Annotated in this window: 35 protein-coding genes and 5 pseudogenes; 21 read left to right on the top strand and 19 right to left on the bottom strand. The window is 43.7% G+C overall.

What is annotated here, in order from left to right; all coding sequences use genetic code 11:
* Positions 1-5: 5 nt before the first annotated feature.
* The 3 genes from VEJY3_RS09355 to VEJY3_RS25715 all read left to right on the top strand — a co-directional run bounded on the left by VEJY3_RS09355 (position 6) and on the right by VEJY3_RS25715 (position 2,621).
* Positions 6-983, top strand: a complete 978-nt coding sequence (locus tag VEJY3_RS09355) for a phosphotransferase family protein (RefSeq protein WP_014232218.1) — start codon at positions 6-8, stop codon at positions 981-983.
* Positions 980-2,278 (top strand): phosphopyruvate hydratase, encoded by a 1,299-nt coding sequence (gene eno, locus VEJY3_RS09350; RefSeq protein WP_014232217.1) that lies wholly within the window; start codon positions 980-982, stop codon positions 2,276-2,278. The genes VEJY3_RS09355 and eno overlap by 4 nt, the downstream gene beginning before the upstream one ends.
* A gap of 196 nt (positions 2,279-2,474) precedes the next feature.
* Entirely contained in the window at positions 2,475-2,621 is a 147-nt protein-coding gene (locus VEJY3_RS25715) for a hypothetical protein (RefSeq protein WP_158308258.1), read from the top strand.
* A 134-nt stretch (positions 2,622-2,755) separates the two neighbouring features.
* Here the strand turns inward: VEJY3_RS25715 and VEJY3_RS09345 are convergent, their stop codons facing one another.
* Positions 2,756-2,956, bottom strand: coding sequence for a hypothetical protein (locus VEJY3_RS09345; RefSeq protein ID WP_014232216.1), 201 nt, complete (start codon positions 2,954-2,956; stop codon positions 2,756-2,758).
* Between the two features lie 318 nt (positions 2,957-3,274).
* On the opposite strand from VEJY3_RS09345, the gene VEJY3_RS09335 reads away from it, so the two are divergent.
* A protein-coding gene (locus VEJY3_RS09335) for an IS3 family transposase (protein WP_086027145.1) occupies positions 3,275-4,425 on the top strand; the annotation gives its coding sequence in 2 pieces (ribosomal slippage) (positions 3,275-3,518 and positions 3,518-4,425; 1,152 coding nt in all).
* Positions 4,426-4,719: 294 nt separating this feature from the next.
* On the opposite strand, the gene VEJY3_RS09330 is transcribed toward VEJY3_RS09335, so the two are convergent.
* Complete coding sequence (locus VEJY3_RS09330; protein ID WP_202796676.1) at positions 4,720-7,881, bottom strand: FG-GAP-like repeat-containing protein; 3,162 nt, start codon at positions 7,879-7,881, stop codon at positions 4,720-4,722.
* Positions 7,882-7,955: 74 nt separating this feature from the next.
* Between VEJY3_RS09330 and VEJY3_RS09325 the strand changes: the two genes are divergently transcribed.
* Positions 7,956-8,591 carry a hypothetical protein gene (locus VEJY3_RS09325; RefSeq protein ID WP_148263130.1) on the top strand — a complete coding sequence of 212 codons (636 nt, stop codon included), beginning with the start codon at positions 7,956-7,958 and terminating at the stop codon, positions 8,589-8,591.
* Positions 8,592-8,686: 95 nt separating this feature from the next.
* Here VEJY3_RS09325 and VEJY3_RS09320 read toward each other — a convergent pair whose 3' ends face one another.
* The 4 genes from VEJY3_RS09320 to VEJY3_RS09305 all read right to left on the bottom strand — a co-directional run bounded on the left by VEJY3_RS09320 (position 8,687) and on the right by VEJY3_RS09305 (position 13,219).
* On the bottom strand, positions 8,687-9,940 hold the full coding sequence (locus VEJY3_RS09320; protein ID WP_014232211.1) for an ABC transporter substrate-binding protein: 1,254 nt from the start codon (positions 9,938-9,940) through the stop codon (positions 8,687-8,689).
* Between the two features lie 191 nt (positions 9,941-10,131).
* A complete protein-coding gene (locus tag VEJY3_RS09315; protein WP_014232210.1) occupies positions 10,132-11,031 on the bottom strand; it encodes a carbohydrate ABC transporter permease in 900 nt (299 codons plus the stop codon).
* On the bottom strand, positions 11,031-11,897 hold the full coding sequence (locus VEJY3_RS09310) for a carbohydrate ABC transporter permease (RefSeq protein ID WP_041170236.1): 867 nt from the start codon (positions 11,895-11,897) through the stop codon (positions 11,031-11,033). Before VEJY3_RS09310 ends, VEJY3_RS09315 begins: the two co-directional genes overlap by 1 nt.
* A 68-nt stretch (positions 11,898-11,965) precedes the next feature.
* A complete protein-coding gene (locus tag VEJY3_RS09305; RefSeq protein WP_014232208.1) occupies positions 11,966-13,219 on the bottom strand; it encodes an ABC transporter substrate-binding protein in 1,254 nt (417 codons plus the stop codon).
* Positions 13,220-13,522: 303 nt separating this feature from the next.
* On the opposite strand from VEJY3_RS09305, the gene VEJY3_RS09300 reads away from it, so the two are divergent.
* From VEJY3_RS09300 to VEJY3_RS09290, 3 genes are all read left to right on the top strand, one after another.
* A complete protein-coding gene (locus VEJY3_RS09300) occupies positions 13,523-14,614 on the top strand; it encodes an ABC transporter ATP-binding protein (RefSeq protein ID WP_014232207.1) in 1,092 nt (363 codons plus the stop codon).
* A 507-nt stretch (positions 14,615-15,121) separates the two neighbouring features.
* Positions 15,122-15,877, top strand: a complete 756-nt coding sequence (locus VEJY3_RS09295; RefSeq protein ID WP_014232206.1) for an FCD domain-containing protein — start codon at positions 15,122-15,124, stop codon at positions 15,875-15,877.
* A 181-nt stretch (positions 15,878-16,058) separates the two neighbouring features.
* Complete coding sequence (locus tag VEJY3_RS09290; protein ID WP_014232205.1) at positions 16,059-17,501, top strand: 3,6-anhydro-alpha-L-galactose dehydrogenase; 1,443 nt, start codon at positions 16,059-16,061, stop codon at positions 17,499-17,501.
* Positions 17,502-17,553: 52 nt separating this feature from the next.
* On the opposite strand, the pseudogene VEJY3_RS25970 reads toward VEJY3_RS09290, so the two are convergent.
* From VEJY3_RS25970 to VEJY3_RS26190, 3 genes and pseudogenes are all read right to left on the bottom strand, one after another.
* Positions 17,554-17,828 (bottom strand): annotated as a pseudogene (locus tag VEJY3_RS25970) (integrase core domain-containing protein); the annotation flags it as partial.
* Between the two features lie 56 nt (positions 17,829-17,884).
* Positions 17,885-19,395, bottom strand: a pseudogene (ltrA, locus tag VEJY3_RS09280) (group II intron reverse transcriptase/maturase).
* A gap of 778 nt (positions 19,396-20,173) precedes the next feature.
* On the bottom strand, positions 20,174-20,413 hold the full coding sequence (locus VEJY3_RS26190; protein ID WP_374953215.1) for an IS3 family transposase: 240 nt from the start codon (positions 20,411-20,413) through the stop codon (positions 20,174-20,176).
* A gap of 154 nt (positions 20,414-20,567) precedes the next feature.
* Between VEJY3_RS26190 and VEJY3_RS25920 the strand changes: the two genes are divergently transcribed.
* The 6 genes and pseudogenes from VEJY3_RS25920 to VEJY3_RS09265 form a co-directional block, all read left to right on the top strand.
* Positions 20,568-20,909 (top strand): IS110 family transposase, encoded by a 342-nt coding sequence (locus tag VEJY3_RS25920; RefSeq protein WP_014232202.1) that lies wholly within the window; start codon positions 20,568-20,570, stop codon positions 20,907-20,909.
* A gap of 51 nt (positions 20,910-20,960) precedes the next feature.
* Entirely contained in the window at positions 20,961-21,608 is a 648-nt protein-coding gene (locus tag VEJY3_RS25915) for an IS110 family transposase (protein ID WP_202796685.1), read from the top strand.
* A 346-nt stretch (positions 21,609-21,954) separates the two neighbouring features.
* Positions 21,955-22,200, top strand: a pseudogene (locus VEJY3_RS24705) (DDE-type integrase/transposase/recombinase); the annotation flags it as partial.
* A gap of 190 nt (positions 22,201-22,390) precedes the next feature.
* The gene (locus VEJY3_RS25910; protein WP_014232200.1) at positions 22,391-22,687 is read left to right on the top strand and encodes a transposase; all 297 of its coding nucleotides are present in this window, start codon (positions 22,391-22,393) and stop codon (positions 22,685-22,687) included.
* Positions 22,688-23,042: 355 nt separating this feature from the next.
* Positions 23,043-23,243 carry a transposase gene (locus tag VEJY3_RS26185; RefSeq protein ID WP_202796675.1) on the top strand — a complete coding sequence of 67 codons (201 nt, stop codon included), beginning with the start codon at positions 23,043-23,045 and terminating at the stop codon, positions 23,241-23,243.
* A gap of 198 nt (positions 23,244-23,441) precedes the next feature.
* A pseudogene (locus VEJY3_RS09265) lies at positions 23,442-23,636 on the top strand (IS3 family transposase); the annotation flags it as partial.
* Between the two features lie 214 nt (positions 23,637-23,850).
* Here VEJY3_RS09265 and VEJY3_RS09260 read toward each other — a convergent pair.
* Positions 23,851-24,796, bottom strand: a pseudogene (locus VEJY3_RS09260) (IS110 family transposase).
* Positions 24,797-24,995: 199 nt separating this feature from the next.
* Positions 24,996-26,585, bottom strand: a complete 1,590-nt coding sequence (locus tag VEJY3_RS09255; RefSeq protein WP_041170347.1) for a sugar porter family MFS transporter — start codon at positions 26,583-26,585, stop codon at positions 24,996-24,998.
* A gap of 1,205 nt (positions 26,586-27,790) precedes the next feature.
* On the opposite strand from VEJY3_RS09255, the gene VEJY3_RS09250 reads away from it, so the two are divergent.
* Positions 27,791-28,552: a MalM family protein gene (locus VEJY3_RS09250; protein ID WP_014232197.1), complete on the top strand. Its 762-nt coding sequence runs from the start codon at positions 27,791-27,793 to the stop codon at positions 28,550-28,552.
* A 599-nt stretch (positions 28,553-29,151) separates the two neighbouring features.
* Here VEJY3_RS09250 and VEJY3_RS09240 read toward each other — a convergent pair.
* Together VEJY3_RS09240 and VEJY3_RS09235 are read right to left on the bottom strand one after the other, a co-directional pair.
* Positions 29,152-31,572, bottom strand: coding sequence for a glycoside hydrolase family 2 TIM barrel-domain containing protein (locus VEJY3_RS09240; protein ID WP_014232195.1), 2,421 nt, complete (start codon positions 31,570-31,572; stop codon positions 29,152-29,154).
* A 110-nt stretch (positions 31,573-31,682) separates the two neighbouring features.
* Entirely contained in the window at positions 31,683-32,765 is a 1,083-nt protein-coding gene (locus tag VEJY3_RS09235) for a family 43 glycosylhydrolase (RefSeq protein ID WP_014232194.1), read from the bottom strand.
* 392 nt (positions 32,766-33,157) lie between these two features.
* On the opposite strand from VEJY3_RS09235, the gene VEJY3_RS09230 reads away from it, so the two are divergent.
* The 4 genes from VEJY3_RS09230 to VEJY3_RS09215 all read left to right on the top strand — a co-directional run bounded on the left by VEJY3_RS09230 (position 33,158) and on the right by VEJY3_RS09215 (position 43,656).
* A complete protein-coding gene (locus tag VEJY3_RS09230; protein WP_014232193.1) occupies positions 33,158-34,486 on the top strand; it encodes a carbohydrate porin in 1,329 nt (442 codons plus the stop codon).
* A gap of 86 nt (positions 34,487-34,572) precedes the next feature.
* Complete coding sequence (locus tag VEJY3_RS09225; protein ID WP_014232192.1) at positions 34,573-37,431, top strand: beta-galactosidase; 2,859 nt, start codon at positions 34,573-34,575, stop codon at positions 37,429-37,431.
* Between the two features lie 68 nt (positions 37,432-37,499).
* Complete coding sequence (locus VEJY3_RS09220; protein ID WP_014232191.1) at positions 37,500-40,550, top strand: agarase; 3,051 nt, start codon at positions 37,500-37,502, stop codon at positions 40,548-40,550.
* A gap of 190 nt (positions 40,551-40,740) precedes the next feature.
* Entirely contained in the window at positions 40,741-43,656 is a 2,916-nt protein-coding gene (locus VEJY3_RS09215) for a beta-galactosidase (protein ID WP_014232190.1), read from the top strand.
* A 214-nt stretch (positions 43,657-43,870) separates the two neighbouring features.
* Here VEJY3_RS09215 and VEJY3_RS09210 read toward each other — a convergent pair whose 3' ends face one another.
* Positions 43,871-45,592 (bottom strand): solute:sodium symporter family transporter, encoded by a 1,722-nt coding sequence (locus tag VEJY3_RS09210; protein ID WP_014232189.1) that lies wholly within the window; start codon positions 45,590-45,592, stop codon positions 43,871-43,873.
* A 132-nt stretch (positions 45,593-45,724) separates the two neighbouring features.
* Positions 45,725-47,827 (bottom strand): alpha-galactosidase, encoded by a 2,103-nt coding sequence (locus VEJY3_RS09205; RefSeq protein WP_014232188.1) that lies wholly within the window; start codon positions 47,825-47,827, stop codon positions 45,725-45,727.
* Positions 47,828-48,058: 231 nt separating this feature from the next.
* On the opposite strand from VEJY3_RS09205, the gene VEJY3_RS09200 reads away from it, so the two are divergent.
* On the top strand, positions 48,059-49,120 hold the full coding sequence (locus VEJY3_RS09200) for a LacI family DNA-binding transcriptional regulator (protein WP_014232187.1): 1,062 nt from the start codon (positions 48,059-48,061) through the stop codon (positions 49,118-49,120).
* Between the two features lie 215 nt (positions 49,121-49,335).
* Here the strand turns inward: VEJY3_RS09200 and manA are convergent, their stop codons facing one another.
* The 4 genes from manA to mngA all read right to left on the bottom strand — a co-directional run bounded on the left by manA (position 49,336) and on the right by mngA (position 56,455).
* Entirely contained in the window at positions 49,336-50,529 is a 1,194-nt protein-coding gene (gene manA, locus VEJY3_RS09195; protein ID WP_014232186.1) for a mannose-6-phosphate isomerase, class I, read from the bottom strand.
* Positions 50,530-50,542: 13 nt separating this feature from the next.
* Complete coding sequence (locus VEJY3_RS09190; protein ID WP_014232185.1) at positions 50,543-51,682, bottom strand: glycerate kinase; 1,140 nt, start codon at positions 51,680-51,682, stop codon at positions 50,543-50,545.
* 42 nt (positions 51,683-51,724) lie between these two features.
* Positions 51,725-54,364 (bottom strand): mannosylglycerate hydrolase, encoded by a 2,640-nt coding sequence (mngB, locus tag VEJY3_RS09185; protein ID WP_014232184.1) that lies wholly within the window; start codon positions 54,362-54,364, stop codon positions 51,725-51,727.
* A 156-nt stretch (positions 54,365-54,520) separates the two neighbouring features.
* Positions 54,521-56,455 carry a PTS 2-O-a-mannosyl-D-glycerate transporter subunit IIABC gene (gene mngA / locus VEJY3_RS09180; protein ID WP_014232183.1) on the bottom strand — a complete coding sequence of 645 codons (1,935 nt, stop codon included), beginning with the start codon at positions 56,453-56,455 and terminating at the stop codon, positions 54,521-54,523.
* 311 nt (positions 56,456-56,766) lie between these two features.
* Here mngA and VEJY3_RS09175 point away from each other — a divergent pair, with 311 nt between their 5' ends.
* Positions 56,767-57,510 carry a GntR family transcriptional regulator gene (locus VEJY3_RS09175; protein WP_014232182.1) on the top strand — a complete coding sequence of 248 codons (744 nt, stop codon included), beginning with the start codon at positions 56,767-56,769 and terminating at the stop codon, positions 57,508-57,510.
* Positions 57,511-57,671 lie beyond the last annotated feature (161 nt).

Below are 57,671 nucleotides of genomic sequence, written 5' to 3'. Positions count from 1 at the left end.
AAGGCATGATTTTAGACATATTGAAAAAGCACAATGTAGTCTCAAAAGATCATGCCACAGCCACCCCGCTTACTGGTGGGGTGAGCTGTGAGATCTATTTGGTTGAAGACGATAACAGCTGCTTAGTCGTTAAGCGTGCACTGGAAAAGCTTAAAGTAGAAAAAGAGTGGTTTGCTGATACAAGCCGAAACTTATATGAGCAGCGTTATCTAAAATATGTAGGAGAGCGTTTCCCTCAATACGTGCCCAAATTACTCCACTCTTTTGAACGCGAGCGCTTGTTTACGATGGAGTATTTTCCTGAGCGTTTCAAAGACTGGAAGAAAGAACTCATGCAGGGGGAAGTGCGTGAACGTGTCGCGCAAAGTATCGGCGAAGCACTAGGTTACATTCATGCTGTGAGTTGGCATGATAAACAAGCAGAGGCGCTATTTGATTCGGATAGAAACTTCTATCAACTTAGATTAGAACCGTATTTTGAATCGATGGTAGAACAGCATAATGATCTGAAAACGCAGCTGCAGTCTTTGTGCTTGCAAGTGAGCACCACTAAACACTGCTTAGTACATGGTGATTTTAGCCCTAAGAATATTTTGGTGGCAGAAGATGAGATAAAAATCGTTGATTGCGAGGTGGCCTGGTATGGCGACCCAGCCTTTGATGTTGCCTTTATGCTTCACCATCTGTTGCTTAAAGCGTTTCATTTTGATCAGGTTCGGTATGTGCATGCTGCTCAAATCTTTTTGAACGCCTATCAGCAAGCAATAGGAGCTGAGCGTTATACAACCGTTGATGAGTCTAAAGTTGCAAAACTGACAGCGGCGATGATGCTGGCAAGAGTGGATGGTAAATCCCCAGTAGAGTATCTCTCTTCGCAAGAAAAATCAGAAGTTAGAACCGTACTAAAACCTATGCTTAAACATCAATTTACAACCATTGAACGTCTTATCGAAACGCTAGATTTAAGGAGTGATAAGCGATGAAAATTTTAAACGTTGATGCCTACCAAATTTTTGACTCGCGAGGCCTTCCAACAGTTGAGGCCGTGGTAGAGCTTGATTCAGGCATATGCGGTGTTGGGCTCGTCCCCTCTGGCGCTTCAACAGGGCAGTTCGAGGCACTTGAGCTAAGAGATGGTGATAATGCTCGTTTTCAGGGAAAGTCAGTGTATCAAGCGATTGCGAACATCAAGACTGAACTTGCCCCAGCACTTGTTGGAAAGGAGGTTAGTCAACAAGCCACGCTTGACCAAATTATGTGTGAAGTCGATGGCACAGCAAATAAGTCACGGCTGGGAGCGAATGCCATTCTGGCAGTGTCACTGGCTATAGCCGATGCCAATGCCAAAGCTCAAGGCTTGCCCCTGTTTAAGACTCTTGCTCCGACTTGTTCAGCTAACCTACTTCCTTTACCAGAAATACAGTTAGTGGGTGGCGGTGCGCATGCACAATGGCGGACAGATATCCAAGACTTTTTGATCATCGTCAATGGTGCAAAGAGTTACAATGAGACCCTTGAGGTTACTTCAAATATCTATCGTACTGCAGAAGGTTTGCTCAAACAGCGAGGGTTGTTAGCGGGTGCTGCGGATGAGGGGGGCTTTTGGCCGACGTTTGATAGTCATGAAGCCATTTTTGAGTTTGTTGTTGAAGCGATTAAGCAGGCTGGTTATCAGCCAGGACGTGATGTCTCTATTTCCCTCGATATCGCCGCTAGCGACCTTTACTCTGATGGTCGATATCACTTACCACTCGATGGGAAGAGTTACTCTTCTGAAGAGTTTTTGGCGTTGATGCTGGATTGGTGTGAACGTTATCCAGTGCTTTCAATTGAAGATCCGTTTGCCGATACGGATTTTGCAGCTTGGAAGGCTTTCACGCGTGAGGTGGGTGATAGAATACAAATTATCGGAGATGATTTATTTACCACAAATATCTCTAGGATTGAACAAGGAATCACAGAGAAGTTAGCCAACAGTGTGCTTATCAAACCAAATCAGATTGGCACTGTCTCAGAGACGCTAAAAGCGATCGAAGTGACGCAGAATGCGGGTTGGTTGCCTGTGGTATCAGCTCGCTCTGGTGAGACTGAAGACTCATTTATCAGTCATTTGGCCGTAGCGACCAATGCAGGCCAGCTAAAGGTGGGCTCGTTTACTCGTAGTGAACGAATGGTGAAATGGAATGAAGTGATTCGTATTGAACGTGCGTTATCAGGGCACAGTGAGTTTATTGGTGGCTCAATCTTTCAACAATTGATACAACTAGAACCCGCCTAACGACAATTAATATTCAGAATATGATAGCTAGCGATAGATTATCGCTGGCTTTTTTGCGTGTGAAATAGGTAATTAAATCCATTTGTTAACCAAAGATCTCATTTTAGTAATCTAATTATGGAATAATGATTTATCTTTAAACTATCTTTGTTTGCGAGTAACCACTTACTTTTCAAAAATAAACAAAGCAATGAGAATGAAATCGACGACTAAACCCCTAGCACTGCTGCCTATTTTCTTGGTGAGCACTTCTTTAATGGTAGATGACTGGCGAGATATTCCATTACCAGCCCCGCTAGATGAAGGGCAATCATGGGAACTACAAGAAGCATATTCCGATTAGTTTAACTACATCGGAAAAGGTGATGAGTTTAGTCATAAATGGAATGACACCTACTACAACATTACGTTGCTCATACCCTTAATATGGCGTATGTGCTTTGATGAGTGCCGACCTACAAGAGCAGCTAAAACCAGTTAAGCTACAAATTTTGAAGTTTCGTGTCGGTAGACGCGCATGCCAGTCTGAGTATTCTCATATACAGCCAACTCATTTAGGTATGACCAAGCATGCACATTAGTTTTAGTCTGAGCAGCTAGTCGCTGGATTACAGTATCGATATTGCGGCCAGCATAGTCTTTAGTTGGTACGAAGATATTCTTAATTACTGATAGCATATTGGGTTCCTTATGTAATTAAATTACAAGATTCATCTGTAAAACTATATAGTAAAGCAAAAGTGTGATCAACATCCGTGGTAAACTTTCATGAATGTTTAACGTATGTAAACAATGGAATGGTATGGTTAAACAACGCACATATTGAAAGAAAGTGAGTTCATTACACTAAAATGAACATAATAAACGATCAAAGTATCAACACACTTTTCCTAATCTGACGGTAGCGTTGACACTATTAGCGATAGCACGTTAATGATCCGCCCCAGCAGTTTTGGACACCGAGTTAAGTGAGTACAATCACTAATGAGGTGAACAATGACAAATAACAAAACTAGAATTAAACATTCCCCTGAATTTAAGACAGAAGCCCTGAAGCTAGCAGAGAAAGTAGGCGTTGCTGAGGCAACGAGACAGCTCGGGTTGCACGAATCCCAGATCTACGGTTGGCGTAAGGCACTTAAGAAAGACACCAGTACCAGTCAGCGTGAAAAAGATCTGGCTGCTGAAGTCGCCAAGCTCAAAAGGCAATTGGCTGAGCAAGCTGAAGAGCTAGATATCGTAAAAAAGGCCGCCACCTACTTCGCGAGAAATCTAAAGTAGATTGCTATGAATTTATGCTCGAACACCTTCTGTGCTTCAATGTTGTCCGCATGACTAAGGTGTTCGAAGTTTCACGAAGTGGGTTTTATTACTGGATTAAGCATCGCCACAAGGCCATCCAGCGCGAGGCATTACGCCAAAAGCTCGATACAAAGGTCAAAGAGGCTTTTGACAATAGTAAAGGTCGTGATGGCTCAAGGCGCATCCAGAAAGAACTGGCGGAGAATGGTGATAGCCGTAATGTTAAAACCATTGCAGCCAGTATGAAGCGTCAGGATTTAACTCCGAAAGCGGCACGCAAGTTTAAATGCACGACGGATAGCAAGCATAAGATGTCTGTAGCACCGAACTTGCTAGCTCAGGACTTTAACGCAACGGCTCCGAATCAAAAATGGGCAGGAGATATCACGTATATTGCCACGAGCGAAGGCTGGTTGTATCTGGCTGTCATCATCGACCTTTACTCACGACAAGTAATAGGTTGGTCAATGGATACGAGGATGACGGCAACTCTGGTCTGCGATGCATTATCAATGGCTCTGTTCCGTCGAGGGTTCCCTGAGCATGTTATTGTTCATAGTGATCGAGGTAGCCAGTATTGCTCAAAAGACTATAGGGACATAATAAGTGCTTATAATCTAGAACAAAGTACGAGTAGAAAAGGAAACTGTTGGGATAATGCGTGTGTTGAGAGCTTCTTCCATTCTATGAAAGTTGAGGCGATCCAATACGAACCGATCATGAGCAGAGATGAGATGCGCCAAACGGTCTTCGAGTACATTGAAGTTGATTATAATCGGACAAGAAGGCACAGTGCTCTTGGGTATCTAAGCCCAGTTAACTTTGAGCAGCAAAATGTCGCTTAATGAAGTGTCCAGTCTGGCTGGTGCAGATCACTGAAGTTTGTTCCCATTTTTTGAACTTTTCTTACAATAGGGGGCTTACGATACATTCTGTTCGATTGTAAGGTAAAATACTAACAAGTCTCTTTGTGTGAGCTAGTCGTAAGTTGCCTACGGATATGTAAAATCTAGTATGAGTTATGACATTTGAGTTAATAAAGAATGTGGTATTTTATGAAAGGTCCATAGAAAAGAGCCAACCTAAAAGGTTAGCTCATTGCTAAAATGTTGAACGAGGTGTTACTCATTTTCGCTGATTTAGCTACATTCTACTATGTTGATATCACCGTGGGCCCACCCAATCCCTTTTTCGTGCTTTTTACCTTCATTGGTCACGAACTCAACAAATAAGAAGTGGAAGTTTCCATCAGGTAAATCTGCTGTTGGGATAACTAAAGGGTTGGTAAGGTCGAAGACCACATCGACAGAGCCAGAAACAGTTTCTGCCGAGTCTGCATGGTAAATGATGTAGTCATTTACTAATCCCCAGCTTGCATCCATCTGTCTTAAGCGGAATGTAAGTCCATTTTCATTTACGGTCGAACCAGAGCCTGCATGATAGTTTGCAATAACGCTCAAAGGCTGGTTGGTACATAGCGGAGACCCCATGTATTTATTGTTGTCATCAAATGTCACGCTCGCTTCAAACCAATCTTCTATATCTATACTTAAAGTGTCTGTCACCGCGCCCGGTTGGTGAGCGCCATTTGCGCTGGCTGTGATTTGGACTGAGCCTGCCTTGATCGCGTTGACAACGCCATCAACAGAGACAGTGGCCGTTGTGTTATCTGAAGAAGACCATGTCACGGAAGTATCATCAGGTGATTTACCAGGCTCACTTGAAGTTAGTTCTACAGACAGTGTAGCGCTTTGACCTACGTAAATTGGATCTGTCTCGTTCACGACTGAAATATCAGTTGCGTAGATAGGGTCAAAATCCCCTGAGCGAATAAGAAGTGATGATGACACTTGTTCCGCAACGCTTGATTGAACCAAAATTTCTGCATCACCAATGGCGAGAGCAGTAACAAGTCCGCTATCAGAAACGCTTGCAACGGATGGATCGCTTGACTTGAAAGTGACCACTGGATTGGCATTGAGTGGCGTGAATGAAGGCGTAATTTGATAGGTGGCTCCCGGGCGCAGTTTACGTTCGTCAGCACCCAAGCTAATACTCTCAGGAACTGGCATATCTGCATCGTCGCTAGACACTCGCTCGTTTATCATGACATCGTTGAGATAAACGACCTCACCATTACGCCAAGTCACTTTGATTTCTTCAATGGTCTGATTCTTACCTAGGCCAAAATGAACTGTATTGAGCAAACTCTGTGAGAAGTTTTCACCCGCAGACCCGACTCTTCGCGTGTATGACTTGCTTTCTGTCGTGACAGTGACAACGGCTGACATCGGGTCGATGTTATGTAATGGGCTGTAACCTACGTGGACAAGGGAGTGGTTGCCAACGTTTTGTGTCTGGTTTTTATATAAATACCAGATACCGTCTTCGCTGCCGTTGAGTAGATCTACTTTACCATCTCGAGTAAGAGCAAAGGCTTGCCCCATGTCTCCATGACCTGAGTCGTTAACATCATGTGCACCATGCATTTGGGTAATTTCAAATTGTCCCTCTCCATCATTGATAAGAAGGTAATCGGTCACACGTTCTTTTAAGTATCCATAGCGATGAACAAAAATATCGTTGTGTCCACTATTATTGAAGTCGCCGTATGTTACGCCCCAGTGATTGCCACCTTTAGGTAGGTTCCACTCAGCGGACTCCTCGACAAACCTGCCATCACGATTGACTAAAAGAACATCTTGCTGATTACGGTTTTGTGGTTGCCAATCAACATTCACATCTTTGATATCATCCATGGTAAATGCGACCTGCCAGAATACATCCCCATTCTTAACCCATTCAACGTTCCACGTATTGTCACCGATATACCCAATATAGATACCATTTTCATCGCGCTCTGACGGCCAGCCAATTGCACTGTCCGGGGTGATTTCTAAGTCATCAGGAAGAGTGTAATAGTCTTCTACTTTCACAACTTCATGAGCTGTCTTCTGTTCGCCAAGCATGATAGGGAAGCCACCATCGTACTGTCGATAAGTAAGGTGAAGATCTTTAAGAGTGAATCCATCCTCTACGGTCAACTGCATGGTTCTTCGCCCTTTATTGCCATCATCGTTAAGATTGAGTGTTTGAGCAATAGGGTTAAAGTCTAGTGAGCGATTAGATAATTGATAATGTGGCAAGCCTTTTGAGAGGTATATGTCGGGTAAGCCATTTCCTGTCACATCGACATCTGCAGCAGCTTGAACCTGCCAAGTTTGACGGACATTTTCTGGAAGTACGCTATCGGTGACATCCGTAAATGTGAAGTCACCATTGCCTTTCCATAGCGTCATAGGTGTCAAAAAGAGTAGGTCATCTATGCCATCACCATCAAAATCGAGCACAAGAGCACGCTCAGTATTGGCTTTTTCGATACCGGGAACATCAATGCGGCTAAAGGTACCATCTTGATTGTTTTTGTAGAAAAGGTGCTGTGCACCACTGCCGCCGTTGATCCCTTCAGCATTTATAAATACAAGGTCAAGATACCCGTTACCATTCATATCTAAGAAACGTGCCCCACGTCCCCTAGCGCTCTCTGTTATCCCAACTTCTTGATAAGACTCGGTTAGCTTGCCTTCTTCATTCACAAAAAAGTCAGGGTAAGATGGAGTGGTTCCATTACCGCCACCTCGTGTAACAATAATGCCTAAATCACCTGAGTGGTTATAGTCTGCTGCTGCCGTACCATGCATATCACCCCAAGAGAGTGAGCCATCCCAACCTCCGTTTTCTACCGTAAAGGTACCATCTTGATTGTTCCAGTAGAGTTGGTTCGTTGGGCGCCAGTTATGGTTGTTAAGAATAATATCGTAATAGCCGTTGTTGTTGATATCAGCAACCGTAGGGCCGCCATATTTGGGGAGATCGTCTTGGTCAGCAATACCAGATTCCCCGGCGATGTCTTTGAATTGAGGTAGGAGAATATCTGGACGCTCTGCGAATTCAAGCTTATTTACAGTGATATCGCTACCGCGTGCCATAACCTTAATGTTCTTTACACCCGTAGAGCCAACGTCAACAAGCGCATTGATGTAGTTGATACCCGTTGAAGGGACGTCGATGTTGTCTATGGCCAACTTGTCATCAATATAGAGTGATAAATTCGCAAATTCACTCTCGATATCCAGCTCTAAATTAACTCTTTGTATTAGTGATCCTGCAACATCCCTTTGTACGGTTACTGGATCGAAAATACCGACTGTAAATGAACCATCAGATGGAGGAGGCGTCTCTTCAGTGTTATCACTGCCACATCCTACGAGTATGGAGATAGTACTCGCGAACAATGTCAACTGGAAGCACCTGTTAAGGTCTTTCATTGTGTAGGGCATATATTTTCCTTGTTATGAATATAAGAAGTGAACGTTTGCTCACTATTGATTTAATACTTTGGATAAACAATGAGCAATATTGGTCTGTTATTTGTGCGGGATTGATCAAAATTGGTGAACCTTTATTGTGGTGTAAGTCTAAGTTTTGCTGTGACCAACTCGCGAATTTTGTGAATATTAGCCATGTTAATGAGGTGGATAATAGGCTGTTTATAGATGCCAAACATAGGTGTAACTTATTAATGAAAATAAACAAAACTATCAGAGGACTGTTGTTTGTGTCTCTGGCATTCAGTGTGCCAGTGACCGCTTGTAGTGATGGTCGCTTTCATGCAAGTGGTGATATGAAATTTATTAGACCAATTCCTTTGCCTGAGGGAATAAAAATATCAACGCCACGTGTATTGGAATTGAAAGACAAGCAGTTTTCTTATGATGTTATGATCGAGGCAGAGTATCCTATCGAGGAGTTGGCCGTAAAGGTAACCCCTGGACCTGGCGTGATACCCAATGAAGCCTCTTTTGGTGTGTTTGAAGATCAGACACAGCTGACAGTCACTGGCAAGGCATTGGCGAATGTGATGACGGTGACATCGGTTCAAGTGATTGGGGTATATCAAGGAGAGCCATTCAATGCTTATCGGTTTGTCACAGCCAAACCGGTGAAGTAACGAAAAGAAAAATCAGGGCGAATGTTAAGTCATTCGCCCTGATTTAATGTTGGCGCTGAAGTTTATTTACAGCAGCGCCTTACTTAATTACTCAATTACTTAAGATTTTTAGCCACCGTACGGTCCCAACGTTCTAAGATCTTGGTGTAATCTTGGTCAGGTTTTAGCATGAATGCTGTTATATCATTTGGCATATCAGCCCCCAAATTCGCAGGGATGTTTCCAACAGGGAACGTAACCAGTTGGCCGGCAGAGCGAGCATCTTCATAAGGTTTGGCTAACTCAGGCACCCCAGAAGTACCGCCCGCGAGAGTCGTGATCGCGGTATCGGCTTCTAGATAGACTTTTAAGTTGTCATCATTCATCCAGAAATCGATCCATTTCTTCGCGGCTTCCACTTCACCCGAATCTTTTGGAATCGCCCAACCTGGGCCGTTGTAGTCCATAACAATACCTTTATCGCCGTTCACTGCCGGGAACGGGTGTAAAGAGAAGTGCTCAGGAAGTGAATCGTTTGAGAATGGAGTAATGTTCCACATACCTTGTGGCAGCATAGCAACACGGCCAGATTGGAATGTCGTTAGCGCCACTGACCACGGGTCAGTACCCGCCGAAACCATCGGGTTAAAACACTTGGCATCAATCATCTTTCTAAAGCCTTCAAAGGCATTTTTCATTGATTCATCGTCGGCAAACTTCGCTTCACCACTCACAAATTTGTCCATACGAGACAGATCTGGGTTATTACCATCGGCCAGTGCCATGGTCAAAAAGTAGACATAAGGGGTCCAGCCACCATTGTTTGCTGCAAGTAGCATTGGCTGAATCCCTTTGTCATTCAGCGCTGTACAAGCTTGAACTAACTCATCAACGGTTTGTGGGTAGCTTTTGATACCGGCGTCTTCAAACAAGTCGTTATTCACAAACACACCCATACCTGAAACTTGGAGCATTGAGTAATAAACGGTCTCATCAAGGCCAAGGTAAGGTTGAAGTTTAGGTTGTACACGTTCGACAAACGGGAGGTCATTGAGTGGCATTAACTGACCATTGCCACCCCAGTGTTGGATAAACTCACGGTCAACCATCACGACATCGGGTGGTGAACCTGCCTGCATGCGAGCAGGGATACTCGTCACCATGTCATTACGAGCCATGTAATTGAGCTTTACTTTGATATCAGGGTTTGCTTTTTCGAATCGCTCGATGATTAACGGGAAGTTAGCGACTTCTGCGCCAGCGCCTTTCCAGCTAGAGACTTCAAGTTCGATTTGTTTTGCTGCCACGTTGCTGGTGGCAAGTAAACAAGCAGTAATTGCAGTGGCAAGAGAGAGTTGTTTTAGTTCCATGTTATTAGTTTTCCTTGAATCGTTATTGGATAAATACTTGATAGTCTATACAAAATATTCAAATAGCGCTGGGCGCAATGTACTACTAAAAACATAATTATTATTGGATGTAGCGGTGTAGCTTAATAGAGATCTATGAGTGTGTTTTCTGCTAGAAAGTGAGCAAGGCAGGAATGCCTTGCTCTGTTGGGTTATTTCACAGCACCTGCTGTCATACCATTTACAATCTGCTTAGATAATGTAAAGAACACAACAAGAAGTGGAAGTGATGCAAGCACTGCTGCAGGGAACAACTGTGTTGGATCAACAGAGTAGGTTCCTAAGAAGCGCAGTACGGCTGGCATAATGGTTAACTTGCTTTCCGTTGTGATGAAGAGCAGTGGGTTAACCACATCATTCCAAACACCTAAAGTGATAAAGATCGCTAGTGTACCTGTAATTGGCTTAAGCATAGGGAAGATGATGTACCAGTAAGTCTTTAAGAATGTCGCCCCATCAAGTGTCGCAGCTTCTTCAAGCTCTTTCGGTATGGCTTTCATAAAACTAGTGTAGAAGAAGACACCTAACGGCAAGTGACCAACGGTATACACCAAAATCAGACCGAAGTAAGTATCTAGTAGGCCTAAATCACGAATGAATAGGTATAGCGGTGTTAGGGCCGCAAATGGTGGGATCACCATGCCTAGCATGAAGAAAATGTAAGCGATATTGCTCACTCGGCTACGAATTCTTGCTAGCGGGTAAGCAGCAAGCGAAGAGAGAATAGCCACAGAGAAGATAGTAGCAACAGTTATTCCGATAGTATTAAATACAGTACCAAAGTAGTTCATGTCAGCAATAACATTCACGTAGTTCGAGAAATGCAATTCTGTCGGCAACGCGAGAGGATCAAGCATAATTTCTCTACGGCTTCTGAATGACATAAACACCATATAGAAAACAGGAGAGAGAATGATGAACGTGACCGCGAACATCAGTGAAATCAAAAGCCCCTGTTTTACGTTGCGCGGCGAAAGAAGCTTTTTTTTACGTGTTGCTGTTGACTGGTCTGCGGTCTTTGTTGGCAGTTTATTGGATGTAATACTACTCATTAGATACGGTCCTCACGAGCTCGTAGGTAACTGTTTTGAATAATAGTAATCAGAGCTACCAGTACAATCATGACCACTGACAGAGCTGCTGCAGAGCCATATTTAAAGTCTTGGAAGATGAGCTGGAAGATCTTAAGGCCTAGCGTCATCGTTGCGTAATCTGGACCACCACCTGTCATGATGAATGGGAACTCGAATGATTTAAGAGTACCGATCGTAGCAAGCGTAATATTGACAGTAATCGCTGGGGCAAGCAGTGGAATATCAATATGGAAGAACGACTTGATTGGTGATACACCATCCACACGCGCTGCGTCTTTCACTTCGGTTGAAATACCCGCGTAACCTGCTAAGAAAATAGCGGTCGAGTAACCGACAAACATCCATACGTGAACAGCGGCAACAGAGAATAGGGCAATGGAAGAGTCTCCAAGCCAAATTTGCTGCATGCTACCCATGCCGAATGAAGCCAGAAGCTCGTTTAAGCCTCCACCCATTGGTGCATAAAGGTACTGCCATACATAACCTGCAATCACTAGCGACAGCATTGAAGGTACAAGTAGGGCAGTACGTAATGCATCGCGCACTGCGGGAATACTGTTTAAGATGGCGGCAAAAATCAGCCCCAACCCGTTTTGGAACACGACGACGACAATACCGTAGATCATGGTATTTTTCAGCACCTGAACATAGCGCTGATCGGAGAATATCTCACGATAATTATCTAAACCAACCCATGTTGCTTCACCAACACCAGCATACTCTGTCATCGACAATGAAATCCCCTTGAACACTGGATAGATAGTGAACATGAGATACAAAAATAGAGCCGGAATAAGGAAATACAACCTTTTATCGACTTTCATAACTACAACCCTCAATTAGCCTATGGGCAAAGACGGCAGCTATAAAGGTATAGCTGCCAAACAAGCAATTAACGTTTCGCGATATCGCGAGCTACAAGTGCGTCCCAACGCTCAAGAATCACGTTATAGTCTTGGCTTGGATTTAACATAAATGACATGATGTCATTCGTCATATCACGTGTTACTTCAACAGGCAGCGCACCGACAGGAAACGTTACATATTGCATAGCGTCACGCGCTTCGACATAATCTTTGGCAATATTCATTGGCAGACCTGAAGTACCACCAGTTAGTGTGGTCATTGCTGTATCTGCTTCCAAGAACAGTTTTAGGTTCTCGTCTAGAGTCCAGAAGTCGATCCACTTTTTAGCTGCGTCAACTTGCTTAGCATCTTTTGGAATTGCCCAACCAGGGCCAAGGTAATCTAGAGTGATACCTTTATCGCCATTAATCGATGGGAACGGTTTTAGAGAGAAGTTTTCTGGTAAAGAATCTTTAACAAATGGGTTGATGTTCCATAAACCCTGAGGCAGCATAGCGATACGGCCAGATTGAAATGTTGTCAGTGCCACCGACCATGGGTCTGTACCCGCACTAATTTTTGGATCGAAACACTTAGCATCAATCATTTGACGGAACGCCTCAAATGCGTTCTTCATTGATTGGTCTTCAGCGAATTTGATTTTGCCATTGTTAAACTGAGCTAAACGGTCTTGGCTAGGTACATCACCATCAGCAAGACCTAGTGCTAAGAAGAAAATGTAAGGTGTCCAAGCGCCGTTATTACCTGCAAGTAAAGTTGGTGTGATGCCTTCATTATTTAGCTGCTTACATGTAGCTGTAAACTCAGCAACGGTTTCTGGATACTTTGTAACACCCGCTTTGTCCATTAAGTCATCATTAACATAGATACCCATGCCGGAAACTTGAAGCATTGCGTAGTATACATTGTTGTCTAAGCCAAGATGTGCTTGTAGACCAGGTTGAATACGTTCAACGAAAGCTTGATCACCAATTTCCATTAGCTGACCGGCCCCACCCCAGTGTGTGATAAACTCGCGGTCAACCATGATGACATCCGGTGGGCTACCAGCCTGGAAACGTGCTGGAATGCTGGTTACCATGTCATTACGCGCCATGTAATTAAGACGAACTTTAATGTCAGGATACTGCTGCTCAAACTTTTCGATTAGAACTGGAAAGTTTGCAACTTCTGCTCCTGCGCCCTTCCAACTAGCGACTTCTAGTTCGACTTTATTTGCGCCAAAGCTAGATGCTGAGAGAGTAAGAGCTGTTATAGCTGCAAGTTTTGTTAGTTTCATTGTTACCTTCCTTTATGGTACTCGATGAATAAATAAGTTTACTCACCAAGGATCTTTGTTATTTGCCATTAAAATTTAATTGGAATACCAAATTTAGAGGTAAGATTACCAATTGGTTGATGATTAATGTGTGATTGGCTTCAAATTAGCTGGATTAAGCCGCTAGTATGGTTTGTCTGTAGCAACAATTATGAATTCAATCACAATTACGGACTAAATTACCAAAAACCTATTAACCAACGCGGTATGTTTAAGTTATTTTGGTTGATAAGTTGAGGTGTTTAAGAATTTAAGGCTCAGAAAATGGCAGATATCAAACTATCAAACGTTAAAAAGCGTTTTGGAAAAGTACAAACAATTCACGGCGTTGATTTAGAAATAGATCACGGAGAGTTCGTCGTTTTTGTTGGCCCATCGGGCTGTGGTAAATCAACTCTCCTACGTTTAATCGCTGGTCTTGAAACTATATCCGATGGTGAAATATTCATTGGCGGTAATATGGTGAACGACGTTGAACCTGCTGAACGTGGTATCTCAATGGTATTCCAATCATATGCGCTATACCCTCATATGACGGTTGAAGAGAATATGGGGTTCGGCCTCAAGATGAATGGGGTATCTAAAGATCAAGTGAATAAGCAGGTATTACTTGCGGCTAAAACACTTCAGCTGGAGCCACTCTTAAAGCGTCGACCAAAAGAGCTGTCGGGGGGGCAGCGTCAGCGTGTAGCGATTGGTCGTGCTATTGTCCGTAACCCAAGTGCTTTCCTATTTGATGAGCCTTTATCGAATCTTGATGCAGAGCTGCGTGTTGAAATGCGCTTACAAATAGCTCGTTTACACCAAGAAATTGATACAACTATGATCTACGTAACGCACGACCAAGTGGAAGCTATGACGCTGGCTGATAAGATTGTTGTTCTACGTGATGGTCGTATTGAACAAGTTGGCTCACCTTTAGAATTGTATAATAAACCAATCAATATGTTTGTTGCTGGTTTTATTGGTTCACCAAAAATGAACTTTATAGATGGCGCAATCACAGAAGTTGACAAAGAGTTTTTGAATGTTCGTCTTGCCGACGAACAGATTATCTCTATTCCGATGAAGCAGCAGAGTGGTTCAAAAGTAGGTGATCTCGTGAAAGTTGGCATTCGACCTGAACATATTCATGTTGAGGAAGAGAAGGGGAATGTGACGATTCGTTTTACAAGTGAAGTGGTTGAGCGCTTGGGTAACAGTACTTATCTATTTGGCCAGTATGCAAAGCAAGAGGGGTTCATTGTTCACCACCCAGGCGACAAAGAGGTGAGCGCATTCGACAACATCGACCTTTACTTTTCTGTATCGGATTGTCATGTGTTTGATGAGAGCGGGATCTGTATTAGCAACTAATTATTAATACGATGATTGTAAAAGGCGGCTGGGGTAAGCAAATCTCTAGCCGCGTTCTGGTGTACCCCACAGGTCTTTTCCAACCGAGTTTAATTCGTCACAACAGTAAGTTGTAAGGAGTTACTTACAACTAAAAGAGAATAAATGATGGTGGTGAGGGATATAAGAAATTCCTAAGCATGGCGCTCAGGGCCAAATTACAGATTGTGCCTCCATGTTCTTACCTGCTATAGCGTTCCAGATCAATGGCATTTGGAAGATACATCACGGTTGATTCTTAATCTAAATCATTTTTCTTTTTTGGTAAACCATTGCTGGGTTTTAATCCAAAATTGGTTTGGCTTTATTTGAGGCCTGTCTTATTATAAGAGAAATTTCGAGGGTTATACTGGTTATCTAGGGATAAATATGTCACTTTGACCGTATATCAAACGAAAATGAGAAAATTAGAAGTTAACATCCTTACTAGTTGTTGACCAATGGTAATGGTTTAGGACAGAAATGACTATGGCTAAACACGCAAATAGACGAAGATATTTTGATGTAGGTAAACAGATAGAAGAGCTTTTGTACTCTGGGGAGTTTAAGGCCGGGGAAAGGTTACCTTCTGAAAGGGAACTGAGTGAGCGTTTTGATACCAGCCGCGCGACTATTCGTGAAGCAATCATCATGTTAGAACTTAAGGGATTAATCGCTGTAAAACAAGGGGCTGGAATTTACTTTATAGATTCTCCTGACAAGACTTGCAATACACTATTAACTCCAATAAGTGACATAGGGCCATTTGAGCTTTTGCAAGCCAGACAAGTCATAGAAAGTAATATAGCTGGGTTTGCTGCCACACAGATCAAATTCAATGAACTTCAAGCTTTAAAGAAAGTCGTTGCACAACAAGAAAATGAACTTAACGGTGATAGTACAAGGTTTGAAGAACTTGACCAAAAGTTTCATCAGATGATCGCGGAATCGACTCAAAACCGAGTTCTAATCAATCAAGCGAACCAAATGTGGAGCACTGTACGCATTCATAACCCACTTTGGCGAGAACTAAACCATAAATACCTTCATGAAACAGAGCTGAAAACCGCATGGGTTGAGGACCATAAGCAGATTCTTATCGCGTTGCAAAAACGTTCTGCAGAAGAGGCTAAGATTGCAGTTTGGCGTCATATAGAGAACAGTCGGCAGGAGTTGATGAAGCTGGTCAATAACGAAGAGTCTTCTGCTGAGTTTGATGACCTTTTTTTTGCGCAAGATATTTAGTCACTACCTAGAATTACAACCATTTATTGTGTTTGACAGAGAGCGTTCTGCTCTAAAATACAAAATTTTGATTTTGCGCACGCTAAATTGGTTAAACTGTGGTTATATTGTGGTGGACCGGTTTTTTTTTGGCTGTCTATTTTTTAAAGGCGGCTATCACTAGTTTAGAGTAGGAATAACTATGAAACGTTACCAAATGTACGTTGACGGCCAGTGGATTGACGCTGAGAACGGCAAAGTTGATCAGGTTATTAACCCGTCAACCGAAGAAGTGCTTGCTGAGATTCAGGATGGTGACCAAGATGATGCTGAGCGCGTTTTAAGTGTGGCTAAACGTGCACAATCTGACTGGAAACGAGTGCCCGCGCGTCAACGTGCTGAACTGTTGAGAAAGTTTGCTCAAGAAATCCGTAATAACCGTGAGCATCTTGCAGAGTTACTCGTGAGCGAACAAGGCAAATTATACCGAGTTGCGTTGGGGGAAGTCGATGTAGCTGCATCTTTTATCGAATACGCCTGTGACTGGGCTCGTCAGATGGATGGCGATATTGTTCAATCTGATAATGTGAACGAACATATCTGGATTCAAAAAATTCCTCGTGGTGTCGTGGTCGCGATCACTGCATGGAATTTCCCATTTGCATTAGCAGGTCGCAAGATAGGACCAGCACTGGTTGCGGGTAACACTATTGTTGTTAAACCAACCTCTGAAACTCCGCTAGCAACGCTAGAGTTAGGCTATATTGCTGAAAAAGTAGGTATTCCTGCAGGTGTACTCAATATAGTTACCGGTGGTGGAGCAAGCTTAGGTGGCGCTTTAACTAGTCACCGTTATACAAATATGGTCACTATGACAGGTTCAACACCCGTTGGTCAGCAGATAATCAAAGCATCTGCGAATAACATGGCTCACGTTCAACTAGAGCTCGGTGGTAAAGCACCGTTCATCGTAATGGAAGATGCTGATCTGGAGCAAGCTGCTGCCGCTGCACTACATTCACGCTTCGACAACTGTGGTCAGGTATGTACATGTAACGAACGTATGTATGTGCACTCTAGTGTCTACGATGAATTCATGGCGATCTTTATGGAGAAAGTCCAAAATATCAAAGTGGGTAATCCTATGGATCCAGAATCTGATATGGGTCCTAAAGTAAACAAACGAGAGCTTGATCATATGGAAGCATTAGTCGCGCAGGCATTGAAAGAAGGCGCGCAACTTTTGCATGGTGGCAAGCGCCTTACGGAGGGTGAGTTTGGAAAGGGCTTCTGGTTTGAACCCACAATCTTAGGTAATGTTCAACAATCAATGACGATTGTTCATGAAGAGGCATTTGGTCCAATTCTTCCTGTTATAAAATTCGACACTTTTGAAGAAGTCATTGATTACGCAAATGATAGTGAGTATGGCTTGGCAACTATGATTTGTACGCGAAATATGAAGTATGTACATCGCTTAACTCACGAGCTTGAATGTGGTGAGATTTATGTGAACCGTGGTCATGGAGAACAGCATCAAGGTTTCCATAATGGATATAAACTGAGCGGAACTGGTGGTGAAGATGGAAAATATGGCTTCGAACAATATTTAGAGAAGAAGACATTCTATGTGAATTTCGACTAAAATAGTCGAGATAGTAAGTGGCCCCGTCCTAATATGAGTTGACACTCTCTAACTAAAACGCTCGATGTGCTTCATCGAGCGTTTTATATTTTAAAGCCGCATTTGATAATAGCTCTCTACAGATTCTGCAACCATTTTTCTTGCTTCTTCCAGATCTTTCGGTTGCCTAAGAAAGAACCTCTTTTTGAGTATTCCATTTACACGTTCTGCTAGTGCATTCTGATAGCTGTCATCGCCGTCATTCATCGACCAACCGATAACTTTTCGTGAGTAGAGATCGATGACTACGGCTAGATAAAGCCAGCCTTGCCAGGTCCTAAGTAGAGTAAGAGACAGAGCGTAGTCGAACTATCTCTCTGCAATCCTCTCCGAACCGTATGCGCTTAGTCAAGGCCAATGGCCATAGCAACATCTGAATATCTCGAAGTAACCGTGTTTCTGGCTTCCGTCAGAAGGTAGGGATTGGTTGCTGGAAGACGCCACTTGAACGGCATCTTTTGGCTACTCACAAGCCGGAGCAGGGAGATACCACACAGATGCCCGTGATTCGTTTTACCGAAGAGCACCCATGTTTTGGCCTTCTTCGGCTCCGGTCGCTTACACCATTTCTTCAACAGTGCTTTAATACGACATTTGTACTTGCGTGCCAGCCAGTGCGCTAGCTTCCAGAACACCACTCTGTCTATCCGTCCATAAGTCATAGCAGGGCGATAGAACTGCGACCATCCACTGAGCTTCTGGTTTATCTTCTCGACCTTGTCTATCATGCTGCAACTAAAGTCCCCTGAAAGCTCTTTTACTAACGCGTGAGTGAATGGTTTCGCCTTAACCTTCGGTATTGTGGTAACGACTCGCATGTTTCCTCTAGGACCACGTTTTCGGATAATCCGATGCCCCAAGAAGACGAAGCCATCGTTCACGTGTGTGATATGGGTTTTCTCCATATTTAGAGTGAGCTTTAACTTCCCTTCAAGGAACTGTCGACTTTCGTTTCGGATATTTTCAGCATCTTGTTTTGTCCCTTGGACTATGAGAATAAAGTCATCGGCATAACGACAGTAGGCAACCGCTGGTTGCCACTGCCAGTTATTCTCAATTGCTGAACGGCGTCCTATTTTTATGCTGTTGTTTAGATACCATCGATCTTTGCGAGCTTTCTTACTCAGATGGCGTTGATGAAGATACTGATCGAACTCATTAAGCATGATATTCGACAAGAATGGAGAGATGACGCCGCCCTGAGGTACACCCTGTTGCGTTGCACAGAACAAGTTTCTCTCAACATGCCCTGATTTGATAAAACGCCAGAGTAAATCAAGAAAACCATTGCAGCTTATCCGCTTACGCACACACTTGATCAACAGTCTATGGTGTACGGTATCGAAGTAACTCGATAGGTCACCTTCGATTACCCATCGACCACGAGTGTCTGTACTGTCAGCGAGCTGTAATCTGACTGTGTGGATCGCATGGTGGACGCTGCGCTCTGGTCTGAAGCCATAAGATAATGAGTGGAAATCATTTTCCCATATCGGCTCCATTGCCATCAGTATCGCCCGTTGGACTATGCGATCACGCAGGGTTGGAATGCCCAGCGGGCATTGTTTCCCATTTGCTTTAGGTATATAGATGCGTCTAGCGGGCATAGGCTGGTAATTACCGGATTGTAGTTCCAGCTTGAGCTTGCGTAGATAGTCGCCCAATTTCCCTTGCAGGTGATGTTTAGTCACACCATCCACTCCCGGTGTTCTGGCTCCTTTTGAAGAGAGTGTTTTCTCTGCCGCATGGCATAGCCAGTCAGGATGAGAGATTAGTTGAAGCAGACGTTGACCCTACGGGTTTTATCGTCTGCTGCCCATGTTGCTAGCTTGTGTTGCATTTCACTGATTATCAAAGGTCTTCACCTTGTTACAGTCAGCTAGTTCGCTGACACAAGTTGATTAAACTGTTCTCCTGCGCCATGTAATGGGCTTTCCCCATCTCAGACTACTACGAGAACTCCGCCAGTCTGTTTGTCGTCGGGGGCATGCTCCCTATACATTCAAACAGACCTTCCCCGGTTTACCTATCTGAACTCAACCATATTGGGGTGGATGCTGATCGCAGTCTTTAACCTTATCGTTCTGTAAGGTGATGATGCTAAGAAGCTGACTTGTGGTGGCACTTCTCTCCATTGCTGAGGTTTACATATCCTCATTAAGTCGGTGTATTTGATCTTACTTGTATCAATCACACAGCATCATACCGCCTGATAACTCGTGTAGACGGTGGCGACATTTCAGCCCATAGATGCGGGTTAATCAGTTCATGTTCTTCATCCGTCCAATACTCAGTCTAGAAGAGCATCTTGGCTTAACGAGTTCGCCTCACTCTCCGTTGTCAGCGAGTTACATCACCTTACCAGCATCGGTAAGTCACTGTCGCTCAGACTCATACGCTGTCACAACCCAGCGTATCCACAGGCACTTAACTCCAAGTATCACAGTCTGTGGATTTCAGATAGACTCGTGGTTCAATTTAAGCATCCATGATAGCCCTGAACTCCGGGCACACTGTAGGTAATATCAGTTACTCACGATTTATCAGGAGCACTGACCTCAAACTGTCGGTTTAAATGATTGGGCATAATGATTGAGGGACGACCATAACCATAATTTCGGTGTATCTTATAGTTACGTATCGCTCTTATACCCATAATTTTTCATAATCTTAAGCACTCGATTAGGCCCACAACATTCGCCGAGTTCTTTAAGATCTAGAGTAATTCTCCGATAGCCGTAGATTCCATCGCTGGCATCGTAAGAGCTACGGGTCAACTCGAGTAGTCGCCGATCTTCAATAGCGCTTTGTGATTCTGGTTCATGCAGCCATGCATAATAGCCTGCTCTTGTTAGCCGCAACACAAGACACATCGTCATGATTTTAAACATCTCAGAGTGCGCCAGAATAAACTGATACTTTATTCTGGCAGGCTTGCAAAGTATCTCGCGGCCTAAAGGGATGGTCTGCTCCTCCCTCTGATATCTATACTCAGCAAGGGAGATCGCAAAAGCAAGGAGACCGACCTTGTCTAGTTCAAATGCGCATATCTACGGTATCAACCTAGGAAAAAACTGGTTTCACATCGTAGCAATGGAACGCCAAGGGCATATTCTTTGGCGGAAGAAGCTCAATCGGAGTCAGCTTAAAACCTTTGTGGTTAACACTCCACCTACAATTGTAGCGGTTGAAGCTTGTCCGGGTTCTCAATACTGGGGAAGATTGTTTAATGATGCAGGGTTCTCAGTAAAAATTATTCCCGCTCAGTTTGTTAAGCCGTACTTAAAATCAAACAAGAATGACTTCAATGATGCTGGCGCAATCGCTGAAGCAGGCAGCCGTGGCACTATGCGTTGTGTTTCCCTATAGACACACGAACAACTTGCCTTACAAGCGACTCATCGAGTAAGGCAGCGTTTTATTGTTGAGCGCACAGCTACTGTGAACCTGATGCGGGCATTGCTATTTGAATACGGAATTACAGTTCCTGTAGGTCGCAAAGTCTTCGAACGCAACTTGCCCAGCATCTTAGACGATGCGGAAAATGTACTTCCCGACTTTATTCGTGCTTTAGTGTTTCGCTTGCGAGAGCGTTGGCAACATATTGATGTTCAAATTGATGAAATGAGCGAGCAATTACAACATGCCTCAATTGCGTCTGAGAAGTGCCAACTTATATACAGCGTTCCAGGTATTGGACCAATTGCCGCGACGGGGTTAATTGCAGCTGTTGGTTCAGGTACTCAATTTAAGCGAGGTCGAGATATGTCAGCATGGTTAGGCTTGGTTCCCAGACAATACTCCACAGGCGGGAGAAGCAATCTTGGCGGTACAAGTAAAAGAGGTAACGTTTATCTACGTAGTCAGGTGATACAAGGGGCTAAAGCATTAAAGATACATATGAAGCGAGACAAATCCGCACTCGGGCCGTGGATAGCCAAGTTAGAGGCGACACATCATCACCATGTTGTTTTAATTGCCTTGGCTAACAAGATAATGAGTATTTGTTGGAAGATATTAACCTCGGGTCAGGAGTATCAACATTATCCTATTTCGGCTGTGAAATAGCATATAACGAATTATATTTTCAATAGATTTTGCGAGAAACAAGCTGATGACAGAAGCGTTAAACCCACGATGTTGAAGCCTGGCTAAAAAGCAGTCTTTTATGACTGAGCGCTTTATTAGGACAACAACGTGCGGATCCCATCAAGGCCAGAACACTAGATGGTTCACAAACAGGCCGGATACATTGACGCAAACGTATTCTGACTGCGAGCTTTTACTTGCAAAAACGGAGCAGACCATACATTTTTTAAAATATCTCGCTCTTCTTCAGTCTGTTTTAAAAGCCCCTTAAGCCGGAGTATTTCTTTTTTCGCTTATAATAATTCATTTTCATCTTTAGGGCGAGTGGAGTTATCTCGCCGTGGTACTTGACCTCTTTAGCCGACGCGTCGTGGGTTGGTCTCGATCGGATAAGCCTTATGCAGAATTAGTTTCTAAAACCCTAGATATGGCCTGGGAGCAAAGAGGTGGGCCTCAGAACGTGATGTTCCATTCAGACTAGGGATGCCAGTACAGCAGTCGTAAATTTCGTCAAAGACTTTGGCGATATCGTATAACCCAAAGCATGAGTCGTCGAGGTAACTGTTGGGATACTGGGATTAGAATATAAATACAGGCTGTTTGTAATGGCCCGTGCTGGGATTGACAGAAATGTCTTTGTGTTGACCTGTCGTTCAAAGAGTCTGTTCAATTCTATCGACTCAGTTGTGCCCTAATAGGAGCTTTGTATTGCACCTCCAGTGTCCCGTCCTGCTGGACGATTCACACGGGAGAGTGGTTAAATGAACAGTAATGACCCCCGCTATAAATTGTATTTGGGCGTAGATACTCATCTGGAACTTCATGTCGCAACACTTATCAATGAGCTTGGACAAGTTGTTAAGAGTAAAGCATTTAGTGCCAACCTTTCAGGTTATCGTGAACTCTTCGCATGGTGTAAATCTTATGGTTTCCTTCAAAAAGCAGGTATAGAAGGTACAGGAAGCTATGGCGCAGAACTAACAAAATACCTGATCAAGAACGGATTTAACGTATATGAAATTATGCGCCCAAACCGAATGGAGCGGCGGCTGAAATGAAAAACAGACTGTATAGACTCAGAAAATGCGGCTAGAAGCGCGTTATCTGATGAGGCAAAAGTTATTCCTAAAAGCCATGCGGGGCCAGTTGAATCATTGCTAAGTCTGCTGATGACTCGTAATAGTGCGGTAAAAGCAAGAACCCAAGCAATGAACCAAATTCGAGCACTTCTTGTCTCGGGTCCTGATGAGCTAAAACAGTCCCTATCTCTGCCGAAACCAGGGGCGTGTGCCACGGCATGCTTAGTCCAATTAGTAGTGAGCCATTAATGATTTCGCTTGTACTGCTAGCACAACGGTGGAACTTTCTAGATGAACAAGTAAAAATACTTGATAAAGAGTTAAAAAATTAACTTTGAGTTCGGCTCAAGACCTTGTATCAAGATTTGGAGTTGGTGCAAATGTAGCAGCAACACTTCTTGTTGCTGCTGGAGATAACGCTAATCGATTGAGGAAGGAATCATCGTTTGCGGCATTATGCGGTGTTGACCCAATTCCTGCTTCATCAGGCAAAACTACTCGTCATCGGTTAAATCGTGGGGGGCCGCAGTGCTAATAATGCTTTCTGTACTGTAGCTATGGTAAGAATGCGTAGTGATCCCAGAACGAAAGACTATGTTGCACGAAGAACGGCTGAAGGGTAATCAACCAAGGAAATAGCTCGTAACTTAAAACGTTATATAGCGAGAGAGCTATTCCCACTCATCCTGAAAGATCTAGCGAGATTGGCTTGACATAGGAGCGTCACTGCTCAATGGAGAGGCTATTTAGAAGCCTGAAAACTGAATGGGTACCAGCAACGGGTTACTTGACCCAATCTCAAGCAAAGAAAGATATCAGCTACTATTTGATGGACTACTACAATTGGCAACGGCCTAATCAAACAAATGATGGACTGTCGCCAGTCAATGCCGAAAATCGGCTTAAATCTGTGTTCGGAAGTTCTTGACCATATATGGACGCCTCAGCTTTTACAACACTTTTGAATGATTGGTTCACTACCATTTATTCGGCGTCGTTACAGGCTCTTTCGCCTGCGCCTTGATGTAAATCCGAAAACTATTGCCTAATCACTACATCGGCATTTAATGCATCGGTCAACTCAGGTTACAATAGGTACGGTTAACCGTTTATTCATCAGTGTATGTAAACTTTCTTGAGGTTTATACAAAGGCTTTGTTTACGTCAAAGTCATGGCTTCCTGTTAATATTTTCCATGCTATACGAGCTAGTTTATTCGCAAGTGCTACCACAGCTTTATGTTTACCTTGTCTGACAGCTAAAGCGTTGAACCATTGCCCAAGTTTATCTTGCCGTTTGTTGGCAAAACGCCCTACAGCCCTCGCGCCATGAATAAGTAACACATGCAGATAACTGCCTGCCATTTTTTAATTGTAGACCTGAACCTATCTCACTAATAAAACTCGCTGTTACTAATGGCCCAAATCCAGGAATTGAAAGCAATGCTTCGTATCGGGGTTGATTTTGACAAAGAGCATTTAATATAATGCTCGACTTGATCTATTCGATAATTTAAAGCGCATAAATCATCATATAGGGGCTTAAGAAGGCTACGGAGAGTATACGAAAGATCGTTGCTTCCATCTTCTAAAGCTTCTATCAGGGACACTTGCAGTTTTATTCTTCCGACACTAAAAATAACGCCAGATTCACCTGCTAAACTGCGAATTTGGTTTACGGTCGCCGTTCTGTTTTGGACTAAGCGGACCCGAACACAGCGTAATGATTTAATATCTTGTTGATCTACCGTTTTTATAGGCATTTTATGGGTATTAGGTCGAAAAGCTGCTTCACATATAGCAAGAGCATCATTCGCATCGTTCTTTTGGCTTGAGACAAATGGCTTAACATGTTGGGCTGGAATTAGCTGAACATCGAAGCCTAACTCTTTGAATTTCCTCCCCCCCATTAGTGAGAGGTCCCACGCGCTTCCATTGTAATTAAAGTTCCTTGAGGAAATTGCCTTACTTTATCGAGTAGCTTATTGCGTCTAACTTTTTGATTACTACTAAATGAATGATCTACAAGACAAACACAAACCTGAAATACATTTTTGGCTAAATCAATTCCAACAACTTTTATATCCATAATGGCAGCCCTTTAGGTTTACTATCAGTATCAAGTTTGGCAGATACCTCGAAACTTGAGTGCTGAGGCGTCCATCACATCACTACAGTTCAAGCAATAATGCTAAATGGAAGTGTGTTTGAGTCGTACGCGATCTCCTACGGATTTGTGAGAGAGATGAGGCGATATCGCCTCATTCTACTCGATATTTCAACCGGAATTAACGAGACATGTTGACAGAACCTGTATGGTGCTCGAGGTTATCAGGTGCGAGCAGTAGTTCAATCTCTTCAATGGATTTATCTTTCGTTTCAGGCAGCATTTTAGCAATCAGTGCGAGACCAATGGCGCTGAACACCGCGTACATAAGGAAGGTGTTGCCTGCACCGAAGTTGGCAAGTTGCCAAGGAAAGAACTGCTGGATAAGATAACTTGCGATACTGGTGACTATGGCGGATACCGGGATTGCTGCGCTTCGTACCGAATTCGGAAAAATTTCCGAGAATAGCACCCACATAATAGGTCCAATGGAGATGTGGAATGCAGCGATAAAGCCCAGAATACCAAAAAGAACTATATATGGGTTAACGCTAATAGCAGTTTCGATAATTTGACTTTCATAGTGATGAAGATCTTGATCGTTGTAAACTGCTGATAGAGCTTCTTTAAACTCAACGTCGTTATTGAAGGATTTACCTTGTAGTATTTCCAATGGCTTAGCGTTAATATTTTCGCTAAGCGTAACTATTTTCTCTTCATTGATAGAGAACGTTGCGCTGTTGAATCCGTACCAACAAGTCACGTGGCTTAACATTGCGGTAACGAGACCAATAAGCAGCAAAGGACGGCGACCAAATCTATCAATAAACAAAATAGCCAACAGAGTAAACACTATACTAGTTAAACCGATATAGATAGATTGCTGGTATGCTGCATCACCACCGAAGCCAATCTGTTCAAACACGGTTGGAGCATAGAACAAGATAGCGTTCATACCAGTAATACCTTGTACAACAGCGATGATTATACCAATAATTAGGGAGGTTTTATATTTTGGTGTAACCAAGTTTTTTAATTGGTCAACAAAAGGAGTTTGTTTGTCGTCAACCATATTGGCGTTGATGTTCTGGACCGTATCGATGATTTCTTTTGGTGAATACAGTTTGCCTAATACCATTTTTGCTTCTTGTGAACGTCCCTTGAGGATAAGCCAGCGTGGTGACTCAGGTACAGTAAACAACAGACCAAACCAAACCAGTGCTGGGATAAGCTCAGAACCAAGCATGGTACGCCAGATCCCTTCTGGTGAGAGCAAATAAAAACTCTCGCTTGTGTTAATAACAAGATAGTAGTTGATAAAGTAAGCTGCTGACAGGCCTATAACTATATTGAGTTGATTGCCTGAAACCAACTTACCGCGTAGTCTTGAGGGTGCCACTTCGCCAATGTACATCGACGCCAATGACAGTGAACTGAACGCCAAGCCCCCGATAAGGCGAGATGCAACTAGCATCTCATAGCTAGTGGCTAGTGCTGAGCCAAGCGCAGATAATAGGTATAGGCCCGCGATCAGAATAAGTGTGTTCTTTCGACCCCAGGCATCGGCTATCTTACCCGCAAAAAATAATGCAATGATTGCCCCTAGGCTTGGTGCACTTACGACTGTACCGACTTCTAGGTTTGACAGGCCGAACTCTAAAGTAATGTAGCGTATTGTTCCCGAAATAATAGCGGCATCTAAACCGAAGACAAAGCCACCCAGCGCGACTATTAGCGCATATCGAATGGCATTTTTAGTATGTAAATCCATATAGGTATCTTGTTTGACTGTAACTGGTCGTCCAATTTTACATTTTGGTGAATCAAATTCCGTGTTTTTGATCACAAATAGTAGTTCGATGTTGTCCTTTATATGATTTCTGTTGGCCGGTGGCATATTCCGGAGCAATCCACCCTCTGGTTTACAGGTTGTCCGAACATTATTTTCGGAATAAACCAGCCCACTTTTCCTTTAATTATGGAATCATTGTCAAGTCGAACGAAACGCTGTCTGCTGATCAGCGCCAAAAAGATTATGCAGTTCAACCTTGCGTTCAAATACGATTGGATCTCAGGTATCCAAGAGCACCGTGCCTAACTAAACTTTATATATCAAAGTAATATTTGCCGCATCTGTCGTGATGTGACGGATGCCCCTCCAACGGCGTTCAAGCCACAACCTCGTTATAAAGCGTTACTATCTGTTCCTAGTTTAACTATTTGGTCAAGCGGAGAGGTAAAGTAAAAACCATTGTGGCATTGGCGAATTAAGATAGCTCGAATCAGTTGGCGAATTCTCACGGGTAAAGATGATTTCAACTTATCCCTTACGTTTAGGGTTGTATAGGTTGAATTAAGTACTAAATATAACCAACATATAAGTTTGCAAACACTGCTGAACAAACGGTCACCCGTCCCTGTCAAAACCTGAAGTTGACCATGGAACGCTTGAAGAAACACGCATAGTGACGTCGTATATATGGCATCGAACTGCACATTCATCAGCATCGCAAAAAACGAAGCCTCTAGAATAAATAACCGAGAAGAGGAATGTTCAGTTTTCCTAAACTTGATTGTAACAAGAGTTCGGTAGATTTACCGTCAAATCTACAGCGTAATAAAGCTTACTTCCGTAGTTTGGTCAGTCATTCTAAACGAAGGATGCCTGTATGAATGACAACAAAGCGAGCTCGTTTGTACTGATTATGTTCCTACTTTGGTTCCATCAGTAATTAGTACTTGCTCGGTAGCTTAGTGGAGTTTGGACCCTCCCACAAGATTTAGCATCTACCTCCATACACTAGATATGAACTTAAGATTAGAGAGAAAAGCAATGTCTTCCTCAATACTAAGTTTATTCTGTTAGAAATGTTGTTTGATATTGGCAACATTTTTTAAGTTAATAATCCAATCCTGTTTAATTGGTCCTATATGTGTAAAATAGAGTAGAACAATAAGTAATGGAGGTGTATACCAATGCTGAGAAATTTACTAATGACAGGGCTGATTTTAGGGTGTTTAAGTGGGTGTCAGACTGTTAATCATGTTTTTATGGGAAATGAAAAAGTCGAGCAATTAAGTAACAAAACATCTAACTCTTTGAAGGAACTCAATGCTTTGTATGTAGAAAAAGGAGATTTATCTGAAGTTAGTATCCAGCAGCAAACGCAGCGCTTAAAGGCTTATGGTGTAGATAGTCCTGTTGCTTTGTATGAGTTGCCATCAAATTATGAAATATTAGATCTAAAGATACAAGCTTACTATGATTCAAAAATATTTGCTCCTTCAGTTTTAGTTATTGATAAAAAAGGTAATATTTTATCTCGCATCCCTAATGAACAGTTCCAATATAAATCTGGAGATCTATTTCAAACTTATCGTCAAGAATCTAACGTGCGTGTAACTCCTCAAGTCGCTGATATTCCAATATATGTCATTGTGTATACGACCGCGCAAGATGCTAGCAGCAGTAGCCGAATTTGGGTAAAGAAAGATAGAACTATGGAAGAAGAAGAAGTTGTGATTCCACATAGTTATACAGGAAGGGTTGCGATTGAATTTGATGCCTTGGGCAAATTCGATACCGTGATATTGGCGAATGAAAATGGTTTAGAAGTTAAGACATTGGAATACAACACGAACAAGTTTGAAAACCTTTTTGACGAACTTCGCCATACTATAAAACAAGGAAACACTCAGAAAGCTCTTGATTTAGTTGATCAAATTCAAAAACTATAGTTGTTATTTTATTGGTCAGCGTTACGTTTATTGGTGATTAATTGTTTTTTAAAGACGTATTTTTTAAAGATGCGACGTTTTCGTCGAATGTATTCCTCTGAGCTTTTCGAATATAAGTGAGGTAGGTAAGAATACAGTGAGTACTCATTACCAAATAACTGAGGATAAAAGTATAAAATATCTAACTTATTCGTTGTAATACAATGTGTAGGTTGCTCTAACACACCAACAATGATGTAGAGAGCTGGCAGCAATTTTGGTACAGAATCATCGTTTGACGGTGAACGTAAGTTACAGTTGAGTAGTTTCATAAACAACGAGATATTGGCGTCACAGAGTCAAGGTTATCTTGATGACTTGGACTCATACAACATGCCAAGAGATAATATCTTTTGGCATGCTGTAAAAATATTAAAGGTGGATTTTGTATTGTATGACACGGTATTGTTCGAAATTACATTAGCAGACTTACACTAATGTATGTGTTTGCTTGCTGTGTAAGCTGCGACGCCTGTTGCTACTGCACGTATAGCTAAGCTTTAGGTATTTAGGCTCTTGTGAATACAAGAGCCAACTCAGAGTTAATGTATTAGTACAGTTTAAAGTAGTGAAAAAGAGGCTTTCACTCCTGAATTTGAGTAAATTTCGATATCACCACTTTGACCCTGCGATGATTTTACAACTGCTAAAACTCTGCCATGACGTGTAGCAATCGTTGGGCTATTATATGCGTTGATAGAAGATATACTGCCATTATCGGCTCCAATCCATTCACAACCGCGAACACGAAACTCTAACAATGCTTCTTCATGACTCACTGGATGGTTGTCTTTATCAAGCATCTGGACTATAAGTTGCCGGTATGAGCTTGAACCTTCATGGGTTTCATCTACAATCGAGATCTTCCTCGGCACTCCAGACGTGACAATTTCATCTCTAGTTACCTCTACGTCGTTCTTTAAACCAACCAGAGAGATCTTTCCTGCTCTATATGGTAAGGCCCAACGAAAGACTCTGTCGATTTGCTTTTCTAACTGTTGGGTTCCAACCAACTCATCGTTGAGGTAGAGTTGTACCTGCGGACAGTTGCTATAGGCTTCGATAGTGACCCATTGCTCATTTTCATAATTCCAGTGCGAGTTTCTTTCGTCCCAGACCCATAATTTTTTTTGCCAAGCATTTTCATCATGTTCAAAGGCAACAAAAGTTTGCTCGTCAAACTTCAGTTGTGTTAAGTCTGCTCGTTGAGTAAATACTTTGACATAAGGTTCGTCTGTCCACAGCGATTTAAAAAGCGCATAACTTGGTTTTTCAAACCCAGCGGTGTCTAGCAGGCCGCTGTCAGTGGTTCTTACAGGCCATTTACCATGAGATTCTCCCATATAATTGATTCCAGTCCAAAGAAACAATCCGGATACATGGTTGCGTTCAAGCACTGCTTTCCATTCATGCCATTGAGGTAAATTTTCATTACCGATTATCGGCAGGTTAGGTCTGATTTCATGCCCATAATCATATACAACACGTCGATAACTAAATCCAATTACATCGAGCGCGTCGGCGTAACCTGAATGGTAGCTGGATGATGGAAGGATACAGTTGGCAGTAATCGGTCGAGTTTGATCGATAGCTTTTACCCAACGAGCAAGCTTGTTCGCAGTTTTCCCAATATCATAAGTGTGCTGTGGCAAATTTTTGAGTTTATCTTTTATTTCATCGGGAGAGTTAGGTGGTAAGCTCCAGAAATAATTCCCATCCCAACTTGCATCAAAAAAGCCCGTTGCTTCGACGTTGCGTGGGTAGGTCCACTCAATTTCGTTGCCAATACTCCACATGAATATTGATGGATGGTTAATATGGCATTTCAACGTATTACAAAGATCGGTTTTTGCTCGGGTTTGAAAGTGCTCGGTGTAACATTGGCTGAAAAAGTCATCGTGTTGGTTGCCCATGTTAAGGCGTTTATCTTTAGGATAATCCCACTCGTCAAAAAACTCATCCTGCACCAGAAATCCCATCGTGTCACAGAGGTGCAATAGACGCTTGGAGGCTGGGTTGTGTGCGATTCTTATTGCATTTACACCACATTGTTTGAGCTTTGACAACCGACGTATCCATATTTCATCAGGTACGGCAGCGCCAACGAGTCCGCCATCATGATGAAGGCAGACCCCACGGACTTTAGTTGGCATCCCATTGAGGAAAAACCCCTGTTCTGGCGAAAACTCTATGCTACGAAAACCAATGTTTTCAGATACCTTATCAATGACGCAGCCATTTTCGTAGATTTGAGTTTCCAACTTATAAAGAATTGGTGAATCTGGGCTCCAAAGGCTCAGTTGATCACACGTTAGTTCTAAATCACATACTTCTCGATTGTTCACTGAACGATGCGTTCGAGCTGTAGCTACGCAATTATCGGAATTGGGCTCGAGCAAACGACTTACAATTGTCAAGTAATGCGTTTTCGTTTTTGCTTCAATCATCAGTTGCTGGTGGATATGGCCAATCTGGTTTGAGCTAACGGAAGCTTTTATATGATTTTCCCAAATAGGAACAAACACATCCTTAGTTAGAACCATTTCTATATCACGGTAAATACCTGAACCTGTATACCACCTACTGTCGATATACCTGCGTCTATCGACATGGATAGTAATTACATTGTCTGATTTCAAGTAATCAGTAATTTCTATATTGAATGGCGCATAACCATACGCTTGGAAATGTATATCATAGCCATTGATATTAATGGTTGCATTGTTGTAAATCCCGTCAAAAACGAGTATACAGCGCGAATAGTGTTTATTTAGAGGATTTTTAAACTGCTTTTTGTACCAACCAATTCCCCCAGGTAGGTAACCCGTGGCTCCATCATACTGTGGAGAAAAGGCCGAAGCTACACTCCAATCGTGGGGAAGCGTAACCGTCGACCATTGTTTGGTATTCGGTTTATCTTTTGCCAACTGAAAAAGCCAGTTGTCGTTAAATAATGTGGTACTTCTCGGTGAATTGTGCATATCAAAGTATCCTGAAAAAAAAACAGTTAACGGCTGGGTAGGTATACAGGGAAAGGGTTAGTCATTGGCGAAAAAGTGGCTCCTTTATGAGCCACTGGTTTAGAGCGAACTTAATTACTATTTTGGAACGTACCCGCATCTAAAATTTGACGTTTTACGCGGTATCGGCAGATATAATTCCAGTTCCAGCTAGGGTCATACTTATGGCATAGCCCCCAGTTTAAGCCTGGCGCATCAAAGCTATCTTCTTGTGGATCACGGAATATACCTAGCGCCTCTGGTGCTCCTTTGATATGAGACATAATTTCGAAGTTAATACCGTCTTTAGCCCATTGAATCGTGTTTTTCTCAGGACCATCGGTAGTAATCAATGATGCGATACCACCATTGTGATGCCAGACCGCAACTTCATGCCCAGAGTTTGAGATAGGGTTGTATTCTGATTTGACGTAAGGGCCAGTAACTTTATCAGCTATGGCCACTCCATGCTTAATTTCACGACCGCCCATATTCATACTCTCACCCATAGTTTCGCCTTTATAGTATAGGTAAAACTTGTTATTGAAGAACATCAGGCAAGGATCGTGCACTTTGTGACTGTCAAAGCTACCTTTTGATTTTACATTGAAGCGGTTGTCTTCATCACCTTCCCATTCGCCATCTTTTTCGGGGCTAAGGATAGGAGCATCTGATTTGGTCCATGGACCGAATGGACTATCTGACCAAGCCAGTGCTATCTCTTCAAATTGGCGGTTGGTGTACGGAAATTGGACAGTTTGGTAAACAAGGTAGTAACAACCCTCGTGCGCTAAGACCTCGGGAGTGAACACTGCTCGGTCATCATATGAGCCTGATTTACCAGCTTGAATCGCAGGACCTTGCTCTTTCCATGTTATGCCGTCAGCGGAGGTCGCATGCCATACTTCAGTTTTGTCCCAAGGAAAAACTTTGTCTTCTGGGTTGCCTGTAAAACCTTTGGTTTCCCCCTCACCTTTGGTGTACCAACAGTGGTACAAGTCATGAACTTTGATGACAGCGGTAGGATCGCGGCGAATCACTCCCTCTTCATAGGCAAAGTCGCCTTTCAGTTTTTGTACATCAAATTCAATCAACCATTCAGGCCCGCGACTATCATAACCGCGTTCAATAGCACGTAAACTTGCCAGGCTAAGTTTTTTCTTAGGTGAATTCATGAGGTATCTCTCTATACAAATACAAATTTCGAACAAAGGTAAACCAATTTTGAGTTTGTGTCTATTTGCTGGTCTTCAAAATAACGACTCTTTGGTAATAAGGTGATGGAATACACAGTTTTAAGCATTGATATGACCAATATTCGTGTTAACCACAGTTTATTTTAAACTAACTTGGAATATGTAAGTGGTTGAAAATAAAAGGGTCTCATGATGTGGGTTACTGAGATTGGTAATTGGAGTTTTATCTTAGGTTGGTCTTTATTCGTTAATTGTTATACCTGTCACTGATTATTGGTTTGCCATTTTGTAATAATACTGACATTGAAGTTGCATTGGTAAACCATCTTCATTTATTAACTTACTATCTACTTAATCTTTAAGGACAAAAGATGAAACATAAAATCCTAAAGTACTCTGCAGTGTGTTCCAGTTTATTAGTTGCACTTTCCGCACATGCTAACACACCTGAGGGTTTAGCTTTCCACGGCTATCTAATGTATGGCGCAGGCTTTACTAATGATGAAGTGTTGAATGAGGCAGCTTATGACTGGGCTGGAACAGGTGGTAATATTTTCCGGTTACCTGGTCAATATCATGCAGACTCGTCAGCTGGTCGTCTAGGTAACGACGGTAACTGGTTACAGCTGCAATCTGATTATGGTTTAAATATGAATGATATGAACTGGGGTGTTCATGTTATGTTCTCATCCAATGGTTACTCTGACAATTTCGTACCTGAGTGGATATATGTTGATGCGGCTGGTGTGTTCCCAGCAATGCCTGACGCTACGGTATGGGCAGGCCAAAAGTATGTGAACCGCGTGTCGACGCCATTGGTGGTCAATGAAGCGCTTGCGAGTGATGGTCGTGGGTTTGGTATTGAGAAAATAGACTTAGATTTTGCCGCCCTTGATTTATCAGTAACTCGTAACCTTTACAACTCATATACAAATGGTGATATGAACCAAGGCGATACCGTCTTATTCTCATCTGCACTTCGAGGTATGGATATAACAGATACGATTAATAGTGAATTGTATCTCAACTACGGCACTTACATTGGTCCAAATAGTGATGTAATTAACGAGTCCACAGGGGATAAGTACAAAGAAGCTGCGCCAGATTCCTATCAAGTAGGTTTAAAATTTAATCACAATTTAGACAATCTGCACCACCAACTATTCTTACGTTATAGCAGCGAAGCTCGACAAGTTGCGACACGCGAATGGTGGCAGCCAGTGCCAAGTGATCTGATTGGTGGGTTCTTTTATGGTAAATACCAGCTAACAGATCGTTTCCGCTTCGAATACACGTATGCTCACGAAACTGAAAAATATGACCAACGTGCACGTGAGACTGGGCATCCAAACCGTATGCCAATAGCAGCAATGCAAAGTGATTGGGACTCATTCATCATTCGTAATACTTATAACTGGAACAAGCGTACTTCGACTCAGCTAGAAGCTGGCTACGAACAGATCAAGTATGAAGCTGTAAACCCAAGCGAAGATGGCACCAACTCAGGTTACAAAATTACACTTGCTCAAAACCTTCATATTGGTAATGGAGAGTGGGACCGTCCGGTACTTAACTTCTACGTTACTTATGCTGAACAAGATGTAGAGACGGATGTTTTTGATACATGGGCAATTGGTGGCTTTAAAATGGGCAAATCGGATGCACTTACGGCTGGCGTAATGTTCGAAGCATGGTGGTAATCCTGACATAAATATCATTTAAACAGTTTCTCCACGGCTTAGGTCGTGGAGTACTTATATCGACTCCTATAAAGATAATAACGAGTATGAACAAGACAAAAATTGCACTTATCCTATCGAGCTTGCTGTTTGGCGCGTATGGTTGTCAATCGACGACAGGATCTCAACCGGAAACTTCTGGAGAGAGTGAGGAACAAGCGAGCATTGCTATCCCTGATTTTGAATCGGATAGTTTCTTTAATAACGTACAAGCATCACACGCGAAATCTGAAAAAGTGACAGGCGTTGGTGTTACCTCGGGTAACTCTGCTTTGAAGGTGACGTTTGATGCTGTCTCTGAAGCAAACAAATTTAAATACTGGCCTAATGTGAAGTTCTTCCCCGAGGGTGGGATGTGGAACTGGAATAATAGGGGCAGCTTAAAAGTGGATGTCACCAACCCAAGTGATACGCCTGCAACGTTTATCTTCAAGATCGTCGATAACGTCGGCCAGATGGGGGCGGCGACCAACCAGCTTAATTACGCAGTTACGATTCCAGCGAACAGCACCGAAAATGTTGAGATGCTATTCAATGGCGGTAAGCGTGGTCTTGATGGTTATTGGGATGGTCAGAACATTAACTTGCGCAAACTGGCTGAACTGCAGGTGTTTGTTCAAGGGCCAATGGATGAGCAAACCATTATTCTCGATAACCTACAGTTGGTTGATGCTACAGGTGATTTTATCTCTGCTGAGGAACAAGTCGTCGAAGCAGGGCCAATTCCGACATTAAAATCAATCACCAACTTTGAATCTGGTGAAAAGCACTTTATTTCAGACCGCAGCGTATCGACGACCATCGAAAAAGTAAAATCAGATGGGGGCCTTGGTCTTCAAGTGAAGTTCAAAGCAGACAACGACTATCCAAATATTACCTTTATGCCAAACCGTCCTTGGGATTGGTCTAAAGAGGGTAACTTTAACCTCGCCTTTGATATTGAAAATCCAACCAATGATCCTATCCAGATGTTTGTTCGCGTTGACCAAGCGGAGAACAAAAACTGGGGTGGTACGGCTGATGGTGTTAAAGACAGTATGTCAAACTATGTGACGCTGCTGCCTAATGAGACAAGCACATACTACATGAGCTTAAGTCAGCTAGAAGGTCATATTGTTTCCGGCATGCGCAGTGAACCACCTAAGAAAGCGTATAGCGCACAAGCCATTAGCTATGGCTGGGGTGAAACCAGCTTGGATTTGTCTAACATAGTTTCAATTCAGCTTTATCTGCAAAATCCAACCAAAGACGCCACGATTGTGGTTGACTCAATTCGCTTAGTACCAAACCTTGATGCCGACACGACGCGTTACGAAGGGTTAGTCGATCAGTATGGCCAGTTTACGGGTAGTGACTGGGCTGAGAAAGTACACAACGATGAAGAACTACGTGCTTCGGGCAAAGCGGCGCTTGAGCATCTTGGCAAAGCCGAGCTGATGTCTGACCGCAGTAAATTCGGTGGTTGGAATGCAGGCCCTCGTATGGAGGCCACAGGGTTCTTCCGCACCGAGAAACTGGATGGCAAGTGGACGTTAGTTGACCCAGAAGGTTACCCGTTCTTCATGACAGGTCTTGCCAACATTCGAATGGATGACACTGTCACCATTACCGGTGCGGATTTTGACAACCCAGAGACAAAGCAAGGGCGTCAAATCGCATCACAATTACGTGAATCGATGTTCACTTGGCTACCTGAGTATGACGATCAACTTGCAGTGAACTATGACTACGCCGGTTATGTCCACTCTGGTGCACTGAAGAAAGGTGAGGTATTCAGTTTCTATCGTGCCAACCTGATGCGTAAATACGAAACCTCGCAACAAGAAGCGATGGAGATTTGGCGTGATGTAACGCTTGATCGTATGCAAGATTGGGGTTTTACCACGTTGGGTAATTGGATTGATCCAATGTTCTTCGGAACAGAACGTGTTGCTTATGAAGCACACGGTTGGATCATGGGTGAACACAAGCGAATCAGTACAGGTAATGACTACTGGGGTCCTATTCATGACCCATTCGATCCTGAGTTCAAGCAGAGCACTAGAGTGATGGCAGAAGGTCTCGCGAAACAAGTGGAGAAAGATGACCCATGGTTATTGGGTATCTTTGTCGACAATGAGATCAGCTGGGGTAATGTGATGAATGAGGCCAACCATTATGGTCTGATTGTCAACGCACTAAGCTATGACGCGAAAGAGAGCCCTGCGAAGGCTGCATTCTCAACATATCTAAAAGAGAAATACACTACGATCAATGCCCTGAATCAGGCGTGGGGAACGACTCAGGTCAACTCTTGGGAAGAGTTTGATAAGTCGTTCGACTATCGTAGCAGCCTAAAGCCAGGTATGAAGCGAGACTATTCAGACATGTTAACCATGCTGGCAGATAAGTATTTCTCTACAGTAGATGCTGAACTAGAGCGCGTGTTGCCAAATCACATGTATCTAGGTGCGCGATTTGCTGACTGGGGTGTGACACCAGAAATTGCAAAAGGCGCGGCGAAGTATGTGGATGTCATGAGTTACAACCTGTACGCCAATGATTTGAATGACTCTAAAAAAGCACACTTTAGAAAGTGGCTAGCGGAATTAGACAAGCCAAGCATCATCGGTGAATTCCATTTTGGTTCGACAGATACAGGTCTGTTCCATGGTGGTATCGTGAATGTTGCCAATCAAACAGAGCGCGCGAAGATGTACACCAATTACATGCAGAGTGTGGTAGACAACCCTTACTTTGTTGGTGCGCATTGGTTCCAGTACCTTGACTCGCCAGCAACAGGTCGAGCTTGGGATGGTGAAAACTACAACATCGGTTTTGTCACCATCGCTGACGAACCTTATGTTGAATTGATTGAGGCGGCAAAGCAATTCAACGCAAACCTCTATAACAACCGCTTTAAATAACGTCGAAAATAGGCACGGACGCTTATTCCGTGCCTGATTATTTCATTAAGGAAAATGAGATCCATTTTATGAACGTGAATAAAACTCTAACAGCCCTGCTTATTGTGGGAATGGCTGCACCTACGCTTGCTTCAACGTTAGTGACTTCTTTTGAAAGTTCTGATTACTCAGCAGGAGAAAATAACCCGGAATGGCTACAAATTGTTGGTGATCAATCCTCATCATATTCACTGGTTTCTGACGGTGTTACAGATGGAGAACAAGCACTTAAAAGTGACTTTAGTGCTGAATTTGAACCTGTCATTATCTGGAACTGGGGAACATGGAATTGGTCTCAACACAATGTGATGACCGTAGACGTTACCAATTCTGAGAGCACAGATACTGTCTTTGCAATTAAACTTGTGGATAACGATATTCAGAATGATTGGGGTGACTCAACTCAAACAAGTCTGGACTACTTCACTGCACCCGCCGGAGAGACCACGACGTTTACATTTAATCTAGATGGTGGAAATGAATATCAAGATCACGGTGTGAACTTTGATAAAGATAAGGTGCTAGCTATTCAATTCATGTTGTCGAATAACGAGTCTAAATCTTTGCACTTTGATAATGTGCGCGTCTCTGATGGCACAACAGAGCCAACACCTCCACCAACTGACCCAGAAGATATGAGCGGAAGCGTTTCATCGGCACCAGTGAAAACCCTACTTCAGCTCGAAACGTTTGAAGAACTGACAGATTCTATCGAAGCGACAGGCGCGGATATAGAACTGATTGATGAAGGGGTTAGTATTGGTGAAACCGCGCTGAAAGCCACGTTCAACAATGGGTGGAGCTCGGTCAAACTGAATGGGAACTGGGATTTGTCAGCATTGGGAGAGCACCTAGCGATTGCGGTCGATGTGACAAACCCAACCAATACCGGTCTATTTCTGTACTCGAGAATAGAAGACAACAGCGGTAATGAAGCGTCGGGTATTGCACGCGGAAAGTATATTCCAGCAAAAAGCACTCAGACTGTTTATATAAGCGTTAAAGATACTCCAGCGATTGGTGATATTGTCAATACACTGGGTTTGCGTGAGCTTCCGGCAAAATCACTCGACGAAGGTTGGGGTGATTGGCTAGAGTTAAACCTTGCAGCGATTCAGTCGGTTACTTTCTTTATTCCTGATCTAGCAGAGGGAACTACTGATCACGAGTTTATCTTTGATAACGCTCGTGTGATCAAAGATCTTAATGATGTATCAGCCTACGAAGAGTTGGTGGATTCACTGGGTCAAAACAATCAACATGATTTCTACGCTAAGCTAGAGAGTCGTGAGAAACTTGATAGTTTGGGTGCACGAGAGACACAACTGCTTGGTAAACTACTTAACCGTAGTCAATATGGCGGTGCACCTGCTGGTAGTAGCATTGTTGCTGACCAAGACTGTAAACTGGCTAACCCAGCCACTTTTAATGTGTGTAAAACAGCAGACGGTAAATGGTATCTGGTTGATCCTGACGGTAACGCCTTTATTTCAACGGGTCTTGCTAACATTCGAATGACAGACACGTATACCTTTACTGGTGAATCGAGCACAATGCCTTCCGATGTGCGTAAGTCAATGTTCACTGAGATCCCGACAAATCACCGAAAAGAGATGGGTCCTGTTCATAGTGGACCTGTCAAACAAGGTGAGGGTGTGAGTTTCTACGCTAACAACATAGATGCGCGTCATGGTGGTGAAGAAGCTTGGCAAGACATCACTATCAAGCGTATGCAAGACTGGGGCTTTACGTCACTTGGTAACTGGACAGACTCTGCCTTCTATGCAAAAGCGGCCGCAGCGAACATGCCTTATGTTGCAAATGGGTGGGTACTTCACCATGAAACCTCAGAGAATCCTGTTAACCGTATTGGCGCAGGATATTGGGGGCCGATAGCTGACCCGTTTGATCCTAACTTTGCCTTAGCTGCTGAGAAAATGGCGGCGAAAATCAAAGAAGAAGTGACAGGTCATGAAGCGACCTTGATGGGTATTTTCGTTGATAATGAAATAAGCTGGGGTAACTGTCTGAATGGTGATGATGCGGCGTGTTATGGGCAAACGCTAGCGGCGATGAACACAGATGCCAGCACAAGCCCAGCGAAAGCTGCGTTTATCTGGTTCCTTGAAAATGGCTTTGGGCAATCGAAAACAATTGAGGCATTCAATACCGCTTGGGGAACATCGTTCGCATCATGGTCTGAATTAGGCGGAGCACAGAGCTTTGAATACTCTGCAGGCATGTTGGATGATTTAAAGTCATTGAACTGGCAGTTTGCAAACAAATACTTTGAGGTTGTGAAGCAAGCAATCAAAGCAGAGTTTCCTAATAACCTTTATTTAGGTGCTCGTTTTGCTGACTGGGGAAGAACACCGGAAACGGTTGATGCCGCTAAAGTTCATGCTGATGTTGTCAGCTTCAACATCTACAAAGACAGCATCACGTCCGAAGACTGGCAATCAGATGTACTAGAACAAATCGAGGATTTAGATTTCCCAGCTATCATCGGTGAGTTCCACTTCGGTGCGCTGGATAGCGGTAACTTCGCAACCGGAATTGTTTCAGCAAACTCGCAAAAAGATCGTGGCGACAAGTACATTACGTACATGGAGTCGGTATTAGCGAATGATAACTTTGTCGGTGCGCACTGGTTCCAATACCTTGATTCACCTGTAACAGGCCGTGCATGGGATGGTGAAAACTACAACGTTGGTTTCGTTAATGTAACGGATACACCATACAGCCACTTAACGGATGCAGCACGACTCATTAATTGTGAGTTATATGGTGATGACTGTTCTGCGTTAGAGGCCAATACAGAAACGCGCTCTGCACGTGATGTTGGCTCGTTATATAATGGTCGAAATATCGGAATCACTTCTGGTCAGTTAAATGGATTAGAAACCATAGAAGGCATTGACCCTGAAGAGCCGGTTGATCCACCAACTGACCCTGATGAGCCGGTTGATCCACCAACTGACCCTGATGAGCCACAACTGCGTACTGGTGGTTCATTAGGTGCCTTCTTTGTGTCAATCATTGCCGTTTTAGGATGGGTACGTAGAAAATACGTATCATAGTCATAACTGCATGAAAAAAAACAAAGCCGCGATAGTGACTATCGCGGCTTTTTGTCGTCTAGCGCACAGAATAAGCAATCGGTGCATATATTGACCAATAATCAGTATTGGATCACTCCAAAATTTTTTTTGGTATGTACTATTTGTAGATTGGTTATCCAATAACTACGTGAAGGAAAGGAGAATCTCAGTGCGTTTCAACAAAAATACTATCGCGCTCGCTATCATTGCCAGCACTCTTGCAGCAGGCAGCATTGCCGCTACAAAAACACCAGACACATCCAATAACGAAACAACTCAACAAGATATGAGTAGTAGCGTTCAACCTGTTGTCATGACAGATGATGGGTTTCTATCAAAAACCGCCAACACACACACTTCATATAATGTGGCTGGCGAAAACCTGGAAATCGTGTTCGATGCGATTTCTGAGTCAGAAGCAAACTCTAAATGGCCAAACATGAAGTTTCGCCCGGAGTCTGGTTCTTATGATTGGAATACCAAAGGTGGCTTACAGCTGACACTCGAAAACCCCGGCGACAGAGAAGTTCGAATTGAAATGAAAGTGGCGGACAACATTGGCATTATGGGGGCGACGACGCACCAGCTCGATCTGCCAATATATTTACCTGCTGGAAAAACCACGACAGTCGATTTCCTTTTTAATGGCGCAGAGATGAATATTGAAGGTTACCGAGGTGGTAGTGAGCTTGATTTGCGCAATATCGCTGAGTTCCAATTCTACGCGGTTGGCCCGATAGGTGAGCAAAAAGTAGTAGTACATGACATTGATTTTATTGAACGTACTGGAGATTTTGTTCTATCAGAAGCGCGTCAAGGTCAAGTGATTGAGGCGCAAATTCCCACTATTTTAACAGTAACTGACTTTGAAAGTGGTGTTGAAGGTATTGTTGAACACCACTCTGGCTCTAATGTTGATATCGTCAAGTCTGACACAGGCTCTGCAATTAAGGTTCATTACACAACCGACGATGACTATCCGACAATCAAATTCTCGGCTGGAAAAGACGGTCAGGCTTGGGATTGGTCAAAGTATGGCGATGTTGCCCTAGCATTTGATGCGAAAAACATTGGTGATTCAGGCATGCAGCTATTTGTGCGTGTCGATGATGCACTAGATGAAAAGCTGGGTGGTACGGCTACGGGAGCAGTAAACAGCCGTACGGGTTATGTACAGATTCCAGCAAACTCAGAAGACAAATATTACTTCACATTTAAAGACTTGGCTGAAGGCTTGGATTCAGGTATGCGTGGCGAGCCGCCAAAGAAATCCTTCTCAGCAAGCCAAGTGGTGTTTGGTTGGGGCGAATCTGAGCTTGATCTATCGAACATTGTCAGCGTGCAACTTTACATGATGAACCCTCAAGAAGAGGCGACATTGGTTATCGATAACCTATCGTTGATTCCTAACCTAAGTACGGACACTACGCGATACGCCAATCTGTTGGATGAGTTTGGTCAATATCAGGAAGAAACGTGGCCAGAAAAAATCACCGATTTGGATCAGCTAAAGGCTCAAGCCAAAGTCGACAAAAAACTGTTGAAGAATGCCTCGTTGATGAGTGATCGTTCAAAGTTCGGTGGCTGGGCTAAAGGTCCGAAACTAGAGGCAACAGGTTATTTCCGCACAGAGAAAGTCAATGATAAGTGGGCGCTGGTGGACCCTGAAGGATACCTCTACTTCGCTACAGGGGTAGACAATATTCGTATGGATGACAGCTACACAGTGACAGGGATGGACTTTGCTGATGCGGTAGAGGCAGACACTAAGGGGATGCGTCCAAGTCAGGTTGCCGCTGAGCGTTACATTGATGACAAGCGTGAGCGTGTAGAAGCCTCAACACTCCGCCGTGGTATGTTTGATTGGTTACCTGATTTCAATGATCCACTGGCAGACAACTATAGCTATACGCAAATGGTGCATAAAGGACCTCTCAAGCATGGTGAAGTGTTCAGCTTCTATTCGGCGAACTTGCAGCGTAAGTATGATACCGACTCTGCACAAGAAGCGATTGAGATTTGGAAGGACGTGACACTTGCACGAATGCAGGATTGGGGTTTCACTTCCTTAGGGAACTGGTCCGATCCTATGTACCGAAAAAACGGTAAAGTGCCGTATACAGCACATGGTTGGATTACGGGAGACCACCAACGAGTTAGTACAGGTAACGACTACTGGGGGGCTATGCATGACCCATTTGACACAAATTTTCGGGTCTCTGTGGCCATAATGGCGAAGGAGTTGGGTGAAGAGGTTGACAATGACCCTTGGTGTATCGGTTATTTCGTTGACAATGAGTTGAGCTGGGGCAATACCGTCAACAATACAAACCACTACGCACTGGCGATTTCTGGTTTACGTGCTAGCACAAAAGAAAGCTCGGCCAAAGCGGCGTTTGATGCATTACTTAAAGCAAAATATGGCTCGATCAAGAAGTTCAACGCTGCATGGGGCGTTGATGTTGCCTCATGGGATGCTTTCGCTAAAGGCTTCAATTATCAAGGTGAATACACTGAAACAGTGAAAGCCGACCTTTCAGTATTGTTAGATGCATTTGCTGATAAGTATTTTGCGGTTGTTAGTGAAGAGATGGAGAAAGCGTTACCTAACCATCTATACATGGGAGTGCGATTCTCTGATTGGGGAATAACACCTGAAGCTGCGACAGCAGCCGCACGTTATGTTGATGTGATGAGTTACAATCTTTACGCCACTGATCTAAATGCAAAAGGGGACTGGAGCCGTTTACCGGAGTTGGATAAACCTAGCATTATTGGTGAGTTCCACTTTGGTTCTACTGATTCAGGTTTATTCCACCCTGGTATTATCAGTAGTGACAATCAACAAGGTCGTGCGCAATCTTACGCTAAGTATATGGAAAGCGTGATTGATAACCCGTACTTTGTTGGTGCACATTGGTTCCAGTATATGGATTCACCCGTAACAGGGCGTGCATGGGATGGTGAAAACTATAACGTGGGTTTTGTGACAGTAACGGATACACCATACGAGCCCTTGGTAAAGTCTGCCAAAGAGATCAACCGTAATTTATACAATCGACGATTCGGATCTATTAACAAATGAAGTAATTTGTAACTCTTGACAGTAATTTTTATAAGTCTGTGTCATTTCAGTTGTATGTAATAAAGAAATGACACAGACGTAACATGCCTACGCTGAACGATCCAAACTTGAGGTTGTCTCAATTTCGGTGTGATAGTCTACGATTATCTAAAACATGAGAGAGTTAGGTATATAGACTATTGTGTCACTGTGAACTATCACGCAGTTAAAAACTTTAGGGTATATACATGTCTTTTAATTTGGTTATTTTGTCATTGCTTCTTCGTTTAAGCAGGTAGCTTGATAGCACGCCAAAGAACAGGATTACGCCACAGAAGCCGTATACATGCATGATGGTTGGATCGTTCGATACAAAGCCAGCATCCGAGAACATTACGTACGCGCCTAGTACCATGTAGATTATTACTGCTGAGGCCTCAAAACGGAATGACCAAGGCGTTACGTCAATACTCTCATTGACTGGCATTACATAATCCGTATCACGTGGCATAAAGTGACCAATCACAAACATTAGTACTGTACACACCACAAACAAGATTGCTAATTGGTGTAGGAAGTGAATCGGTGTATCAAATATCAGTTGCATTGCAGCGTAGGAGCTTACAAATACCGTGAGCGCTACTTTGGCAGCAATGGCAGGGACACGTTTTGAAATATAGCCAACAAATACGATAGTAAAGATCGGCACACTAAAGAATCCTGCAACCATTTGCAAATATTGAAATAACCCTTCTGGTGCATAAAGGATGAATGGTGCAATACACACTGAAATGACCGCGATAATGACACCGAAAATGCGACCTTTACCTACTAGCTCTTCATCGGATTTGTCGTTGCCAAAAAGAGGTTTGTAAACGTTCAAAGCAAACAGGGTTGTTGAGCTGTTTAATACACCATTAAACGTACTTAATATGGCACCAAACATCACCGCAACAAAGAAGCCAACCAGAGGTTTAGGTAGTACTTCGTTGACTAAGCGAGTGTACATCGTATCTGGGTTGCCCGCATCTGCACCAAACATATGGAATGCGATAATACCCGGAATAATAAGGAATAATGGGGAGATAACCTTGATTGCGCCTGCCAAAATTACACCCTTTTGACCTTCTTTTAGGTTCTTCGCACCAAGTGCACGTTGGATGATAGATTGGTCGGTACCCCAGTAGTACAAATTTACCAACAGTAAGCCTGTGAACAACGTTGAGAACGGTAGTGGGTCGGTCTCTTGTCCTACTGATTGAAGCTTTTCTGGTGCCGCGGTCAGCAGCATATCTAAGCCTTCCATAAAGTTGCCACCACCCAGTGCCATCAGACCAAACACAGGGATCATCAAGCCACCTGTAATTAAACCTACGCCATTAATGGTGTCTGCGATAACCACGGCTTTTAGGCCACCGTAAATCGCATAGAAGAAACCCAGTAAACCAATGGTTGCGGAGATAAGTGCGATGGAACTGAACTCAGATATTCCCAGTAAACTTTGTACATCGAAGATTTCACCCAACACTACTGCGCCAGCGTAAAGTGTTGTAGGCAGAATATTAATGACGTATTGGCATAAGAACAGTAGCGTTACAAACTTTTTCACCGACATATCATAACGGCTTTCCAAGAAGTCAGGGATGGTGGTGATGCCTTGCTTGAGGTAGCGTGGAACAAGCAGTAATGCGATTATCACCAGCGTGACACCAGAAGCAACCTCCCAACCCATGACACTCATATTGTGGGTGTAGGATTGCGCACTCATGCCCACAAAGCTGGTCGCACTGAGGTTGGTTAAAATCAAGGAACTGGCAATTAATCCTCCCGTTAAGCTTCGTCCACCAAGGAAGAAACCATCTTGAGAGTTGTGTTTATCGTTTCTGACTTTGCTGTAAGTGAACACCACAACAAAGCCTGTAAACAGCAAGAACGAAAGTAATACTGTAATAGACATTTTGTTTCCTTAACAAGTTAAGCAATAAGTTTTTGCTTGTTGGTCGTAGGGTGTCCCTCTAGCATCTAGTAAGAGTGTTTTATCAGGAACAACGTTAAGTTGAAACCCGTTGCTAGAGGGACATAAAGAGGTTTAAAGTTTTTTCAGGTGAACAATAAGCGCCGACTCAGGGTCGAGAATAGGGAGTGTTACCCCAATTTCTTTTAAGTTGTCACCACTGAGTATCAGGGTTTTATCTAGCCATTTTGGACGTTGTTTCATCAACTGGAAGCTGGTTTTTGGCATTTCAACGATCTTGATTTCGTAACGCGTGTTTTCATCCGCACAATTGATTCGAAGTGGGGATGGCAACGCGTAGTTTGGCATTGCCAACTGGCACACCGTAATCAGCATTTCTTGCCCGTTCTCTACGCCATAGATGTTCTGGTTTTGATCAGCAGGGTCGATGCGGAAGGTACGTCCAGAATGCAGCAAATCGCGATACTGTTTATGCAGCTGAATGTAATGGGCGAAAGCTTGCTTTTCTTCTTTACATTCTCTTACAGGGTCTAGTTCCACGCCCATGTGGCCACTTAATGCTGTCACGCCACGCATGTTGATCGCATGACGACGATTGGTTGAGTGACACTCGGCTGGACCAATATGAGCGCCCATCACTTCCGGTGGGAAGAAGTAGCTCATGCCACGTTGAATCGCTTGACGCTCCAGCGCGTCATTACAATCAGAAGCCCAGAAGCGGTGAGTGCGCTTCAATATTTCGAAATCAATACGGCCACCACCAGAAGAACAAGACTCAATCTCAACGGCAGGATGGGCGGCTTGAAGTTCATCTAATAAACGGTAAAGGGCTTTAGTTTGATCATGCACTGCTGGTTTGCTTTGATGCCCTGGTTGTACCAACTCGCGGTTCATGTCCCATTTCAGGTAACCAATGTTGTAGCGAGTCAATAAGTCATTCAGACGGTCGAACAGGTAGTTGAAGCAATCTTGATTTTGTAAATCCAGTACGTATTGCCAACGGCCCGAAGGTTGGTCATAGCCTTGCAGACTTAACACCCAATCTGGATGTTGGCGATACAGGTTAGAGTCTTGGCTGACCATCTCTGGCTCAACCCAAAGACCAAACTCCATGCCTTGATTGTTCACGTGTTCGATAACAGGTTCGAGACCATTAGGGTATTTGGTTTCATCTAAATACCAGTCTCCAAGTCCCGCACGTTCGCCATCTCGGCCAATGAACCAACCGTCATCAATAATGAAGCGCTCAACGCCCATTTCAGCGGCTTCGGTAGCCATCTCCATAATGTAGTCAGGCTTATGGTTGAAATAGATACCTTCCCATGTGTTTAGGTGAACAGGGCGTGGTTTATTGCTAGGAAACTTAACAATGTTGGCGCGAACAAACTCGTGGAATCGCTCTGAAATACCGTTCAAGCCTGAGGTGCTGTAGGTTGCGTATAGCCAAGGTGATTGGTACAGTTCACCACTCTTCAGGCGCTTTTCTCCAGACAGTAACAGTTCACCTGCTTGAACAAAACGACGACCATCACTACGAACGTCAGCACGCAATTGATGGTTACCACTCCAGCCTAGATGGAAGCCCCAAACTTGCCCTAATTGCTCACTGAAACCATTGGTGCCAGCAAATAGTCCAGGGAAGTTTTCATGAGAGGTGCGACCGCGGCGGTTTTCTTGCATAAAACCCCCATGCTCAAAGTTCAAGCGTTGAGTCTGAAACTCATGGCACCAACGTCCGTGGAAAGTCATCAGCTCGTTGGCATGGTTTGGAAGTGGTAGAGTAGAGGAGAGCTTGCCCAAGCAATATTCGCCAGCAGCCGTGTTCTTAACGGTGATGCGTTTTTGTACCACGTCACTTCTAAAATCCATTTGCAGCTCTATTAATAACTCAAGTCCCGCAACGTCGTCTTGAAGCGTAAATGTTGCACTGTTATCGTCGTGTTCAATGGATTTGGTTTTGAATACTGGCGCCCAGTCATTGCCATTTCTATGTCCATCAATTCCCGGCGCATTGAAGTGACCACTACCTAGTTCTGGACACAGTGAAAGTGGGACATCAACATCGAGACGAGCCTGAGAAATAGGGCGCTCTGTTGATAACATTAAGTCCGGATCGATTTGCGCGATTTTTGCTCCCCAATGAAGGATTTCAGGAACACGATCAACTTTAATAATCATGCTGTGATTCTTGGATTTTAGGTGAACGATTCTTTGCATTTTATTTTCCTGTTTACGAAAACATTCAATTTAAAAATAATAATGCGCTTATTAAGTTGTATTTCGACATAACTGCCATTTAAGTGTGATCTAGAGGAGGATTTTGAGTTTAAATTTGTGGCCTAGATCGATTGTTTTCGGAAACATTAAATGGTGTTTGTGTGACACTGTTCACGAGGGGGGACGCTTGAATTTGTTATCGTAGATGATAAATAAAAATTGGAGAACACCATGGCTGTTACTTTTAAAGATGTCGCACGTTTAGCGGGGGTTTCAACACAAACTGTATCACGTGTAACCAATGGTGCAGATAACGTGGCGGAAGAAACTCGTAAACGAGTGAATAATGCGATCAAAAAGCTTGGCTACGTGCCGAATAAAGGTGCACAAATGCTTAGCCGAGCCAAATCACGCATTATCGGCATTGTCTCTTTGGATATATCGCTGCATGGTGTGGCATTAATCGCCAACGGCATTCGCAACCAAGCTCACGAGATGGGTTATGCGACTGCGCTGACAGTATTAAGTGAAAATTCCATTGATGAATTTCGAGGAGCAATTCGAGAACTGATCGCCCAACAAGTTGATGTCATTATTATCAATGCGCCCGTAGCACGAGATACGGCGGAGAGCCTTGTCGAGCAGTTCAGTCAACTCACAATGGTATTTATTGATGTTCCTGAGGGGACGTTGGTTAATCACGTAAGTTGTGACCACAAAACGGGAGCGTACCTCGCCGTGTCTCATCTGATTAATCAAAAGCGCGAAGCTTTTGTGTGTATTTCAGGGCCAGAAGCATCGACGGCCTCGATGCTACGATACAAAGAATGGGAGTCACAAATTCAGCAACATGGGCTTACACTAGCTGCATTCTACGAAGGTGATTGGCAAGCCGCCAGTGGCTACAATGCAATTAAAGATGCAGTGCTAAAAGGTATATCTTTTGATGCGGTCTTAGTCGCCAATGACCAGATGGCGCTGGGCGTATTATGTGCGCTTTCCGAAGTGAGCATTAATGTTCCTAAAACCGTGTCCGTAGTCGGGTTTGATGGTATTCAGGACAGTCAATTTTTCTCACCTCCTTTGACGACGGTTAAACAAGACTTTAACGAACTCGGGCGTAAGGCGGTCAAATTGGTCCTAAGCCAGGTGGAGAAGGGGGCGGGAATTATCTCTGAAGTATTGCCCGTTAGTTTGGTGGTGAGGCAAAGTTCAGGTGAAAAATCGAATGCTTTGTATGATAAGCAGTCAGTGCTTAATTATCTGGAAAACATTCGTCGCCTATTGCCCTAACGAGGAGATTTACATTCAGGAATATTTATTATGAAGAAAAATTACCCACCAATGAACGTGAGCATTGGTGGGAATGGCCCAAGGAGGGAGTAACGTCGGCCATATGTAACGTGTTTATATTTGATAACAAGCACTGTTTTTTTTTCAAATTAACAGTCACGAAAAATGAAGATAATGTTAGTTGGTTAGTCTTTGCGTTTCGCTCTTGCTTTTAATTAATTAAATGCACGAGCTAATGTGCCGTTCCCTTCGCATAAATACTTAACGGAATGACTGCTAACAAAGACGGATTCTCCTGCTTTTAGATTTATTTGATCCTGCTGGTTGGAAATGGTCACTTTTCCTTCAATACAAAATAGAATCTCTGGACTGCGAACGAATTGTATGATGTTTTGATTTGCGACAGGTACAACTTCAAATCCAAAATCGTCAACAGGAATTGGGTAGCTTAATTTCCCGTTTTTATGGATGGGATCAAGTTTTATATGTGCTGGATCAATGGGTATAAACGTCGTATTTTCAATCAGCTCTGGCACATCTATGTACTTTGTGGTTAAGCCTGCGCGTAGCACGTTATCTGAGTTCGCCATAATCTCTAAGCCGGTGCCTTGAACATAGGCGTGTGGTGTTTCCGCATGCAAAAACATAGCTTCACCTGGTTCAAGCTCAATAGTGTTTAGCATCAATGGTGAAAACAAACCGATATCATCGGCATAGTACTGACGAAAATCTTTAATATAACCATAAGCCTCACGAGCCATCGCTGTTTTTGCTGGGCGCTCAAGACTCGTGTAAAGCTCTTCCAGTGCTTGTTGCTTGCGTTCACCTTCCAGAGACATAATTGCAGAAAAAAAGCCTTTGAGACCGTCACTGTTTGGAGACGCTCTTAATGCACTGATTTCTGCTCTAAGCGTTGTAATATTCGCGTGCTCAAACAAAGTTAAAATTTGTTCTATTGGCCTGAAACCATTCATCGCTTTGTAAAAGGTCAGCGCATAAACTAGCTCTGGCTTATGGTTTGGATCTTTGTAATTACGGTTTGCCGCGTTAAGCGGAATACCTTGTTCATTTTCACGAGCGAAACCCATTTCAGCTTTGCTTTTGCTTGGGTGAACCTGGATCGAGAGTGGCATTTCTGCGGCCAACACTTTAAACAAGAAAGGCAGCTCGCCAAATCTTTCCTTTGTATAGTTTCCCAACGATTGAACTTTGTTTTGGTTTATTACATCGGATAGCAATTCATGGGTTTCGGCTTTGCGCGAACATCCGTTTGGGTGTGCGCCCATCCAAATTTCAGCTTGGGGTGAGTTGTCAGGGTTTTCTATACCAAAAAGTTCTTTAATCGCATCACGACTGCCCCAAGAATAGTTTTGAATGGTATTCTCAAGCTTAAAAAATAAATTTTTCATAGTGCAATCCTCTTTAGATTAACGTTTTACCTAGTTTGAGAGTTGCAGCAATATTTCTTGCTGTTCTTATCAAATTTTCTTCGGCTTCTACCAGGACTTGTGAGAGACACTGAGGGCTGCGCACTGAACCAAATACGCTATCAATATGTGAGTAAAGCTTCTGAATATCTGTCCCCAAAGAGCCTGCTATCGCGATCACAGGGACATCTTTTTCTTTGGCATACCTTGCAACCCCCCAAGGTGCTTTACCTTGTATAGTTTGGTTGTCCATTTGCCCTTCACCGGTTATAACGAGGTCCGCACTTTTGATGATGCTCCTGGCATCTATAGCTTCCAAAACCATATCAATACCAGGCTTTAATTGAACGTCGAAAGCTAGCGATAAACCTAGTGGCGTCCCTCCAGCAGCCCCATATCCGGGAGTGAATAGTGGGTCGAATTGCTTGTTAGGTGAAACGAAAGAGGAAAAAGTCATGAGACCCGTATCTAGCTTATCTATATCAGCCACCGAAGCACCTTTTTGAGGGCCGAACACATGACTCGCTCCGTGTGGACCACACAACGGGTTCGTGACATCGCAGGCCACTATCATCTCAATATTTTGACAACGAGAGTCGAGACCTTTTAGATCGACTTTGCTAAGCCGAGATAAATCTCCTCCCCCTCTAATCAATTCATTACCTTGAGAGTCATATAGGTGGCCTCCAAGTGCTTGAATGATACCTGCGCCTCCGTCATTGGTAGCGCTTCCCCCCAAACCAATGAGAATTTTACTCACACCATGGTCCAGAGCGCTTTTAATTAACTGACCCGTACCGTAGGTAGATGTAAAGAGAGGGGCGCGTTTTTCTTTCGTGAGTAAGTCTAGCCCTGAGGCCGCAGCAACTTCTATGAGTGCGGTGTTGCCGTCATCTAACAAAGCCCAGTGTGCGTTGATCCATTCACCCGTTGGTCCTTCAACTTGCGTTTTCTGCAATGAGCCACCTAAGCTTTCCAGTAGCACATCCACAGTTCCTTCACCGCCATCCGCGAGAGGAAGATGCACGTATTCGGCATTTGGAAATGAGTCGCGAAAACCCCGTTCAATTGCAGAGCAAACCATCTTAGCGCTGAGTGATTCTTTAAAAGAATCTGGGGCGATTACAATTTTCATGAAGATTCCTTAAGCTCCGCATGTCGCGGAGCTATGGTTAACTTAAAATTTCACTTGGAAAGACTTAACCTGACACGGTTTCAGCATGCCGAACGATGCTGTGTCTACCTCATTTGGTAACACTTTTTCGTCTAGCTGTGTTTCTTTCCATGAGGCCACTTTTGAGGTGAACGTCACTGTGTCGTTAATCACGTCGCTTTCTGATGGGTTGTAAACGCGTAGGATGAGCGCATCTTCGTCTTCTGCTTTCTTCAATACGCTCAATACTGCGCCGTCTTGCGATTTGTTCAACAAGCTGTGTGTTAGTGGCAGGTTTTGCTCGCCAACGTTGAGCTTCATTGCGTTGTAAGGAATTTTGTTGTAGCACTGGATTGGAGTCACGTTGTCACGCGCCGCTGCCATGACGTTTGCTTCGATGTGGTTTCCTGCGAAACCGAACAATGCGAATTCACAAACAATCTTGCCGCGTACTTGTGAATCTGGCGTTGGTATCTTGATACCAGATGGACGACCCGGACGAAGTAACAACTCTTCTTTACCCAACACGCCGACACCACGCAGAAGGGTTAGGGCGAATGTGTCTCGCTCTTCATTACCTTGGCTTGAAATCACTTCAAACTCACGCAAACCGTTGCTCATTAACGCCATACCACCTTGTGCGTTTTCAACCGCGGCAAAGTTCATTAGCTGGTAAACTGGTACAGGCGCTTCTTTCCAGCCGTCTGCTTCCCAGTTCGCCATTTCTGGATCGTTCGTTGGGCGAGTGATCAAGCCGAACTGGTTATCCGCTACCACGGTTTCTGATACAAACGGTGTTGGTACTAGTACGCGTACGCGGTGGTCGTCAGCTTGGTTGTCCAGCTCCATACGAACTTCAATACGGCGTGTACCTTGTTTCAGAACCACTTGGCAGTTCACATCTAGGTACCCGTTTTGGCCTGTGCGCTCTTCACGTTGTTGTAGGTTCTCAGGCAAGTTCATGCGTAGCTTGATGGTTGCGACAGACTGGAAGCCTTCGTGCTTCACATTCACTTCTACATCGAACTCGTCAGAGTACAGTAGCCACTCTTTACGAGAAGGCGAGTAGTCGTATTCGTCGCCATCATCAGAGCCGTCTTCAATGCGCAGCGCTTGCTCGTAAAGATGCTCAGTCTCTTTGTCGAAGATGTTCAGAGTACCGTTTGCATTTACGTTGATGCGATAGAATTCATTCTCAAGAAGGAACTCTTTTTGCTCAGCCACTTTTTGCGTGCCTTTCTCGTTGGCTTTAATGTGTAGGGTTGTGAAGCCCATAGCTGGCACTGAATGCTTGATTTGAATGTCGTACTCGATAAACGGGTCGTAGTTACCGTAATGTACGATCTGACGGTCAATCTTACCTGGGTCAATGATGCGCTGGTCTTGAATGAAGTACTCAACTGGTGTGCCATTTTCATCAAAGATATTGAATTCTTCTGCTCGGATTGTGATGGTGGTGTTGACCACCTCTTCACGAGCGTATGGAGATAGGTTGAATAGCGCTAACTTGTCGCAGCCTTCGCGTGTTGGCATGTGGTCAACAATCTTGCGTTTGTAGAAGTTGATCAGGTTGGTTGCCATGTCGTCAGCAAGGATGTAGCGATTTAATATCTCGGCGTGCACTTTGTCTGAGCAGCAGCAGCCAATTGAATCGTGAGCATGATTCTTCATGCTCTCCTTCCACATTTTCTCGATCAAGCCGTGGTGGTATTCAAATCCGAGTGTCCAAGCGATAGACGCTAACGGCTCCAGGATGTTGACGATCTTATTCTCGACTTCTGCGTGGATGAGTTTGATGTCCATACGAGTTGAAGAGATAGTGCGATGTACGCGCATGTATTTACCGTCGTTGAACTCGCCTTTGATGGTGTCAAGTTGCTCGCGCTCGGCTTCAATACGCTCGAACGCTTCTTCAAAACGGCTCATTTTGAATTCTTTATCTGGGTAGATTTCACGCAGCTTATCCATCACCTCGAAGATGTCTTTTTGGATAGGCATTTGGTCGTGACCGTTTGGTAGTAGAATGTCTTTGGTGACTGACGGTTTTTCTAGCACAGGGAAGTATTTATCTAGACGGGCGCGTAGGCCTTCCTCGTCTTGCGGCAGATATTTACCAATCGCGTAACCCAATGGCAATATTTGCGCTGAAACTTCGCTGCCGTCGTTTGATTGCCATAAGAACTCGGTTTTATTTGTGCCGTGTCGCTCTGAACAACCACGCCAGAACATGGCGCGATTGATTCCGAAACCGTTGTAGATAGCGGGGAGCTGCGAACTCATAGAGAATGAATCTGGTAGGTAGCCAATCTTCATTGGCTCGCCTAGTGCTAGACAATCGCGCAATCCGTAAAGCATGTTACGCACGATAGATTCACCAGATACTTGCATCGTATCCGTTTGAGAGTACCAAGGACCAACAATCAGTTTACCAGCTTGTACGAGTTCACGTACGCGTTCTTTATTTTCTGGTTTGATAGCGAAGTAATCTTCCAGTACGGCGGTTTGACCGTCCAGCACGTAGTATTTGTAGTCTGGATCGTTTTCCAGACGAGTCATGATTTCTTCCATGTTGTTCACTAGCAGAATACGAGACTCTTCTGTAGTGAAATACCATTCACGATCCCAGTGCATGTGAGGAGTAATATGAACGCGAGATGTAGTCATAACTTTTACCGTCTTAGGCAATAATTGCCGTTAATTTGTTTTAAAATTGATTGTTTTCTATTCGCTTTTGCGGCGTTTAAGTTTGCCGACGAATATTTTGGGCGCAGTAATCCCGCGCCCAAAGCTCGAGTTGAGCGAATCTATGAGTGATTCGAATTAATTTTGTGCAGTAGCCTCAGTGGCAAATTTGCCCTTTTTTACAGCATGTGCTCGCCACATAATGAGGGTGATGGTCGAGATGGTTGCACCAACCAGCGCAGCGCTAAACCAGATTGCTGCGGCGGTGAATGCGCCCAGACCAGCATCATGCAGTAGGAAGATTGAGAAAATACCTGCGCCTGGAGTTGATAGACCGATACCAGCTGCACCTACCATTGCCCCTGTTACAACAGAGCCAAGAAGGAATGAGCCAATTACACGAATTGGATCTTCAATCGCCATTGGGATAGCACCTTCTGTGATGCCAGCAAGACCAAGCAACCACGTTGATTTACCCGTTTCGATTTCAAAGTCCTTGAATAATCGAGGCGCAAGCAGAGTTGATGCAGTTACTGTGAACGCTGACACCATTTTGACCGAACCAAAGATGGCATACGGACCGTAAACACCGTTCGCCATTGCACCCAGACAGAAAGCGTAAGCCGCCTTGTTTACGGGACCACCAAGGTCGAACGATACGAACAAGCCAATCACCGCACCCAGAAGTAGGGCGTTCGTGCCAGACATGCCGTTTAGCCAGTCCGTCAAACCTTGGTTTAACCAAGCTACGGGTTTACCGATAACGAACAGCATGAGTGAGCCGGCAACCAAAGTACCGATAACAGGGTATAAGTAGAAAGTTAGGAAACCATTGAACGCAGGGTTTAGACGTACGTTTTCTTTCACCCAACGCATGACGTAACCTGCAATCAAACCACCGACAACGCCACCAAGGAAGCCAGAGCCGATAAGGTTGGCTGCGATACCTGCTGCAAAGCCAGGTCCAAGTGCTGGTTTATCTGCCAATGAGTAAGCCGTGTAAGCTGCCAGTACAGGCACCATCAATGTGCCTAGTAGACCGCCACCTAGCTTGCGGTACATCCACAACCAAGAGCCTTCTTCTGCATACAGATCTTGGAGGTTGAACATTTGCGCCAATAGCACGGCAACAGCAAGCACGGTGCCGCCTGCAACGATCAGAGGAACCGCGTAAGAGATACCTGATAGCAACGCTTGTTTAAGTTCCGTTTTGAGTGGTAGTTTTTTCGGTTTGTCGTTTGTTGCGACCGCTGCGCCGGCACTTCGACCTGCTTTACCCGCTTCTACTGCTTCGTTAAGAATACGTTCGGAGTGTTTGATTGGCTCTGCTACAGGTACTTCAACGCGAGGAATGCCTTCAAAGCGCTCTAACTCTTTGATCGCTACTTCTGCTGCGAAAACGACCGCTGTTGCACTGTTGAGCTGTTCGGCAGTCAGACGATCTTCGATGCCGTTTGCGCCTTGTTTTTCAACGTGAACGTTATAACCGAGCTTCTTACCTGTCTTTTCAAGGTACTCTGCTGCCATGTAGGTGTGAGCTATACCCGCTGGGCAAGCTGTGACACAAACGATTGTTGGCGCATTTGTATCTAATTCGCTGTCCTTTTTTTCTGGTTCGCCTTGTCCGTCAAGTAATGAAATAATTTGTTCTACATTTGTAGCATTCAACACTGCTTCACGCACGTCATCATCCACGAGGGTTGTAGTCAGTTCGGTCAACAAGTGCATGTGCGTTGAACCTGCTTCTGCATTTGGAATAGCAATCAGAAAGATCAGGTTTACGTCTTCGTCTTCATCTAGTCCTTGCCACTTTAGGTCTTCTTTTAGTGTAGCCACAGCAAATGCAGCTTCTTTTACTGCATCCGTCTTACCGTGTGGTACTGCTAAACCTTCGCCAAGTGCCGTCGGTCCTTGCTCCTCGCGTGCAAATACCGCTTGTAGATATTCTTCCTTGTTATGCAGTTTGCCTTGCTGGTTTAGCTGTTCGGCAAGTGCACGAATCGCTGCGTCACGACTTTCGAACGTCGTTTGTAGGTTTATCAGCGATGGGTTTGTAAGAGAGGTTAATTTCATAACGTTTGTCCCATTGTCACATTCGACATTGTTGTACATTCAACAATAGCTATAATAATACATCTTAAATACAAATGATCCGTGATCACGATCTCAATTGAGTTATGATATGTATTGATGTTGTATTGTTTGTGTTGTTTTTGTATACTTATATTTGAACAAACGCTTGTCATATTGACCTTATTTCGTATTATAGGGACTAGAAACTTAATCTTTCTTACAATGATAGTTCACCTTGGTGTGACTGGTTTCGAGTTGTATCAAATAGGTTTATTTAAACTATCATTTGTATTGTTTTTGTAGAGGTAAGTATGTCAAGACTGCCAATGTATCGTCAGATTGTGAATGCGATTCGCGATAAAATCAGCGACGGTGAATATAAAGTTGGAACCGCGCTTCCTACCGAAGCTCAGTTGCGTGAAGAATTCTCGTGCAGTCGAGTCACGGTTCGCCAAGCATTAAAGTTGCTGATTGAAAATGGGGAACTGGAAAGTGTGCAGGGTAGTGGAACCTATGTAAAAGAAAACAAGATTAACTACGATATTTATCAGCAGAGCAGTTTTGCGGAAAAGTGGGCGCATTTAAATGTGATGACACACAGCGATGTGTTAGCGTTTGAAATCACCAAAGCGTCGCTTACTATGGCGGACTTGCTGGATATATGCGAAGGAGACAAGATCTATTACGTGAAACGTGTTCGTTATTTGGATGACAGTCCAATCACTGTTGAAGAAACGTGGTTACCAACTGATATGTTCCCAGATCTGACTTATCAAGTAATGCAAGGATCTAAGTACCACTTTATCGAGAAAGAGAAGGGGATGGTGATTGACCGCAGTGAGCAAGAAATCATTCCGGTACTGCCACCGCAGGAGATTGCCGAGTTGTTAGACATCGATCCTACTCAACCGATCATCGAGAAGCGCACACGTGGTTTCTTACAAGGTGACGTGGTGTTTGAATACAGTCGCAATTACTTCAAATCGACTGACTACAAATTTACGCTAGTTGCTCATAGAAATAGAACGCCAAACACACTTAGTCGTTCAGTTTAGGGACGCAGGTTGTACTACTGAGAATTATGGAAGTGACTTCTACAGTGTTCTATTAAAACTGCTACTAGCAGAAGCAAATGTTTCTTAATATTTGTTTATTCACAATACTAAGTATCATTCTTTCGGTTTTTTGTATTTAAACTATATCGATATACAGTGAA

Source organism: Vibrio sp. EJY3, from assembly GCF_000241385.1.
Lineage (GTDB): Bacteria > Pseudomonadota > Gammaproteobacteria > Enterobacterales > Vibrionaceae > Vibrio > Vibrio natriegens.
Note: the sequence above shows the minus strand (reverse complement) of the source record. Positions and strands in the feature narration are given on the sequence as shown.

Excerpts from the sequence above, each read along its gene's own strand:
- VEJY3_RS09355 (WP_014232218.1), top strand. The coding sequence starts at position 6 with ATGATTTTAGACATATTGAAAAAGCACAATGTAGTCTCAAAAGATCAT.
- eno (WP_014232217.1), top strand. The coding sequence starts at position 980 with ATGAAAATTTTAAACGTTGATGCCTACCAAATTTTTGACTCGCGAGGC.
- VEJY3_RS25715 (WP_158308258.1), top strand. The coding sequence starts at position 2,475 with ATGAAATCGACGACTAAACCCCTAGCACTGCTGCCTATTTTCTTGGTG.
- VEJY3_RS09345 (WP_014232216.1), bottom strand. The coding sequence starts at position 2,956 with ATGCTATCAGTAATTAAGAATATCTTCGTACCAACTAAAGACTATGCT.
- VEJY3_RS09320 (WP_014232211.1), bottom strand. The coding sequence starts at position 9,940 with ATGGAACTAAAACAACTCTCTCTTGCCACTGCAATTACTGCTTGTTTA.
- VEJY3_RS09315 (WP_014232210.1), bottom strand. The coding sequence starts at position 11,031 with ATGAGTAGTATTACATCCAATAAACTGCCAACAAAGACCGCAGACCAG.
- VEJY3_RS09310 (WP_041170236.1), bottom strand. The coding sequence starts at position 11,897 with ATGAAAGTCGATAAAAGGTTGTATTTCCTTATTCCGGCTCTATTTTTG.
- VEJY3_RS09305 (WP_014232208.1), bottom strand. The coding sequence starts at position 13,219 with ATGAAACTAACAAAACTTGCAGCTATAACAGCTCTTACTCTCTCAGCA.
- VEJY3_RS09300 (WP_014232207.1), top strand. The coding sequence starts at position 13,523 with ATGGCAGATATCAAACTATCAAACGTTAAAAAGCGTTTTGGAAAAGTA.
- VEJY3_RS09295 (WP_014232206.1), top strand. The coding sequence starts at position 15,122 with ATGGCTAAACACGCAAATAGACGAAGATATTTTGATGTAGGTAAACAG.
- VEJY3_RS09290 (WP_014232205.1), top strand. The coding sequence starts at position 16,059 with ATGAAACGTTACCAAATGTACGTTGACGGCCAGTGGATTGACGCTGAG.
- VEJY3_RS26190 (WP_374953215.1), bottom strand. The coding sequence starts at position 20,413 with ATGTGTCTTGTGTTGCGGCTAACAAGAGCAGGCTATTATGCATGGCTG.
- VEJY3_RS25910 (WP_014232200.1), top strand. The coding sequence starts at position 22,391 with ATGAACAGTAATGACCCCCGCTATAAATTGTATTTGGGCGTAGATACT.
- VEJY3_RS09255 (WP_041170347.1), bottom strand. The coding sequence starts at position 26,585 with ATGGATTTACATACTAAAAATGCCATTCGATATGCGCTAATAGTCGCG.
- VEJY3_RS09250 (WP_014232197.1), top strand. The coding sequence starts at position 27,791 with ATGCTGAGAAATTTACTAATGACAGGGCTGATTTTAGGGTGTTTAAGT.
- VEJY3_RS09240 (WP_014232195.1), bottom strand. The coding sequence starts at position 31,572 with ATGCACAATTCACCGAGAAGTACCACATTATTTAACGACAACTGGCTT.
- VEJY3_RS09235 (WP_014232194.1), bottom strand. The coding sequence starts at position 32,765 with ATGAATTCACCTAAGAAAAAACTTAGCCTGGCAAGTTTACGTGCTATT.
- VEJY3_RS09230 (WP_014232193.1), top strand. The coding sequence starts at position 33,158 with ATGAAACATAAAATCCTAAAGTACTCTGCAGTGTGTTCCAGTTTATTA.
- VEJY3_RS09225 (WP_014232192.1), top strand. The coding sequence starts at position 34,573 with ATGAACAAGACAAAAATTGCACTTATCCTATCGAGCTTGCTGTTTGGC.
- VEJY3_RS09220 (WP_014232191.1), top strand. The coding sequence starts at position 37,500 with ATGAACGTGAATAAAACTCTAACAGCCCTGCTTATTGTGGGAATGGCT.
- VEJY3_RS09210 (WP_014232189.1), bottom strand. The coding sequence starts at position 45,592 with ATGTCTATTACAGTATTACTTTCGTTCTTGCTGTTTACAGGCTTTGTT.
- VEJY3_RS09205 (WP_014232188.1), bottom strand. The coding sequence starts at position 47,827 with ATGCAAAGAATCGTTCACCTAAAATCCAAGAATCACAGCATGATTATT.
- VEJY3_RS09200 (WP_014232187.1), top strand. The coding sequence starts at position 48,059 with ATGGCTGTTACTTTTAAAGATGTCGCACGTTTAGCGGGGGTTTCAACA.
- manA (WP_014232186.1), bottom strand. The coding sequence starts at position 50,529 with ATGAAAAATTTATTTTTTAAGCTTGAGAATACCATTCAAAACTATTCT.
- VEJY3_RS09190 (WP_014232185.1), bottom strand. The coding sequence starts at position 51,682 with ATGAAAATTGTAATCGCCCCAGATTCTTTTAAAGAATCACTCAGCGCT.
- mngB (WP_014232184.1), bottom strand. The coding sequence starts at position 54,364 with ATGACTACATCTCGCGTTCATATTACTCCTCACATGCACTGGGATCGT.
- mngA (WP_014232183.1), bottom strand. The coding sequence starts at position 56,455 with ATGAAATTAACCTCTCTTACAAACCCATCGCTGATAAACCTACAAACG.
- VEJY3_RS09175 (WP_014232182.1), top strand. The coding sequence starts at position 56,767 with ATGTCAAGACTGCCAATGTATCGTCAGATTGTGAATGCGATTCGCGAT.